Genomic DNA, 57,124 nt, shown 5'->3' on the forward strand with positions numbered 1-57,124 from the left:
GCGACGCCCAACGAAACCCCTTGGATGGACCAATCTCAGGCCTTGGCCTGACGCTTCTTCAATTGCTGTTCGCGGAAGAAGATGAAGAGGCCTGAGGCGACGATCAAAGCGGCGCCAACCAGGACCGTTGGGCGGGGAGTATCGCCGAAGAAGAACCAACCGAAGACAACGGCCCAGAAAAGTAGCGTGTATTGCAAGGGCACGACGGTGGCGGCGTCGGCAAGCTTGAGGGAGCGGTTGACCAAGATGTGTGCCAGCATCGCGACGATGCCGAGCATACCGAGTTGCATCAAGGCCTCACCGTCGACCGGTGCCCAGCCGGAGGGGTTGGCCGCAACGCCGACGAGCGAGAAGATCAGTGCGCCGACGATCTGCCAGAAGACGAGCGTCGTGTCCGGTGTCGAACGCAGGGTGCGACCAAGCATCAGTGCGAAGGCGAAGGCGGCGCTGCCCGCAAGTGCGATCAGTGCCGGCAGGCTGAAGCTTTCCTTGGAGGGTTCGAGGGCGATCAAAACGCCGGCAAAACCGATGAGGATTGCCGTCCAGCGCCGCCAGCCGACCTTTTCTCCGAGCAGAAACGGCGATGCGGCCGCAACATAGATCGGCGCAGCCAGCCAATAGGTCATGGTATCGGCGAGCGGCATATAGGCGACGGCGAAGTAGAAAGCGGAGGCATCGATCGCAAAGAGCAACGAGCGAAGCGCCTGCAGTCCTGGCCGCTCGACCTTGAACATCGAGCGCAGGCCGCGCCTCAGAATGAAGGGTGACAGGAACAGGAGCGCCGCGATGCTGCGGATCACCATTAACTGGCTGACGGAATAGGTCGCGACCAGCCATTTCCCCATGACGTCGTTCAGCGAAAACATCAACATGCCGAGCAGCATGATGAGGACGCCTGTTCGGGCGGCGTTCGGGGCGGTAAGGGGGGTGGCGATCGCAGTCATATCCGGGCCTTCAGAAAGTTGCGCACGCCATGCCACATTCCGCCCAGTCGATCCATTGCTGTCTGCATATGGAACCATAAGTTTTGCGAATGAATCGGGGCTACTGTTCAGCTGATGCATAGAGCCGCGGCCGCTATCGTTTGTTTGCTCCGATTCCCTGCCGTCGACCGGCGGAAGGGGCACGGCGGTGCTGCAGCCGGCTCCCCAAGTGGAAGGAAGGGCGCCCGGGCGCAGGTGCCCCCTTGACCTTCCACCGGACGCTGCTAATTAGAAAAGTGCTCCCGCCTCCAGACATTGGACCGCGGGATGAACACTGGTGCCGGGCCCCTCTGGCGAGAGTTTTTACGGCGCTCTCGTGATGTCGGTACCGCCAGCAAATTAGCCGGCGGATTAGCTCCAATGACAACTGATCTCATGCCTCACGCATGTGCCCCTTCGGCCGTGCGCATTTCTGTTTTGAAACCCCATCTTTTCACCGAATCCGGCGTCGTCCGCGCGAAGGAGGCCCGTCGATGAACCAGCCTCAATCGCATTCGAGCGCGCTCGGCTATTTCACCTGGGCCTTCATTGTCACAGCGGTGGGCCTTGTGCTCGGCGCTTGGCTCGGCTGGCAATCGACCGGAACCATCGGCGGTATGGCCTCCGTCTTCTTCATCTGCACCGTGCTTGCGGTGCTCGAAATCTCCCTGTCCTTCGATAATGCCATCGTCAATGCCAACAAGCTCAAGGACATGACGCCCGAGTGGCAGCATCGCTTCCTGACCTGGGGCATCCTCATCGCCGTCTTCGGCATGCGTATCGTCTTCCCGCTTCTGATCGTCGTTATCGCAGCGAAGATCGGACCGATTGAAGCGATCGTTCTGGCGGCAAGCAAGCCCGAGGAATATGCGCGCATCATGAACGACGCCCATCTGCCGATCGCGGCCTTCGGCGGCACCTTCCTGATGATGGTCGGTCTCAGCTACTTCTTCGACCATGAAAAGGACGTGCACTGGATCAAGTGGGTCGAAACCAAGATGGCACGTTTTGCGACCATCAAGGGCGTCGAGATCGCATTCGTCCTTGCTCTGATCCTTGGCTTCTCGACGCTGCTTGAGCCGGCAGACGTGCACACCTTCGTCTATTCGGCGATCTATGGTCTTCTGACCTTCCTCGTGGTCGAGGTGGTTGGCGGCCTGCTCGATGCGCAGCAGGAAACCATGAGTGCAGCAGCAAAGGGCGGCTTCGGTGCCTTCCTCTATCTCGAAGTTCTCGATGCCAGCTTCTCGTTCGACGGCGTTATCGGCGCCTTCGCGCTGACGCAGAACCTCTTCATCATCGCGATCGGCCTCGGCATCGGCGCCATGTATGTGCGCTCGATGACGATCATGCTGGTCGAGAAGGGAACGCTCAGCGAATACCGCTATCTGGAGCACGGCGCGTTCTACGCGATCCTGATCCTGTCGGTCGTCATGTACTTCCAGACTCTGGTCCACATTCCGGAAGTCATCACCGGCCTTGGAGGTGCTGCGCTCATCGGCATCTCGCTCTGGTCTTCGATCCGCTACAACAAGCGGGAACGCCAGGAAGAAAACGCGGAAGCGCAAGCAGGCGACAGCGCACGCGTCGAAGCGTAGGCTGCGAACCTCTAAACAGTTCAGTGGCGGCCCGGCGGAGACGTTGGGCCGCTTTTTGTTTGAGCATTGTCAGTGATTGCATTGCCAAACTGCGCATCGCGCCAGATAACCGTTCGATGCTGGCAAGCGATTTGAAGGATGTCCTCGAGGAACTTTACAAGGCGGGCGCCTTTCGGGTGCCCGCAGATGAGATCTATTGGCCCAAGGAACTGCATGCCGCAGTTTTCCGTGCCCTCAATATGCAGTACGTCACCCGACGAGATGCGGGAGACGGTCGTGTCGAATTCTCGCTGACGCGGGCGGGCTATGAGGCGATCGCGGCCGAGGTGCCTTGGTCCTATATCCTGCGTCGGCGTTTGCGCGACCTGTTTTCCTGGAGCGCTGGCCGCTAGCGGCGAAATAGACAACGGCCCGGCGATCTCTAGGATCCCGAGCCGTTTTTATCCTTGGGAGGATAGGGCGCCCGTTCGGACGCTGGAATTGGTTAGCCGCGGCGGGTGTCCGGGAAGTTCGCCGGATCGATGCCGAGGGTGCGCAGATCGCTCGCCTTCGGGCGGCGGTGACCTTCTACAGCGGCGGCGACAGCGCTGGCAGCGCCAAGAGCTGCGAACGCACGGCCGATGAAACCCTTGTGGTAAGTTGTGGTAGCCATCTTCTTGCTCGCTTTCGTTTTCTCTCTTATGAGCAAAAGATGGGGCTTGAGGCGTCATATTGCAATGCACAATCGGACAGGTCAGCTATGCGTCGGGAGCTTGCCGGGCCGGAATCCGAACCAAAATCGAATGACCCCATTTGGAGGCAGGCGAGGAGCCAAGCATCTAGACGGGGGGCGTGTCAGAAACCACAGGAATGCCGATGGTGATAAAGGCAATATGGACGGACGTGGATTTCAACGACATGGGGTGGCATGACTGCCGTCTATACGGGATCAAGTTGTTGGACGAAGGATTCAACTTATCCTTGGACATCGACTATATGTTCCGCTGGCCCGAATTGGGGTTCGGTGTTTCGCCCTGCGTGTTGAAATTCTTCAATGTCTTCGATCTGAAGATAGATCTCGACTACGATCGCAACCTCCTCTGCTTCATCAGTGACATCAATCGCCTCGAAGCGCGCTCGCCGAACGGGCGGAGCATGGGCGCCACCAACCTGTTTGGAAACGCAAGATCTCAACCGCGACCATCTGGTCATCGAATAGCCGGGCGGCCGGGACAAGACCATCCAGGAAAGGTGCCATGAACGTCGTCGAACTTTTCGTAACTTTCGGTCAGCTGAGCGTTTTCAACAGTCAGCTCAACGATCCGTTCAATGATTGGGACGAAGTACACGTTTCCCAGGGATTTGCGTGGCGACCAGGTGCGGTCTCGTTCCGTACGCTGCTCGACGGCGATCATCGTGTTGAGATGGTCATGCGGGATCGAGAAAGCGAAATTGTATCCGGCGCACGTCGGGTTGTGGAGGTGCCGTTCGACGTTGCCGGAGAAATCGAGGTGGCGAGCATTTCCGATGGCTGCAGTGTTGACCTGGAACGTGGCCTCTACCAGCTAAGAGTTGAGTTTTGCGGTGAGGTTTCTGGTAAGCAGCAGGTGCATCTCACGTTCACAAAGTGCGCCCGTCCGCGGTTTGCAGTTCCGGTCGTGGATCGCGAGTTGAGCATGCAGCACCCTTTAGCCACGATGGCGAGGCCGGCAATCTGACGGTTCCTTGCTCTCTAAACAATACGGCCCGGCGATCTCTAGGATCTCGAGCCGTTTTCATTCTTGGAAGGATAGGGCGCCTGTGAGGCTGCCGGAATTGGTTAGCCGCGGCGGGTGTCCGGGAAGTTTGCCGGATCGATACCGAGGGTGCGCAGGTCGCTTGCCTTCGGGCGGCGGTGGCCTTCAACAGCGGCGGCGACAGCGCTGGCAGCGCCGAGAACTGCGAATGCACGGCCGATGAAACCCTTGTGATAAGTTGTGGTTGCCATTCTTCTTGCTCGCTTTCGTTTTCTCTCTGATGAGCAAAAGATGGGATTTGGGTAGTCTTTTTGCAATGCACAATCGGACACGCCTGCCATGCAACGCAAGCAGGCCCGGTCGGGAGTGAAACCGACCGGGCCTGCGGATTGGCCTTGGGAGGAGGCGCTATTGCGGCAACTCCGAAAGGGCACTTCCGGAGTTGCATTGTCTTGACGACTTAGTCTTCGTTGGCTGCCAGCTGCGACAGCACCTCGCCACGACCGCGGGCCCTGAGGATCAGCGGCACGATCAACGCTGCAGCGGCAATAGCCAGGAGCACAGCGGCAATCGGGGAGGTAAACAGCACGCTGAAGTCACCCTGGCTAATCGCGAGTGCCCGGCGGAGCTGCTGCTCGGCCAGCGGGCCGAGGATCAGGCCTACAACGACAGGCGCAATCGGGTAGCCGAAGATGCGCATGGCGAAGCCGAGCAGGCCGAATGCGAGCAGCATGCCGAGTTCGTAGACCGACGGGTTCGCACCGATGGTGCCGAGTGTCGCGAACAACAGGATGCCGGCATAGAGCCACGGCTTTGGGATCGTCAGCAGCTTCACCCAGAGACCGATCAGCGGCAGATTCAGGACCAGCAGCATGAAGTTGGCGATGAGCAAGCTGGCGATCAGACCCCAGACGAGCTGCGGATTGGTCGCAAACAGCAGGGGGCCCGGCTGCAGGCCGTATTGCTGGAAGCCGGCCAGCATGATCGCTGCCGTTGCCGTTGTCGGCAGGCCGAGCGTCAAGAGCGGCACGAGCGTGCCGGCGGCAGACGCGTTGTTGGCGGCCTCTGGACCGGCGACGCCCTCGATTGCACCATTGCCGAACTCTTCGGGATGCTTCGTCAGACGCTTTTCTGCTGCATAGGACAGGAAGGTGCCGATCTCGGCGCCGCCAGCCGGCATGGCGCCGATCGGGAAGCCGATGAAGGTGCCGCGCAGCCAAGGCCTCCAGGAGCGTGCCCAGTCCGTTGCATTCATCCAGACCGAGCCACGTACGGCCTCGACCTTATCAGGACCCTTGTCGCCCTGAGCGGCAATGAACAGCGTTTCGCCGATGGCGAACATGGCAACGGCAAGCGTCGTGACTTCGATGCCGTCAAGCAGTTCCGGAACGCCGAACGAAAGACGTGCCTGGCCGGTCAACTGGTCGATGCCGATGACGGAAAGGGCCAGACCGACAAACAACGACGTCAGGCCGCGAAGCGTGGAATCGCCGAAAGCCGATGAGACGGTGACGAAGGCCAGCACCATCAGAGCGAAGTATTCGCGCGGACCAAAGACCAGAGCCAGTTTGACGATGTAGGGCGCGATGAAGGCGAGGCCGAGCGTGGCGATGAGACCGGCGACGAAGGAGCCGATTGCGGCCGTCGCCAGCGCCGGCCCGCCGCGTCCGGCCCGCGCCATCTTGTTGCCCTCAAGCGCAGTCACGATCGACGCGCTTTCACCCGGCGTGTTCAGGAGGATTGAGGTGGTCGAGCCGCCATACATGCCGCCATAATAGATACCGGCGAACATGATCAGCGAGCCGCCGGGATCGAGACGATACGTGACGGGCAGGAGCAGAGCCACGGTCAAAGCCGGGCCGATGCCGGGCAGAACGCCAACGGCCGTACCGAGCGTGACGCCGATCAGTGCGTAAAGCAGGTTCATCGGCTGCGCAGCAACCAGCAATCCCTGCATCAGGAAATCAAAAGTAGCCATGGTCGTCGGCCCTCTTAGAAGAACAGGCGTTCAAGCGGCCCCGCGGGCAGCGACAGTTGCAGGAGCTTGGCGAAGATCACCCAAACGACATAGCAGATCGCGATGCCCACCGGGATTGAGAACCAGAGCTTGCGCTTGCCAAAGCCACGTGCGGTCAGCGCGAACAGAATGCCGGTGGCGATCGAGAAGCCTGCGACGTTCAGCAGGAGCATCTGGGCAGCAAGGCCGCCGACGATCCAGATGACCGGAGCAACTTCCTGGTGTTCGCGTTCCGGAAAATCGCCGCGAAACGCCTCGACTGCGGTCCAGATCGCGAGGCCGAGAAGACAGAAGGCGATCGCATAGGGAACCGTCGTCGGTCCGACCTGGGAGTAGCCGGCAGCGCCTGCCAGACGCGATACATCCCAGAAAATGAGCCCCGCGATGGCGGCGAGAGCGACCGCGATGAAGAGCGCCGCCCGATCCGGGCGACGCGTTGCGGTTGAAGGGTGATGCCCCTTGGTCATTTCACCAGTCCAATGTCCTTGAGCACACCTTCGGTGGCGGCAACGTCCTTGTCGAGCTGGGCGTTGAATGCGTCACCGGTGAGGTAGGTGTCCTGCCAGCCCTTGGTCTTCAGGACTTCCTGCCAACCGGCGGACTTCGCGAGCTTTTCGATGTCAGCCGATACGGCAGCCTTCTGCTCGTCAGAAAGGCCAGGAGCGGCGGCGACCATGCGCCAGTTCTCGACGACGACGTCGAGGCCGGATTCCTTCAGCGTCGGGGCCTCAACGCCCGAGATACGCTCGGCGCTGGATACGGCGAGCAGGCGAAGCGTGCCGGCCTTGACCTGCGATTCGAATTCGCCGTAGCCGGAAACGCCGGCCGTTACCTGGCTGCCGAGGATGGCGGCAAGAGCCTCGCCACCGCCGGAGTAGGCGATGTAGTTGATCTTGGTCGGGTCGACGCCTGCAGCCTTGGCGATAAGGCCAACGGCGATGTGGTCCGTACCGCCGGCCGAGCCGCCTGCCCAGGACACAGCGCCCGGATCCTTCTTCAGGGCTTCGACAAGGTCAGCCATCGTCTTGATGTCCGACGCTGCGGGAACGACGACTGCTTCGTATTCGCCGGTGAGGCGAGCGATCGGCGTAACGTCCTTGAGCGTGACCGGGGACTTGTTGGTCAGAATCGCGCCGACCATGACGTAGCCGCCGACGATCAGGGCGTTCGGGTTGCCCTTCTGCTGGCTGGCGAACTGGGCAAGACCGATGGTGCCGCCGGCGCCCGGCACGTTCTGGACCTGAACGTTGCTGGAGATGCCTTCCTGCTGCATGACCGTCTGCAGCGAGCGCGCCGTCTGGTCCCAGCCGCCGCCCGGGTTGGCCGGAGCGATGATGGTGTAATCAGCGGCAACAGCCGGCAGCGACATGGCGCCGGCGAGAATCGTTGCGAGGAAAAAGTGTTTCAAGGTCAGTCCTCCATGAGGCGCGTTTTCACCGCGCACGTCGTTGCTGTGTGCGAGCGGGGAGACGGCGACGGGTTCTTTCGACCCTTGTCGCTTGACCAAGTTGGTGGCTTCCTCCCAGTCCGCAACCGGCGACCCGCCTCCACGGGTGCCAGTGACCCTAAGGCACCATAGAAAGCTGACATTTAGCTGACATCAAGCCCCGAATGCGCGTTTCGCGGCGTGGCGTTTACGAAATCTTAGGCTCTTGGCCGTGCCAACAGGCGGATAGCGCATCTCTGTCGGCCTGGATGGTCGGCTTGGAGGAGATTGGGCAGTGGACGAAGCGACGAACCGGAAGCCCGGACTTGGGGATTAATTCCACGTACGCTGGCAGCGATATCGGGAGGACAACAAGCTGTGGTAGTGTCGCTACCAACCACCCCGAAGACCTGTTCGAAAGGATGGCGCAATGACCGGGACAGCCAACTCCAAAATCGCCAAGGCAAGATCGAAGAAGCCTGCAGAGAGGGTCGCCGCGCGAACGAGCGCGTCCATCAAAGAGACCGGGGAAGGAGAGGATAAGGGACGGGCGGCCGCGGACCAGCCGAAGTTGCTCTCGGGCGGCAATCCTCAGATCGCCAAGGGCTACGGCGACGCACCTGTGCAGGCCTTCATCGCTGCCATGCCGGGCTGGAAGAGTGCTGTGGGGCGCCATCTCGACGCGCTCATCATGAGCGCCGTTCCCAAAGCGCAGAAGGCCGTGAAGTGGAATTCGCCGCTCTATGGCATGGAGGACGGCGAGTGGTTCCTTGGCGTGCACTGCTTTGCGAAATACATCAAGGTCGCATTCTTCAACGGCGCTTCCTTGAAACCTTTGCCGCCAGTCGAATCCAAGACGGCGAAGGCACGCTATTTTCATATCCACGAAAAGGATGAAATTGACGAGGCCCAATTCAGGGATTGGGTAAAGCAATCAAGCCAACTGCCGGGCGAACGCATGTAAACGGAAAAGCCATTGGTGTTGCGGCGAGCCATGCGCAGAAGCAGCCCTCAAGAACAAGGGATGATATGGCGCGTTGCGTGTGATACCGCATGGAGATAATCGGATGAAAAAGGCGACGGAAGCGATGACAAAGACTGATGCAGTGGAGGGAGAAACGACCGCCTCCGAGCGGATCGACGCCAGAATAGCGGAACTGGGCGACTGGCGGGGAGAGATGCTTGCACGGGTGAGGCGGCTCATCAAGGAAGCCGATCCCGAGGTGGTCGAGGAATGGAAGTGGCGGGGTGTCCCTGTTTGGGAGCATGCAGGGATCATCTGCACCGGCGAGACCTACAAGACCGTGGTGAAGATGACCTTCGCCAAGGGGGCGTCACTCGAAGATCCTGCCGTTCTCTTCAATTCGAGCCTCGATGGCAACACCCGGCGGGCGATCGATATAAGCGAGGGCGGGGAGATCGACGAAGACGCCTTGAAGGCGCTCATTCAAGAGGCTGTGGACTTGAATTTGTCGGCGCAAGCCGAACGTAGTGGCCGATCCCGGAAGAAGACCTGACGTCCCGGTGCAAGGGCGCCGCTGAATTGGCGCGCGCCTTGTTTTCAGTGGAGCCTCAGGACCTCGTTCCATTTGGCGATCAGCCGCGAGCGCTTCACCTGATCGAGATAGACCATCAGGCCGGGGCTGACGGGAACCGGCCGCAATTGAGCGCCTAGCATCTCTTGCATGGTGTTTGCCGTATTCTCTCCAGCGACCTCGGGGCTGACGGCGGCAATCTGCAGTTCGCGCGCCATGATCGTCTGACCCTCTTTGGACATGAAGAATTCGAGATAACGGCGTCCGAGGTCCGGAGAGGCTGAGGCCTGTGGAACGAGGCCAATTCGCGACATCACCACCGTGTAGTCCTTGGGCAGCACGATCCCGACATCCGGATGGCGCGCCGCCCAGTCCGCCGCGTAGGATCCGAGGATATTGTAGCCGAGAACGAAACGACCGTCGGCGACACGCTCCAGGATCGCCTCACTGGTGGAGTACAGCTTGACGCCGGCCGCACCCATCGCCTGGATCACGTCCCAGATATCGCCGAACTGCTCCTGGTCGCGTGACATGAAGAGAAAACCGACGCCTGAGCGTTCGATGTCGTAGGTTCCGATGCGCCCGAACACCGCGGCCCCTTCGCGCTTCAGGTAGCTGATGAGTTCGGCCCGTGTCGACGGCGGCTTTTCCTTCGTGAAACTCGGCTTGTGATAGACGAAGACCGCGGGCTCGAAGGTGAGCGCATAGGCCGTGTTGCGCCAATTCGCCCAAGCGGGCCAGCGGTCGCTCATCGGCAGGTCGCTGCGTTGGGCGTAGCCATCGTTGCTGAGCTTGACTTGCAGGTCCATGGCGGAAGAAAAGGCGAAGTCCGCCGTCTTCATTCCGGCGTCTGTCTCCTTGATGATGCGGTCGTAGATCTCGCCGGTCAGCATGTCTTCGTAACGCACGGTGACATCCGGATTGGCCCTCTGGAAGCCGACGATCATCGGCTTTGCAAGAGGCTCGTCGAGTGAGGAGTAAACCACCAGCGTGCGTGCGTCGGAATTGCCGGAAAGGGCAGGAAATATGATCGGCGCCGCAATGAGCAGCTGCGGACAAAGGGCGAAAAAAAGAAGAGAAATCAAGAACCGCATGAATCCACAATGCCTCAGTGTGTCACCGTTCACAAGCAAGGCGTCCGCGGATAAAGTGGCTCGGGGAGTGACTATATTTGCGTATCTTGCTTGTTGAAGACAACCAGGACCTGGCCGAAGGCCTGTCTGCCATATTGCGTGGCAGCGGCTATGCCGTCGATGTCGTGAGCGATGGCGCCTCGGCACATGCGGTTGCGGCAACTGAAACCTTCGATCTCGTCATTCTCGATCTCAACCTGCCGGAAATGGACGGGCTCGACGTCTTGCGGGCGATGCGCGCCCGGCAGAACCGCGCCGCGGTCCTGATCCTGACGGCCAGGGGGGCGCCCGAGGAAAAGATCAAGGGCCTCGATCTCGGTGCTGACGATTACATGATCAAGCCGTTCGACGTCGGCGAACTCGAAGCGCGGGTGCGCGTATTGCTGCGCCGGCAGGCGGGTCTGAGGGCCTCGACTGTAAGCTACGGCAATGTTTCGCTCGATCTCAACACGCGAAGCTTCTCCTCAGGCGGCGTGCCGATCGAGATCCCGGCACGCGAACTCGGGCTTCTCGAACTTCTGTTCATGCGAGCCGGTAAGGTGGTCGCCAAGGACGCGATCATGCAGTCGCTGACCGGCTTCGACGACGATTTGAGCTCCAACGCGATCGAGCAATATGTCAGCCGGCTGCGCAAGCGATTGGCGCCACATGGCCTTACCGTGCGCACCGCCCGCGGCATTGGCTATTACCTCGACAAGATGGCCGGGCCGGAATGAGGGCGACGGTTTACTCCCTTCGCCGGCGCCTGCTTGGCTGGCTGCTGATCTCGACGGTCGTCATCGGCATTGTTGCGCTCGTGGACACCTACCGCGAGGCGGTTACCACCGCCAACGTCGTCTCCGACCGCGTACTGGCGGGTTCCGCATTGGCGATCGCAGAGCGCGTGGTCGTTGCGGAGGATGGCTCGCTCGAGGTCGATATTCCCTATGTCGCCCTGGAGATGCTGACTTCCGCGGCGCAGGATCGCGTCTTCTACAGGGTCGACGGCCCTCCCGGCCAGTTCATTACCGGTTATCAGACGTTGCCGTCGCTTGGCGAAGAGCCGGGGACATCCACGACCTTTGCGGATTCGATCTTCCGCGGAGAACCGATCCGCATCGCAGCGCTTCGTCGCTCAGCCTCGACCGGGATCAATTCGGTACCTTTCGTCGTGACCGTTGCGGAAACGACGATCGCACGGCGGCAACTGGCGCAGACCATTCTCGTTCGCTCGGCGCTGCGCCTCGGCATGATGATCGCAGGTGCCGCCGTGATCGTCTGGATCGCGGTCACATTTTCTCTGCGACCGCTCTACCGTCTCGGAGATGCGATCGCGGAACGCAATCCGGATGATCTCCACCCGATCGGCGAACGGGTACCGAACGAGGTCCAGGGGCTCGTCGATACCGTCAATTCCTTCATGGGACGGTTGCAGTCGGCGCTCGATGCGCTGCGCAATTTCACCGGCAATGCCAGCCATCAATTGCGGACCCCGCTTGCGATCATCCGAACCCAACTCGCGTTGGCGCAACGCGCCGGATCCTTCGAGGAGACGAAGGGGGCCGTGAAAAAGGCCGATGAGGCGGTCGCCAATGCCGAACGTATCCTCGGGCAATTGCTGTTGATGGCGAAGATCGATGCGGCCGGGAAGGACGAGGCCCGCATGCTGGGGCGTGTCGATCTTGTCGAACTCGTGCGGGAAATCACGGCGGAACACGTGCCGGCGGCGGGCGAGGCCGATATCGACCTCGGCTTCGATGGCGATGGTGATGCCTTCATTCGCGCCGAGCCGCTGCTGGTCGGCGAGATGCTCAAGAACCTGATCGGTAACGCCTTGCTTTATGCCGGTCGCGGCGCCGAAGTAACGACGCGCGTTCTCGCAGACGGGGAGGCCGTGGCCCTGGAAGTCGAGGACAACGGCCCGGGTATTCGCGCAGATCTGCGCGAGGCGGTACTGCGCCGCTTTGAGCGCGGGGGAAGCGAAGCTCCGGGATCTGGGCTTGGCCTGCCGATCGTCGAGGAAATTGCCGAACTTTACGGGGCAACAACCCTTCTTAGCGAAGGGGCTGATGGCAGAGGCCTCAAGGTGACCATCCGCTTTCCGGCGGGCTAGATCAGAAAGCGGCTCTGTCCGGCGCCGCGATTGCGGGCCGGATGAGCAAAAACCATCTGCAAGCGGCCAGGTCGACACGCCCGAATGGTTGCGGCACTTTGAATTGTTTGATTAGCGGCCGCGGTGGCCGAAGAGGGAAGCTGTCTCGCGGGTCTGCACCCGCAGCATCGCGTTCCAAAGCTGTAGAACGAAACGCGGCTGAAACTGGCTCGCAAGCTTGCGCTGCGACAACATGATAAGTCTCCGATAGTTTTGGACGTCTGGCATATAGTGCGTTGGCGGAGATCTTGCCAGAGTGCGAACGCCGGGGCAGCTCTGCGTGCCAAGCATATGTGGAAAACGGCCAAAGCCAGGCGAAATACCTGCCGTTCAAAAACAAAATGCCGGGATGATTTTCATCATCCCGGCCAGTTGGCTTCACTGGGAGGAGAGTTTTTCTTTGGAGGATCAGGCCTTCTTGCGGTTCTTCTGTCGGTAGACGTCGATGACGACGGCGGCGACGATGATCAGGCCCTTGACGATTTCCTGGTAGTAGGCGTCGACGCGCAGGAACGTGAAGCCCGATGTCATGACGCCGAGGATGATGGTGCCGATCACCGTGCCGGTGATGCGGCCGACGCCGCCGGTGAGCGAGGTGCCGCCGATGACGGTCGCGGCGATCGCGTCCAGTTCGTACATGACACCCATGCCAGCCTGTGCGGTCTGGGCGCGGGCTGCGGTGACGACGCCGGCGAGACCTGCGAGCATGCCCGCAATGGCGTAGACCTTGATCAGGTGCGCTTCGACATTGATACCCGAGACGCGGGCCGCCTGGACGTTGGCGCCGATCGCATAGGTGAACTTGCCGTAGCGGGTGTAGCGCAGCGCGATGTGGAAGATGATCGCGACGACGAGGAAGACGATCACGGGCCAGATGCCGGTGCCGATGAAGTTGAACTGTTCGGTGAGGCCCGAGACCGGCTGGCCCTTGGTGTACCACTTGGAGATGCCGCGTGCCGACACCATCATGCCGAGCGTGGCGATGAAGGGCGGGATCTTGGTGCGGGCGATGAGCTGGCCGTTGATGAAGCCGGCGAGCAAGCCGATGCCGATGCCAAGTCCGATCGGAACGATCGCCGGCATGTCGGTCAGCGACGGATAGAGCGCGCGGGCCCAGGTGGATGCCTGGGCGACGCTTGCCGAGATCATCGCCGTCATGCCGACGACGGAGCCCGAGGAAAGATCGATGCCGCCGGTTATAATGACTTGGGTCACGCCGACGGCGATGATGCCGATCACCGAAACCTGGAGGATCATGATCGTCAGGCGCTGCGGGTTCATGAGGAAGCTCTGGCCGACGAAGATCCAGCCGAGAACCTCGTAAACGAGCGCGATGCCGATCAGCACCAGGAAGATGTTGAATTCAGGGGGCAGGCGGCGCTTTGCGCCGGTGAGCGATGTGCTCGCGCCCTGTGCGGCGACATTGGTATCCATTTTCGTTCCTCCCTTTCGTCGGGTCGCTTCCCGCTCAGCTCGCGGCGAGCTCCATGACCTTGATCTGGGTTGCTTCCGCCCTGTCGAGGAAGCCGGTGACGCGGCCCTCGTGCATGACCATGATACGGTCGCTCATACCGAGCACCTCTGGCATTTCCGAAGAAATCATGATGACGGCGACGCCGTTTCGCGCGAGTTCGGTAACAAGGCGGTGGATTTCCGCCTTGGCGCCGACATCGATGCCGCGTGTCGGTTCGTCGAGGATCAGGATGCGCGGATTGGTGAGCAGCCAGCGGCCGATCAGCACCTTTTGCTGGTTGCCGCCCGACAGGTTCTCGATGCGCTCCTGCAGGTTGGGCGTCTTGACGCGCAGCTTGCGGCTCATCTCTTCGCAGGCGGCGGTGATCTGCTTCTCGGATACGAAACCGCCCTTGACGAAACGATCCTGGAGCACGGCAATCTGCATGTTCTCGAGGATGTCGAGGATTAGAAGACAGCCGGTGTCCTTGCGGTCTTCGGTCAGGAACGCCATGCGGTTCCTGATCGCCGTGTTCGGGCTGTCGATCGAAAGCGTCTTGCCGTCGATCGAAATCGTGCCGGAGCTTGCCGGCGTCACGCCAAAGAGCGTTTCAGCGACGTTCGAGCGGCCGGAGCCGACTAGTCCGGCAATCCCAAGGATCTCCCCAGCCCGGACATCGAAGGAGACGTCACGGAAGACACCGTCGAGCGCCAGGTTCTTCACCGAAAGAACGACGTCGCCGATCGGCACTTCTTCCTTCGGGAACATCTGGGTGATTTCGCGGCCGACCATCATGCGAATGATGTCGTCGCGCGTCACATCGCTCGAGGCGTGCGTGCCGATGAACTTGCCGTCCCGGAACACCGAGAACTCATCGGCAATTTCGAACAACTCGTTCATCTTGTGGGTGATGTAGACGATGCCGATGCCTTGTTCGCGCAGGTCGCGAATGATTTCGAAGAGATGGGCGACCTCGCGTTCTGTTAGCGCCGAGGTCGGTTCGTCCATGATCAGTACGTCGGATTCATAGGAGACCGCCTTGGCGATCTCGACCATCTGTCGATTTGCGACCGAGAGGTGGCGGACCTCGATTTCCGGATCGATCTTGATTTTCAATCGGTCGAAGAGGCGGGCGGTAATGCGGTTCATTTCGCCGTGGTCGACGAAGCCAAAGCGGTTTTTCGGTTCGCGACGGATCCAGATGTTCTCGGCAACCGTCATGAACGGCATCAGATTGAGTTCCTGATGGATCATCGCGATGCCATTTTCAAGTGCATCGAGTGGCGACTTCAGCCGGATCTCGACGCCCTTCAGCTTCACATCGCCCTTGTCGGGCGTATAGATGCCGGCGAGGATCTTCATCAGCGTCGACTTGCCAGCGCCGTTCTCGCCCATCAGTGCATGGACCGTACCGCGCTTCAGCTTGAACTCGACATCGTCAAGGGCGACGACGCCCGGGAATTCCTTGCGGATGCCTTCCGCGGAAAGAAGATATTCGGCCTTGGGCACCGCGCCGCTGGCGCGCACAGCTGCCATCGTTGTCGGACTGAGCGTCATGTTCCTTGCCTCCCCCGTCGTTTCCGGCTGTCGCRGAAAGTCCTCGCTGGCGGGTGACCAGCCTATTTTGCCGCATGCGATGTCCATTGGACGCAGGCATTTGCGGCGGGACTTAGATTTGAACGAGAGCGCGGGTTCTCCCGCGCTCTCGATTAAGGCGATCAGTTCTTCGCCTGATACTTGTCGAGGTTTTCCTTGGTCACCAGCTCGAAGGGAATGTAGACCTTCTTGTCGACGGCTTCGCCCTTGGCGAGCTTGAGTGCGGCATCGACCGAGCCTTGCCCCTGGCCGGCAGCGTTCTGGAACACGGTCACGTCGAGGTCGCCCGCAGCCATGGCTGCGAGTGCGTCCTGCGTCGCGTCGATCCCGCCGATGACGACGGAGTCCATTGACCGGCCGGCGGCCTTGAGAGCCTGGATCGCGCCGATTGCCATTTCGTCGTTGTTCGAAATGACGGCATCGAATTCAACGCCGGCCGAGAGCCAGTTCGTCAGAAGGTCAGATCCTTGCGTACGCGACCAGTTGGCGGTCTGCTCTTCGACGATCTCGATACCCTTGCACTGGTCGGTCGCCAGAACGTCGTGGATGTCCTTGGTGCGCATGCGCGCGGCCTGGTTCGAAAGCTCGCCCATCATGACGACGGCCTTGCCCTTGCCGCCGAGCATCTTGCAGATTTCCTGCGTCTGCAGCGTGCCGGATTCCTGCTCGTTCGATGCGACAAAAGCCTGCTTCTCCGGCAGGGTGTCGACGTTGACCGGCTCGCGGTTGACGTAAACGAGCGGAATGCCTGCGTCGGCCGCAATCTTCGACATGGCTGCCGTTGCGTCGGTATCAACCGGGTTGACGATAATTGCGGTCACACCGGCTGCGATGAAATTTTGAATCTGGCTCTGCTGCTTCGAAACGTCGTTCTGCGCGTCCTCGATCTGCAGCTCAACACCGTTAAGCGTCTTGGCGTAGTCGGACATGCCGTTGCGCAGTACCGTCAGGAAGTTGTCATCAAAAAGGGCCATCGACACGCCGATGGTCTCGGCATGCGCGGCCGTCGACATCATCACGGCCAGCGCTGTACCCAGCACGAATTTCTTCATTGTCTTTCTCCTCCACAATGGTGCCCCGGCGACACCTTCTCCTGCCGGGAGCGCAATCCTTGCCGGCTCGCGCTCATTCACATCGAAAGCGCCACTCCCGTTACGCTCTCGGATAAAACGGAATAAACGAACCAGTAAATTGCTATTACGGAATATGTATTCCATTTTATGGAGGCGCCGTCAAGACCCGTCGCGGCGCCCCGCATCGTTTTCCCGTTGCCAGCCGCGGCCGGTCAGATCCGGGTTTGAATGTGGTCCACGCTCCGCCTGATCGCGGCCGCCGGATCTGCGACTTTGTGGACTTCGGCGGCAAACGGCTCGAAGGAAAGCGGCCCTGCATAACCCTCGGCACGCAGGCGCTGGATCTGTCCGACGTTGTCGAGAAGGTCGTCCTGATCGACCAGAACGCGATGCGAGTCGCGGAGATCGGAGACGGCGACTAGACCGTCCGTTACGCCGGAAATATGCACGAGTCCGGTCATCTCAGGATAGGTTGCGGGCTCGCCTGCGAGATGGTGATGGAACGTATCGTGGACCAGCCGGAAGGTCTTTTCTCCGCCAATAGCCTTGATCGCTTCGACAGCTTCGGTCTTCGAGCGCAAGGAGCAGATTTCGAAGCCCAGCGGCTCGACAAGGCCGACGATTCCGGCCGATTCGAGCATCGGCTTCAGCACGGCAAGTGCAGCACGAAGATTTGCCTGTCGCTCGCCGTCCGCCTGGCCGGAGCCGTCGTTGACGGGCACAAGCACGAGGGCCTTGGCGCCACAGTCGCGCGCATAGGTTATCAGCTCTTCGGCTTCTTTCTGACGATCCGAATTCCACTCATTGAAACGCTGCAAAGCGTTGATGGAGATGATCGTAATGCCATTGCGACTGGCAAGCGCCGCTACGTCCTTTGCGGACGTGCCGTCGATGATGGCGTTGCCGGAGAGGTCGTTGCGGATTTCGACAGAGGAGATTCCGAGCGATTTGGCAAGTTCGAAGAAGGCGCTGAGCGGAAGACCGGGCGTCGTCATGTGATTGAGGGCGAAGGGCAGGGTTGTCACGGGAATGTCTCCTCCAGTGGGATGGGTCACGCTTTGCAAATAGAACGTTCGTTCCATTTACAGCCTCGTCGACATTTCACCAACTCCTGGAGGGCCGTCAAAGAGCGAGTGGCTCAAAGGACTTGCATTGCTGCAACATTGCCTTTCGTCAATGACTGAATTCCATCATCCTTCGCTAGATATTCTCAGGTGTGAAGAGATCAAAGGGTAGGAAGGTCTGCCCCGGGGCGCCTGTCGGACCCTTGTCGATCGCCTGGATCATCAGATTGATAGTGTCGCGCGCAAGCGTTGCGGTTGGAGTTGAGATCGCGAGCGTGACGACGTCGTCCCCAAGGGCCGCCCGGGACTCCGGTGTCAATTCGTTGACAACGGCGATGAGCTTACCCTCGAGCCTTTCCTCGCGTATGGCCGAGATTGCACCTTCCATGCCCCCTCCGCAGACGTAGAAGCCGATCAGGTCCGGATGGCGTTGCAAAAGGTTCAGTGTTGCCTCGTGCGTGATCTCGGCCGTATCGAGATTGACCATGGTGTCGAGCACTTCGAAATCGGGCGCATGTTCACGGAAATAGGAGCGGAACCCGATTTCTCGAAGTTCGTGGCCGAGGAAGCGGTGGCTGCCGACGAAGGCCGCGACTTTGCCGGGGCGTTTGGCCGCCTTGGCGATCATCCATGCCGCGGTACGTCCGACCTTGTGATTGTTGAGCCCGACATAACCTTCCCGCACGCCGGCTGCGAAGTCCGAAAGCAGCGAGAAGACGGGTATACCGCGCTCCTTCAGTTCCTCGATTGCGGTCGTTACTGCCGGATAATCGGGAGCAACAAGCGCAACCGCTTGGTTTCGCGCCGCAACCGCGCGAAGTTTTTCCGTAATCGCCGTCGGCGTCGAATTTGCCACGAAGTCGACCTGGGCGAAAACGCGCGCGTTTGAAAGCGAAAGCGCCGCGTTTTCGATCTCCTTGGCAACGGCTTTGTAGAAGGACTGCTCCGGCTTCTGAAGCACGAAGCCAAGCCTATACTGCGGCAGATCTTCGAAGACGCGCTGCCGGATGAGGCCAACGGCATGGTAGCCGATGGATTTGGCTGCCTCGTAGACACGGCGCGCAGTCTCTTCTCGCACCGGATGCCGTCCGTTGAGGACTCGATCGACGGTCGCGACGCTGACGCCGGCGGTCCGTGCGAGGTCGGCAATGGTCGGACGGTTGCTCATCGGTTCTCCTGATAGGTTTGCATCACGAATGATATGCTGCGAATGACATCATTTGAGAGAATATATCATTGCTGCATTGAGACCTGGCAAAAGTCAACCTATCGTCATTGCACCTGGCCAAACTGGCCGGATCGCAGGGAGGAGAGCAAATGGCGATGGTTCCAACGAAGCGAGATTACAGTCTCCTTGGGCGCGATGCCCAGGCGGCTGTCGCCAATGGCCTCTCGGCTGCCGAGTGGTATCACACGGAAATCCCGCGCAAGCAGATGAAGGAGCTGATGAAGCGCGAAGACGGGCCCGCCATTCGCGATACCGCGGTCTGGCTCGGTTGCCTCTTTCTTTTCGGCGGGCTCGGCGTCACTTTCTGGGGCACCTGGTGGGCCGTTCCGTTCTTTCTCGCCTACGGCGTTCTCTACGGTTCGGCCTCCGACAGCCGCTGGCACGAATGCGGGCATGGCACCGCGTTCAAGACGATGTGGATGAACAACGCCGTCTACCAGATCGCCTGCTTCATGATCATGCGCAATCCCGTAACCTGGCGCTGGAGCCACACGCGCCACCACACGGACACGGTCATCGTCGGCCGCGATCCTGAAATCGCCGTCATGCGGCCGCCGGATCTCCTGCGCCTCGTCCTGAACTTCTTTGGCATTCTAGATATCTGGCACGCGGTGGTCGACATGGTTCGCAACACGCTTGGCATCATCAGTGCCGAGGAGGCGACATTCATCCCGGAAATGGAACAGCCGAAGGCGATCCTCGTTGGTCGCATCTGGTTTGCCATCTATGCCGCAACCATCGCGCTCTCGCTCTACCTCGGTTCGATCCTGCCGCTGATGCTGATCGGCCTGCCGCGTCTCTACGGTGCCTGGCACCATGTGCTGACCGGGCTGCTGCAGCATGGCGGTCTTGCCGACAATGTGACCGATCATCGGCTGAACAGTCGCACGGTCTACATGAACCCGGTGAGCCGCTTCGTCTATTGGAACATGAACTACCATGTGGAGCACCACATGTTCCCGATGGTGCCCTATCACGCGCTTCCGAAGCTTCACGCCATGATCAAGCACGATCTGCCGGAGCCGAACCCGTCGATGCTGCATGGCTACCGCGAGATGATCCCAGCCTTCCTGCGGCAATTGCGCAACGAGGACTACTTCTTGAAGCGTGAGCTGCCGGCGACTGCGAAGCCCTATCGGGAAGAGTTTCACAGCGACGCGATCGTGCACGCAGCGGAATAACCAACGAACTTAGCAAATGGGAGGAAGTCATGAGCGGAAACTGGGTTGAAGTCTGCGCGGCCGACGAAATCGACGAGGAAGACGTCATCCGCTTCGATCACGAAGGGCGCACCTTCGCGGTCTACCGCAGCCCGGATGACGAGTACTTCGCAACCGACGGGCTTTGCACGCACGAGCACATTCATCTGGCGGACGGTCTCGTGATGGACGACATCATCGAATGTCCGAAGCACAACGGTCGCTTCAACTACAAGACCGGCCAGGCCAAGGGTGCCCCGGTCTGCGTCAACCTGAAGACCTATCCGGTGAAGGTCGAGGCAGGAAGCGTGTTCATCGCGATCGCTTGATGGCGACTTCAACGGGAATAGTTCGGCGGGAGCGGGCAGGGAGGTTGAAATGGGTGGAGTAGTCATCATTGGTGCCGGCGAATGCGGCGCAAGAGCCGCCTTTGCCCTGAGGGAGAAGGGCTACGACGGCTCGATCACGTTGATCGGCGCCGAGCCACATCTTCCCTATGAGCGGCCACCGCTTTCGAAGGACGGTCTCAAGGAACAGGTTGAGCCTAAATACGTCGCCTGTGCCGAGCGCTATGGGGCCTCTGGTATTGAGGTGCTGACCGACAGCCCGGTCAAGGCCATTGACCGCGTCGCCAAGCGCGTCGAACTCATCGACGGCGGCAGCATTTCCTATGATCGGCTCTTGCTGACGACCGGCGCCCGCGCACGAACGATACCTGGAACCGTTGATGGATCTCGGCGCATTCGCACCCTCAGAACGCATGTTGATGCCGCCGAGATTCGCCGCGAACTTGTGCCCGGGCGGAGGCTTGCCATCATCGGCGGCGGATTTATTGGGCTGGAGCTCGCGGCAACGGCGCGCGGCCTTGGTACCGACGTCGTCCTGATCGAAGGGCTGCCACGCATCCTTTCACGCGGCGTTCCGGCCGAGATCGCGACTGTCGTGGCAGAGCGGCACCGAACGGAAGGCGTCGATGTAAGGTGCGACACGAAAATCGATCGCATTGATGCCGACGAGAACGGCGTGCAGATCCTGCTTGCGAATGGACAATCGGTCGATGCTGATTTCCTGGTCGTTGGCATCGGTGCAGCGCCGAACACGGAGCTGGCAGAAGCCGCGGGCCTTCGGGTGAATAATGGCATTGCCGTTGACGCGACCCTCAGGACTTCAGATCCCGACATCTTCGCGGCCGGCGATTGCTGCTCCTATCCGCTCTGTCACTATGGCGACCGCCGGGTGCGTCTCGAGGCCTGGCGAAATGCACAGGACCAGGGAGCGCTTGTCGCCAGCAATCTTCTGGGTGCGAACGAAACGATAACCAGCGTGCCCTGGTTCTGGTCCGACCAATATGACCTGACATTGCAGATTGCCGGACTTGCAGACGGCGCGACCGTAGCCGTGCGCCGCGATCTTGCAGACGGCGCTTTCATTCTCTTCCATCTCGACGACACCGGCCGCCTGCTTGCTGCTTCGGGCATCGGCAAAGGCAATGTGGTCGCGCGCGATATTCGGCTGGCGGAAATGCTGATCGCGGCCGGAAAGCGGCCCGATCCTCGGGCGCTCGTTTCGCCGGAAACCAAACTCAAGGCCCTGCTTGCCGCCTAGAGGGGGGGCTTTCGCGACCCCCTAATTTTCATTGATATCGGAGACTTCTCATGAAAAGCCGCCGTCCGACTGTTGCCGACCTCCTTTCGATGAAGGGCAAGCGCCAGCTCACCATGTTGCGTGTGGAAACGCTTGACGAGGCGCAAGCGGCTGAAGCCGCCGGCATCGACCTCGTCTCCGTGCCGCCGGCACTTCTGGGGCCGCAGTTTCGCGAAGCGGCGCCGACCTGTTTTGCGTTTCCGGGTCTGGAATACGGCGACTACGTTTCGGCGGAAGAATATATCCGGGCGGCGTTCAAGGCGCTGAAGGCCGGGGGCGATGCAGTCTACTGTGCCGCGGGTCTTTCGACCGTTCGGCGTATGCGGGAAGAGGGCATTCCGGTTTGCGGCCATGTCGGGCTCATCCCCTCCAAGGCCACCTGGACCGGTGGGTTCCGTGCAGTCGGCAAGACGGCGGCAAGTGCGCTCGAGATCTGGCGGCAGGTCAAAGCGCTTGAAGAAGCTGGCGCCTTTGCTGTCGAAATCGAGGTCGTGCCTGGCGACGTCGCATCGGCAATCAGCGCGCGAACTTCGATGCTGATGTTGTCGATGGGAGYGGGTTCAGGCTGCGACGCTCAATATCTCTTCGCCAGTGACGTGCTCGGCAGCAACCGTGGCCATGTGCCGCGCCACGCCAAGACCTATCGCAACTTCGCCACCGAATATGATCGCCTCCAGCGTGAGCGGATCGGGGCGTTTGCCGAGTTCGCCGAGGATGTTCGGTCCGGCGCGTATCCGGAGCAGCGGCGTCTCGTGGGCATCGATCGGGCGGAGCTCAAAGCGTTTCTGACCGAGCTGGAGCGCAATTAGCGCCGGACGCGCTTGCGTCGGGGAGGGTGGTTGGTATAGTCCGCTGAAAATTTAACTTCCCTCTCCAAGCGGATTTCGATTTGAGCGCCTTTCTCGAGGACAGCCTCACCTTTGTTGCCTTCCTGGCCGTAATCTACGCGGCAACCGTGCTGGTCTATTTCATTCTTGGCTATGGCATCACATGGCTCAACGAACGCAACCCCGAGCGCCGCATCCAGAAGGGGCGTCGCGGCGAGAAGCGCAAGGCCGTCGAGATCCGCCAGAGCATGGCCTCGATCCTTGTAACCTGCACGTCCGTCGCGATCGGCCTATTCGCCCAGCATCAGGGTTGGACCTTATTTTCGCCCTGGGATTTTAGCTGGTGGACGGCAGTGCCGCTCTTCCTGCTCTGCATGGTGCTCTTCGACGCCTGGTTCTATTTCGCTCACCGGCTTCTGCACACCAAGGCTTTCTACAAGTTTCATCTGCTGCATCACCGCAGCGTTGCGCCGACCGTGTGGAGCAATGATTCGATCGGGCTTGTGGATACGGCCTTGTCGCAGGGCTATTATGCCGTCATCACCTTCCTCGTGCCGTTCCCGCCGATCATTCTTCTGGCGCACCGTCTGTTCGATCAGATCAACGGCACCTTTGGGCACGCGGGCTTTGAATATTTCGCCTCGCGCACCGCTCGCTATCCCTGGCCGATGCTTTGCACGACCTATCACGACCAGCACCACGCCGAGTTCAAATACAACTATGCGAACTATTTTTCGTTCTGGGATCGTGTGATGGGGACGGTCGCGCCGAACTATGACCGGCGTGTGGAGGCGCTTGAAGGTGAGGCGCCGGCGCTCAATTTACGTAAGGCGTCCAACGTTACGGGAGCGGCTGAGACCTCTGCTGCCGACTGAGGCGAGGCTTGCGTTCCAATCCATTTTTCTGCGATGGCAATGGCTCGATTGAGAATTGGTTTCCCGCCAGGCGGTGATGGATTGGAGCAGATGGTCGAGCCATCGCAGAATGAAATAGAGGTCGCATTGCAGCGTGGCCCCGCCCATTACGCGGATCGACCGATTATGCTTTCAGTCTGCGATCCCGACAACCGCCTTGGTCGCCGGCCACAGCTTGCCTTCAAGCGTCGTGAAAGAACCCCTGACACGGTCTTCCGTTCCTTCCTGCTCGATCGGCGAGGGCGAGGACGTTTCTACGGTTGGACGCCGGTGCAGCTTGAGGCAGTGGCCTTGGTGCCCGACGTCGCGACTGCAAGCGATTCAGCAAATACTGAACCGCAGATCACGATCCGCCGTCTGTCCGTCGCCGAGGCGGCACTCTTGATCGCATTGCGGCGGGCCATGGCATTCCTGCAGATCGTCAGACTGTTCCTCGCAGGCAACCGAAAGGGAGCCGAATTTCGGTTCGTTCGGCAATGCGACGCCCTTTCCGCCCCCGACTATAGTGATTGGGTCGAAGCCCAAGCGTTAGCGGAAGTAAGCGAGGCAGGAGATGATGCGTACACGTGGCCGCGAAGGCCGCGGATCCTCGTCTCGATCGAAGGCACCGATGCGCCCGCGGTTGCGCAGACCAGGCAGTCACTCGAAAGCCAGACGTGGCGCGACTTCCAGGAAACGTCTCCGGCAGAGATCGAACAGTTGCTGGAGCGAGGTGAGGCGAGCGCCGACCTCTTATGGCTACGGCTTCCGGCAGGAATGCGCGTCGCCCCAAAAGCCCTGGAGCGATTGGCGCGTCCATTTGCATTCTCTAGGGATGTCGCGGTCGTCTACTGCGACGAAGATCAGATCGACGCCCGCGGCGCGCGTAGTGACCCCTTCTTCAAGCCAGCCTGGAATGAACCACTCGCCCGCTCGGGATGGCTTCCGCTGGAAGGCGCCCTTCTTCGCCTGGCCTGCATCCCAGATGGCGTTTCGCTGCAACGCGCATCCGCAGCCGAAATTGTCCTCGCGATGGAGCAGGTGTCGTCCGGAACGATCATGCACCTGCCGAGAGTGCTGCTGCATCGGGGACCATCTTGCCGTCGGACCGGCCGTCACGACACCATCATTCAGCCCAAACGCGAGCGCCCGGCGGTCAGCGTCATCATTCCGACGCGCGACAGGGCCGATTTGCTGGAGGCCTGTCTGAAAGGTCTCTTCGAGAACACGGCACCGGCGGATCTTGACGTCATCGTCATCGACAATGATAGCGCCGAACAAGCCACGCTGGCCTTGTTCTCTCTGTATGAGCAGTCGGGACGCATCCGTCGGATACCTCTTGCCGGAGCGTTCAATTTTTCCCGCGCCTGCAATGTCGGCGTCGATGCCGCCCGACATGACCTCATTCTCTTGTTAAACAATGATGTTGAACCGATTGATTGCCATTGGCTCGAGTGCCTGGCAGGCGAGTTCGATGATCCGACGGTCGGCGCCGCAGGAAATTTGCTGCTGTTTCCCGACGGCTTCGTTCAGCATGGCGGCGTGACGCTCGGTGCGGGGACAGTCGCGCGACACAGCTTCCACTTTCTTGACCCGAAGGGGCAGGGCGACAAAGGTCTTCTCCGTCACCGTCGCGACATCTCGGCGGTGACAGCAGCCTGCCTGCTGACACGCAAGGACCTGTGGCAGCGTCTTGGTGGCATGGACGATCAGAATCTGACAGTTGCGTTCAACGATGTGGACTATTGCCTCAAGGTTCGGGAAGCGGGCTTGCGTATTGTTTGGACGCCGGAGGCGGCGATGTTGCATAGAGAGAGCGTCTCGCGTGGTGCTGACAATACGCCTGAAAAACTTCAGCGCTTCGCGCGCGAGGAGCGAGCTATGCATCAGCGCTGGAGCGACACGTTGAAAGCCGATCCATATTACAATCCGAACCTCTCGTTGATTGCCGAAGAATTTATTCTCGAAGCACATCCGCGAGATATTACTGTGAGGTCGAGCGCTTGAACCGCTTGCGTGAACGGTTGGCCCGCTGGATGGAGCGGCGGCTGCCTCAGCCACGGCTGCGGGAGGAGGCAACCGGTCGTCCGAGGCGGCCGGTGAAGCGGATCATTGTATTCGGACGGATACCAAACCCGACCTTCGACTATTATCTCGCGGCTCGCCTAGAGGCGCCGGACATGCCACCGTATGAGGTCGCAGATATTCGCGGTCGAGATATGTCGGCACTGAACGCCTACGGGGCCTTCGTAATCCTTTGCCGCTATGCGTCTCCCTCGGTGTTGCGCTGGATCGAGAGCAATGCAATGCACCTCTCCGGCGTGGGACTGTTCCTCGATGACGACATCCCCGCGGTTGTGACAGGCAAGGACGCGGATTTTTTCTACCGGCTGTTCCTTTGGTATCGCGCCCTTTGGCCGCTTCGCCGCCTCAACCGGCATCTGGATTTCGTCTGGGCCTCGACACCGCACCTGGCATCCCGACTGGCGGGGGCGAAGGCCATGGTGTTGCCGCCAGCACCTCCGAAGGCGTTTTGGCAAGCGGGCGAATATGATGATAATCGGGTTCCTCGGCCAACGCGGGATGTCTTGATCGGCTACCACGCGACGGGGGTTCATCTCGAAGAGCATCGATTCCTTCGGTCAATCGTAGTGGATGTGCTGCGCGAACGGCCGCAGGCTCGGTTCGAAGTCTTTGCCGACCGGCGTGCCAAGGCAATTTGGCAGGGCCTGGAGCGGGTGACGATCTGCGAACCCATGCCCTGGACGGAGTACCTAGCCGACGCGAAGGCCCGGCGCATCGATATCATGCTCGTCCCGCTCGCTCCGTCGCATGTGAACGACAGCCGCGCGCCGACGAAGCGCATTGACGTGGCGCGATACAGAGCGGCGGGAGTGTTTTCGGAGGGAGTTGCATATGGCTCGTCGCGAGATTCTGAGGAATTGCGAATTCCCTACGCTGCCGATGCCTGGCGCGAGGTCATCCTACAACTTGTTGATGACGACGAAATACGTCGCAGGGTTGCAGGCGCGTTGCGCCATACAGTATTGCAAATGACCACGGCAGCGGATACGGGTCTTGATGTTCTTGAAGGGCGGCAAGTGTAGGTTCGTTGTCGCCCGTTTGGCTGGGTTTAGAAGCCCGGGCCCTTTTACCTAAGGTATTTGTAATGGCTTCCAAGGTTGTGTTACTTCGTCCCAAACGATATGGCGATGATCGCGGATGGTTCACTGAAGTTTACAATGAGAAGGCTTTTGCCGGCTACGGTATCGACGATAGGTTCGTTCAGGACAACCATTCGCTTTCGGTTCCGGCCGGGACTTTGAGGGGCCTGCACTTTCAGATGCCACCCTTTGGGCAGGCCAAGCTTGTGCGCTGCATCCGTGGGCGGATATTCGATGTTGCCGTGGATATCCGCCGGAATTCGCCGACCTTCGGGCGGTGGGTCGGCGCCGAACTATCCGCAGAGAATGGTCATCAGCTTTATGTTCCAGTGGGCTTTGCTCATGGATTTGTCACATTGGAGCCTTCTACGGAAGTTACATACAAAGTCTCCAATCTGTACTCGGCGCAGAACGACGGGGGCATTCTATGGAACGACCCGGCGATCCGTGTCGAGTGGCCCCTGCCGCACGGGGTTAATCCAATTCTGAGTCAGAAAGATGGGCAGCAGCCGTTGCTCAGGGACTTCGATAGCCCGTTCGTCTATGACGGAACTCCGCTCGAATTGGTCCACGTGTAATTTTAGAGGAATCGATCATGCGTATATTCGTCACCGGCGGCGCTGGCTTCATTGGATCGGCCTTAGTTCGGCACCTCATCGACAACACGGAACATGAAGTTCTGAACTTCGACAAGCTGACTTATGCCGGTACCCTGACTTCTCTGTCATCCGTTGCCGCTTCGCCGAGATATAGCTTCAAGCAGGGCGACATCTGCGACGAGCGAGCTGTGGCGGACGCCATCAGCGACTTTCAACCCGATGTAATTACGCACTTGGCAGCCGAATCGCACGTCGACCGATCGATCGATGGTCCTGGCGCGTTTATTCAAACGAACATTGTCGGCACGTACACGATGCTTGCCGCGGCCCTCGACTATTGGCGAAAGCTCGGGCAGGAACGCACGCCGCAGTTCCGCTTCCACCATATCTCGACTGATGAGGTATTCGGGTCGCTCGGTGAGACCGGCTACTTCACCGAAACGACGCACTATGATCCCCGTTCGCCCTATTCTGCCTCCAAGGCTGGTTCGGACCATCTCGTTTCCGCTTGGGGGCATACCTTCGGCCTGCCGGTACTCATTACCAACTGCTCGAACAACTACGGCCCTTATCACTTCCCGGAAAAACTCATCCCGCTGATGATCGTAAAGGCTCTCGCCGGCGAACCGCTTCCCGTTTACGGAAATGGCTCTAATGTGCGTGACTGGCTATATGTAGAGGATCATGTTCGCGCGCTGCAATACGTGTTCGAGAAGGGGGTCCCAGGCCAGACGTACAATATCGGCGGCAATTCGGAACGGCGAAACATCGATGTGGTGACGACCGTCTGCGAAATTTTGAATCGTTTGCAGCCGCGCGCAGATGGGCGCACTTACGGTGAGCAAATCACCTACGTCGCTGATAGGCCCGGACACGACCAACGCTATGCGATTGACGCGAGCAAGATCGGTGCCGATCTTGGTTGGCGGCCGATCGAGAGCTTTGAAAGCGGGATCGAGAAGACCGTGGCCTGGTACCTGGGTAACCGCAATTGGTGGGAGGAAATTATTCATCGCAGCCAAGCTGCCACGCGTCGAGGGTTGGGCGCATGACCAAGCGACGGATACTCATCACCGGAGGCACTGGGCAGGTTGGGACTGAATTGCTTCGTTGTAGCTGGCCCGAAGATGTCGAATTGGTTGCACCGACGCGGAGCGAACTGGATCTCCGCGATTGCGAAAACGTTGAACGATATGTTTCGTCGGGGGATTTTGCCGCGGTTGTAAATTCCGGCGCCTATACGGCGGTCGACCGGGCCGAATCGGAAATACTCGCGGCGTGGAAAGTAAACGCGTTAGGACCTGCAGCGCTGGCATCTGCAACCAGAGATTGCGGAATTCCTTTGCTTCAGCTCTCCACCGATTACGTCTTTGATGGATTGAAGGAGGGACTTTACCTGGAAGATGACCCCATCGCGCCGGTCGGTGTATATGGAGCCTCTAAAGAGGCGGCCGAACAGGCGGTGCGGAGCGGAAACCCTCGCCATATTATCCTCCGGACGGCTTGGGTCATTAGTGCTCATGGCAATAACTTCGTGAAGACGATGCTGAGGCTCGGGCGTGAAAAACCTGTGATACGGGTTGTTAACGATCAACGAGGTTGTCCTACTTCGGCGTCGGATATCGCCGGGACACTGGCCGCAATTACTCTTCGTTGTCTAAAGGAAAGCGACGGTTTCCCGACCGGGACCTATCATTTCGTCAATGGCGGTGACGCAACTTGGTACGATCTGGCATGTGAAGTTTTTAAGGAGCTCAAAAACGCAGGATATCAAGTGCCGACGCTGGAACCAATTGCTACAAACGAATATCCAACTCCAGCCAGGCGCCCGCCGAACTCCCGTCTCTCGACCGAGAAATTGAAACGTGATTTTGGCATCGAGCCTCGCGAATGGGCATCTGCGCTGCGCCCCGTGCTAACGGATCTCCTCAGTGCCAAATAGGCCGCGCCACCGCCCCCGGAAAGTCCGAACCTACCTCATTGTTTCGGGTACAAATAAACTTTCGGTGATGCGGGTTGGGGCGCCGTATCAAACGACAATCCAGGGAGTAGATCTTCAATGAAAGGCATCATTCTCGCCGGCGGCTCCGGTACGCGCCTTCACCCGGCAACGCTAGCGATCAACAAACAACTGATCCCTGTCTACGATAAGCCGATGATATACTATCCTCTTTCTGTCTTGATGCAGGCAGGCATTCGAGAGATATTGATCATTTCATCGCCGGAGCACTTGGGTAGTTACGAGAGGCTGTTTGGAGGGGGTGAAGAGCTGGGACTGCAAATACGTTATGCTGTCCAGCCTAAGCCTGAGGGCCTCGCTCAAGCGTTCACTATTGGGGAGGCGTTCATCGGACAGGACAACGTTGCTCTTGTACTAGGTGACAACATATTTTTTGGAGCGGGCCTAAGCGAGCTTTTGGAAAAAGCAGCGCATCGCAGAAAGGGTGCGACAGTATTTGCCTATGAGGTCGACGATCCCGAGCGTTACGGTGTTGTCGAACTCGCTGCGGATGGGCATGCTATCAGTATTGAAGAGAAGCCAGAAAGACCGAAGTCCCGATTTGCAGTGACCGGGCTATATTTTTATGACAACAGGGTCGTTGAGTATGCCAAGACATTGAGGCCATCGAAGCGCGGGGAATACGAAATTACCGACCTAAACCGGGTATATATGGAGCATGGTGCGCTCTTTGTTGAGCGGATGTCGCGAGGCTACGCTTGGTTAGACACCGGTACCCACGACAGCTTGTTAGAGGCATCTGAGTTCGTTCGTGTTATCCAGCATCGGCAAGGGACAAATATCGCGTGCATCGAGGAAATCGCATATATGAACGGCTATATTTCACGCGACCAACTTATTGCGTATGGTAACCGGTACGGGAAGACTGCCTATGGGAAATATCTACTAAAACTCGTCAACGACTGAACGGATCGCGCATTGGTTGGCACATCGCGTCGGTTGAGCAAGGCTACGGAAAATCGGTAGTCGATTTCGACGCTCGCAATGGTAAAGCCGAAGGTTTCTCCGCCGAGCTTCGGTAGCGCCGCCCAAAATGACGACGGGTCTAGCTTTGCGAGCGAAGTAATTGAGGTGATCACTACATTATGAAGCTGCACTTGGTGAATTTTCGCAGGCAACTCTCCGTTGTTAGGTCGTCCCCCCTTTTGGATGATAGTTGGTATAAGCATGAGTACCCGGATGTCGCGAACGCATCGATGGATAGTGGTGAACACTATTTGAGACATGGTTCCGCGGAGGGCAGAAATCCAGGGCCGCAATTTGATACATCCTACTATCTGCAGAACAATCCAGATGTTGCTGCTTCGGGTATGAATCCGCTTGTTCACTATACATTGTTCGGCTCGCGCGAAGGTAGGCAGACGCTTGGATTCCGTCTTGATCCTGATTTCTATTGTGCGTTGTACCCTGAGGTTTCTCGGAGTGGATTGAACCCTTGGGACCATTATCGCAAGATAGGAAAGAAACGCGGTTACTATACGTCGTTCGACGAAGGTTGGTACTTGGAGGAATACCCTGAGCTTGCTTCCTTCAACGGTTCGCTCAAGCAACATTATTTGTCTCACGGTCAATTTGAAGGGCGTATTCCTGCATTCGATAGCGCTTGGTATTTAGACGAGTATCCGCAGGTGCGGTCGGCTTGTTCCGACCCGATGGAGCACTATCGAACGGTTGGGAAAACACTTGGATTCCACGCTGGTTTTGACCGCAATTTCTATTTACTACTTTATCGCGATATTTCCGCGTCCGGGCTCGATGCTTACGAGCATTACACCGGCCACGGGCGGCATGAAGGTCGTGTCCCAGCATTCAATAGACATTGGTATACCTGTTTCTATAAGGACGTGGCTGACCGTCAACTTGATCCGCATGCCCACTACACAAGCCGAGGGCGCTGGGAAGGGCGACCGCTCTCCTTCTCGGACAGAATGAATATCACGAAGTGGGGATTCCCGAACACCCACTTTGGCGCGGCCGCAACAACCAGTGTAGAATGGAAAGTCCCAGAACCGCACCCGGATTTTTCGCCTATGGTGTCGGTGATTGTCCCAAATTTCAATCATGCCCCGTTCCTGCGCGAGAGGCTTGAGTCGATCTACTCGCAAACATATGAGAATTTCGAGGTCATACTTTTGGACGACGCATCGACGGATGGTAGTGTCGCGGTGCTGGCGGAATACGCTGAAAAGTACTCCGAAAAAACGCGACTAGTCTGCAATGTCGCGAATTCAGGTGGAGTCTTTAATCAGTGGAAGCGAGGCTTGGAACTTGCTAGTGGCGAAATAATTTGGATCGCGGAGAGCGACGACTACTGCGATAAAAACCTGTTGCGTGAACTCGTTCGGTTTTTTCGGAACAACGCTGTAATGGTCGCGTTTTGCCGTACAGATTTTGTTGCGGGGAATTCTGGAAGTAGAACCTGGACATCAGAAGAGTATTGGGCCGAGATAGGTTTCAATAGTGGGGCGGCGCCGTTTGTTATGCCATCTCACAAATTGGTGGAAACGGCGTGGGGAGCAAGGAATATTGCTCCAAATGTGAGCGCAGTTCTGTTTCGTAACCCAGGCGATCTCAGTATTCTAGACGACCCCGAGTGGCGCGGTCTCAGAATGTGCGGCGATTGGATCTTCTATCTCTCGCTTATACGAGGTGGATTGGTCGGGTATAGTCCCGTTGTCACAAATTACTACCGCCAACATCCGCAAAATACATCGATCTCCACCCATGATAAAGATATTTATTATGAGGAACATGAAGTCGTCGCTCGGTATCTTAGTAGAACGTACGCTGTCGGGGAGAAGGTTCTTCGGGCGCACGAAGAGGTCCTGTATAGACACTGGTGCATGAAGCGGGGACATAATTCGCGGGCCGAGTTTGAGAGACTGTTTAGCCTGAAAAAAGTAATCCAGGAGGGGAAGTTTAGGCGAAGAAACATTGCAGTTGCGACTTATGCACTTGTGACTGGTGGTGGCGAGGCGTTCCCGATCTTGCTCGCAAACCTGCTACAAGAGCGAGGGTTCGCAGTAACTTTGCTAAACTTCCAGTCCGAAGTAACCAACGTGGGCGTCCGCAAAACTCTCAGTCCGTCGATACCTATAGTGGAACCACAAAACAGCGCGGAATGCGGCGCTATACTGAAATCTCTCGGAGTAGAGTTAGTTCATTCTCATCATGGGTGGGTTGATATTACACTTGCGATTGCGCTTGAGAACTTTCCTAGTATTCGACAAGTCGTGACTACCCACGGCTTTTATGAAATTATGGCGCCTGAGACCGTGAGGCGCTATGAGAGTGATTTGAAGCGTATTGACGCCTTCGTTTACATCGCAGATAAGAACTTGCCGCCATTTTCGGAGGAGTTTCGGAAGAATAACGTATTCCGAAAGATCACGAATACAATAGCAATGAGACCTCTATCTAAACTGAGCCGTGAAGAGCTTGGATTTGATGAAGGCGACTTTCTGTTATGCCTCGCCTCCAGAGCCGTTGCAGAGAAGGGGTGGTCCGAAGCCATTGAGGCAACGAAAATTGCAAACGAGCGATCAAAGCGTAGGATTGGACTCATTCTGATAGGTGATGGCCCTGAGTTTGAGCGGCTTAACCAAGAAGCGCTTCCAACTAACGTGAGATTGCTTGGCTTTCGCGATAACGTGCGAGATTACTTTGCTTTATGCAATGCAGGCCTCATTGCTTCTCGGTTCCGAGGTGAGAGTTGTCCTCTTGTACTCATAGAGTGCTTGAGTGTGGGACGCCCGGTAATCTCGACCGAGATCGGAGAGGTACGGGAGATGCTGTCGACAGAAGGCGGGCTCGCTGGGATAATTGAAGAGCTTGATAATTGGTCAATCAATGTAACTTCACTGTCGGACAAAATTCACACTTTGGCGAACGATGCTCAGTTGTATGAGGAAGTTACGCAGAATGTGTCGGCCGCTGCCCGTAAGTTTGATCAAGATTTGGTGGTCAATCAATATATAGGTGTCTATGATAGTGTATTCCAGAGCGGTAGGCGAAAATCGCGGCAGACTAGACTATCGGTAGTGCTTGTTGCCTACAATATGGCACGGGAATTACCTCGGACTCTTTTAACTCTGAGCCCCACAAATCAAGAGTTGTCGAGYGATGACTATGAAGTCATTATAGTCGACAATGGTTCAAGCCAGGAATATGATGTTCAATCACTAAAAGATATTTGCCCTAACATTCGGTTAGTGCGCATGGAGCACCCTATGCCATCCCCGGTTGCCGCTTTGAATAGCGGCATTGAGATGGCGGAAGGAGCTATCGTCTGTGCCTTTATAGACGCGGCGAGAATGGGCTCTCCAAATTTGCTGAAAGCGGGCTTGGCTGCCTGCGAAATGCATGATCGAGCAGTCGTCGGAAGCCTATCTTTCCATCTCGGCCATGAGGCTCAAAATGCAAGTGTTTTCAAAGGGTATAATCAGACCGTTGAGGACGAACTGCTCGCTACCGTCAACTGGCGTCTAAATAGTTATGAGTTATTTCGTATCAGCAGTTTCGATCCGTCGTCCCGGTTTGGATTATATGAGTGCCCGGCTGAAACAAACGCACTGTTCCTGAGAAAAGAGCTGTGGAACGAGTACGGAGGGTTTGATCCTGCCTTTAAAGGCAGAGGTGGGGGGCTCGTGAATCTGGATATGTGGCGGAGATTGTGTGACGACGAGAGAAATTTGGTCGTCACCCTTTTGGGTGAAGGTACATTCCACCAGTTTCACGGCGGCGTAGCGACAAACGCGGTTTCTGACGTTTGGGAGGAGATGCACGCTGAGTATGTTGCGATCAGGGGTGTTCAGTTCAGCGTCCCGAGACGGAAACCATTCCTTTTTGGACGTGCTCATCGTTGGCTGTTGGAGTTCGAAGAGCGCGCGGGACGAAATTGACAACGCGTCAGTGAGAGTGGGGATTGTTGGCCGGCTTTGCATTCAGGGCGTGAACCCTTAGGTGATCCCTACGTCCGCAAACTACTCGTTGTCGGAGCTCATGCCGTGTTGCGCTTCAGTCGCACGGGAGGAACAGGGCCGAAGAAGTGGGCCGCCGAGTTGCTGGCTCGCAATCCGCACAACGTCGTGGCAGTCGCTCTAGCTAACAAAATGGCACGGGTCGCCTGGGCAATGATGATGTCCGGCGAACGCTATCGATCAATCCCTGTCTGATACAGGAAGCCTGAACTCTTGGAGATTGGTGAGGTGCAAATGGTGTGATGCGAACGGTCGAACCGGGATCTGGAAGCCCGCCACAAGGGGCAATGCGCTCCGAAGCGCGTTGGAGTGAATGGGACTGGATCTGCGGAATTCATCAGGGCCAGCGGCATTGAACGGCCGCAATCGAAAGGCCGTATACATGCCTGCACCCGACCAAGTCGCAGCCACACCAAAAGTCCTTGCCAAGCGGAGGTCGTCCATACATGCGCCCCTTGGGGTGGACAGATCGGGATGAGGAATTGACCGGCCTTCCGGGTTTTCGGAAAGAAGACCCATGGCAAAACACCGCAGTCACAGCGTCGAATTCAAACGTCAGGTCGTGCAGGAATTTCTCGCCGGCGAGACGCTGCATGGTTTGGCAAAACGCCGCGACGTGTCGCGCAACCTGATCCGCATCTGGGTTCAGAAGTACGGTATCCCCACGGTGAAGGCCGTCTTGCGAGCTGAGGGCGAAGATCGCAAATCCTAGGAGTAATCCTAGGAGTATGCCTATGACGAAGCATCAGGTTGAGGTGATCACGTCGGTCGATCACCGCCGCTCGTGGCTTTCGCGGGCCGTAGGACGGAGCCTCCAGACCGCGCTCAATATATTTGCGTACCGTCTTGCGGTCGATGCCAGTCTGCCTGGCGATCGCCGACACCGACAAACCTTGTCGATGCAAATCCAGGATCATGATCGTCTCCCTCAGCTTGATCACCGAAATCCCCCTTCCGACCATCGGAAGGAGTATCGGTGACGACGTGCCGCCGGTCTTCCGGGGCGCGCCCCGAAAGACCGGCTACAGCGCGCAAACTGGGGAAGATTCAAACGGCACTAGTGGGGAGTATTGTTCCGGTACTGACAGCTACACCTATGACTTTGGTGATAACTGGCAGCACACTGTCACGGTCCAGGCTGTGGAGGATGGCAACCCTAGGATCGAATATCCGCGATTCATTGATGGTGAGCGCAGGGCGCCGCCGGAAGATGTTGGCAGCACCTCGGGGTTCGAGGAATTCCTGCGAGTCATGGCGAAGCCACGGCATCCGCAGCATCGCGAGTTCGTGCGTTGGTATGGTGGCCGCTTTGACCCCGTCGATATAAGCGTTGATATCATTCAAGATCGTGTCGCTAAACTTGCCCGCCGTCGGACACTCGGAAAAGCTGGCTTTGCAAAGAGCCAAAACCAGCAGCACTGACCAAATCTGAAAACACAGAACGAGGCAGTATGGGCTATCGCAACTCCGCCCTCTACACCCTGAAATACGTCGCAGCGATGCTCAATGAGGACGAAGACTTCTTACGGGAATGCTCGATTGAGATGTTCTCCGAAGATGGCTGCTTGTCTGCATATGACGACTATCCGGGCTCCGAGCTCGGCGAGCACATCATCCTGTTCACCCAACTCGGGATCGACAACCTTCAACAGATGGTCCGCGATCTTCGTGGAATTGGCGACGCGCCTTCGAAACCCGTGGCAGAAAGAAACCACAAGAAGCCTAGGCTGCTGCGGTCCTGACCGGATGGTTACGAAGTACGAGGAAGGCGCATTTGACGACGATGCGCAGGCCGTCGACCTCATCCAGGAGTACGAGGCCCGGATCGCGGCGCTGGAGCGGCTGGTCGGCAAGCAGGCGCTCGAGTTGGAGTTCCTAAAGGGGGCTCTGACCGCGGCTCGCAGTATGCTGCCGAGCTCTACCGCAAAACACTCGCCGCCAATGACCTGATCGGTTCGATGGGCCGCCGGGGCAACCCCTACGACAACGCCAAGGCCGAGAGCTTCATGAAAGCGCTGAAAGTCGAGGCTGTTTATCCGATGGCGTTCGAAACCTTCGAGGATGTCACCAAACACCTTCCCCACTTCATCGAGGAGGTCTACAACAAGCGCCGGCTCCATTCAGCGCTCGGCTATTTGAGCCCCCAACAGTTCGAGGACCAACACATCCGGCAGACTGGCAAATCAGCGGCCTGATCCTTGTCCACCCCAAGGGGCGCACTCCAACTTTGGAAAATTCGAACGGCATTGACAGCAGGGGCGTTGAAGCTGCGATAACGATCTGCTCGCGTGGCACATCCGGCCACCGATGGTTCAATGCTCTAGGGCGGCTCAGGATACCTGAGACTCGAGTCACAGATGGATCCAAGTCCAAGGCACGTCAGCTCGCTTTTTCAATCACCGCTAAGTGGTCAGAATGGGACATTTTTGCGCCATATCTTCGATCTGTACACGTAGCTGTTTTATGTGCTCAGCTTGATGCCGTTGAATGCTAAGGTCTTCTACCACTGGAGTAAATTGGTCGGGAGCCTCGGCGTGCCACTTCCAGACGTTCCTGCTCTTGATTTGATCAGAGATATAGGTAGTAGGCGGGTTATGTAGAGAGCCCTTAACGAAAACCGCAACAAAATCGTTCCATATGTCGCCGGCTCTGTCCGAAACGAACGATTCAACTAGTTCCACAGAAAACCCGTTTCGCCGCGCCCATTTAACGAGAACGTTGCCGCAGTCCGGATAGAAGCGCCAATTATCGTTTGGGTACCTGTGGTATGCTCCGTTTGATGGGGCGTTGATGTAGATATAGCCTCCGGTTTTGACGACCCGAAGCATGTCAAGAAACGTCATCCAGAAAAAATCGTCATGCTCCATTTGCGATGAGGAAACAATACAATCTGCAAATTCGTCGCGGAATGGCAATGGGTCGCCAATACAAACCTTGACGTCAACCGACTTGCCGAACTCGGTGTCAACGCCAACGTAAAAGAGATCAGCGGGCGCAACGTTCCTGAGGCTGCCGTTTACATCTAGGGATCCGGTTTCGACCACGGTCGTCCAGTTGACGTTCGCGTACGACGCGAAGAAGAGTGCTCCAGTACTTAACGCCGTATCGTGCATTGGTCTCTCTCCTATTCTTTTTGTAAGGCAGTGGCGAAATTCGCGCCGAACAATTCAATGTGAGTCCGGGCCGAAGCCGGTTTGTCTTATGGCAATTCTCGTTTGACTTGGGAAGCAGGAACTTTGGTCAGATACATTTGGAGTGGCGCCATATGCTATTGAAACCACTACGGTTTGCCGTGCATTACGGTTGAGATCCGAACGTCTGAAGGGTAGGTCAGGCCTCGCGAACTATACTTGCCATTGGCAAGATTGTGGATGCTCGGCCAACTTATGGCTATCGGGTCGTCAGCGTCGACGGTAAGCATCCCCCCTTTCCTTCGAACGTCTGTCCGGTAATGGTAGTGCCTACTGAGCAAGGGAAACCAGGCCGTTTGCTGAAGCTGCAAATCTGGTCCCGTGCTCCACCCCAATCGCGAGGCCTCAGGCAAACAGATGTCGGAGGCTATCATCCAAACCCTGAAACGCTTCTATACACGCATCTCGCCTATTCCCGACGGCGACAACACGCTCCGGAACATCGATGGATGGATCGAGGATTACAAGGAAATTCATCCGCATTCAGCGCGGAAAATGGTATATCGCAGGGAACTTATCAAAAGCATTGTCTCATTAGATGACTTGTTCGGCAAAATGGGGCACTCGGGCCCTCTAGCTTGCTTCGCCTGTACTCGCTAAGAGAGCTAATAAGCCTCCGGTTTTTAGCGGGTCACAGCAGCGAGAAATAAGTATGTTTGTTCGTCCTCGTGTCGTAGGAGTGCCGTCGCTTCTAGGCAACGAAATAAGCGACAACACGGCGTTACTGAAGCGTCTGGGTGGAAATTCGGGAAATATGCTCTTCACGGAAGCGCTTGTCAGACTGCTAATTGGCGGTAAATGGCAGCCAAACAGCTTAAATGACACCGATGGCGATTGTGTCGTTGTCGCGGCGGCGAATTGGCTTAACCCTGGGGACGACTTTAGGTGGCTGGCAGACGAAATTGAGAAGTCGAAATTGCCAGCGTTCATCGTAGGGATTGGAGCGCAGTCCAGCCTAAGGAAGGAGATTCCTCGAATCGAGCCGGGAACTGTTCGGCTTCTCAAAGTTGTGGCTGAGCGCTCCGGCGCTATTTCGACCAGAGGACCGTTTTCCTCTGAAGTGCTCGAACACTACGGCATCAAGAACTCAGTGCCGACTGGGTGTCCGTCTTTGTTGCTCTGTGGCCCTCGGGGGCCCGAGATCGATAAAGGCGTGCTGGGGCCACAAATTGTTCTCCACGGGACGAGACATGGTAATTTGGCTGGCAGCGAAATTCAGTCTTATTTTTATCGGCAAGCATTCGCTTTAAAGATGGACATATTGCTGCAGTCAGAACTGGTAGATCTCGAGATTGCAACTGGAATTGCTCCATACGACATTGAGCCGGCTGACGCGCATATGGTCAATCGAACTTATGCGGCCGGTCCGTATCCAAATCTCGTTCGATTTTTGAGGACAAAGGCTGCATTCTTTTACAATTTAGAAAAGTGGATTTCTTACGCGAGAAAGAAGGATTTTTTTGTCGGCACGCGAATTCATGCAACTGTGCTTTCGTTGGTTGCTGGAACGCCAGCTGTACTAGTCGCTCATGATTCGCGAACGGAAGAACTTGCCGAAGTGATGGGGCTTCCTTACGTAAAACCTGAGCAAATCGATACGCGCGTTCCATTGGATTTCGAAGGTCTTTTTGAAGTTTTCAAAGACTCCGACTTCGGCAAGTATCGGGCATATAGAACAAAATTCTTAGAGTTCTTTCGTGAAAACGGCTTCACCTGGAGTGACGAGTAATTTGTTCCGGCGCGTGGCTTCGAACCCCTCTATCAATATTTTTTGATGTTGCACTCGTTAACTAAATAACTGAATGACGCGGAGCGACAAAATGGACCTGCGGAACGCTCCGCGGCTTGGCGCGTTCGACAGGCCGGACGGCACTCCTTCCATCCCAGCGGCCGATGGCCGCGCCTTTCCATGGGCGGGGCGGAATGACCGGGGTCGGTCCGATAAGGAATTGCACTTTGGGGTATCGCTATGAGGGAAAGCAGGCAACGGACGAACATACCTGCGGCGGAGCTATGAAATGATCTACATGCTTAACTCACTCGCTTGCATTGCTATGGCAGCCGGGCTAAGCGCATCGGATGGATCAGGAGACCGATTGGTAAGTGCTATAAACGCTGGCGACCCTGACACGGGATCGAGCACGATCCAACAAGGATCGGCAAAAGCATACGCTTCACCTACGAAAAATAGAGCGACCAGAACATGTCTGAATTTCAGAGCCAGGGTATTATTTTGGCCTGCCCGCTTTATCGCCGCGCAGACCTTTTGCCTCCGCTGATTGGCTCCATAAAGAATGTTATACATGAGTTGAAGGAACTAGATGTTCAGATACTGTTTATTGTTGATTCGCCGAATGATGATGAACTTCTGACGGTCCTCAATGGCTACCTTAACGTGTTGCAACGCGACCTCAAGGTAAATGTCATAGTGAACAGCGAGAACGTTGGCTTCTTAAAATCCGCGAATATTGCGCTCGGTATGGGACGACAATACCGCCAGGACGTCGTCCTCCTTAATTCCGACGTAGAATTGTTTCCTGGAGCTTTGAGGGAAATGAAGGCGGTCGCGTATAACGATCACATGATTGGCTTTGTGAGTCCGCGCTCCAATAACGCAACGATATGTACCACTCCGGTGGGAACAGCTTTCCGTGGCTTGTCTCCCAGAGACTGTTATTCCAATTTTGAACAGTTAAAGCATCGCTTGTCCCGTGTTGAATATGTACCAATTGCGGTGGGGTTTTGCTTATACATTAAACACGCTGTAATTGCTGAATTCGGTGTTTTCGATGAAATTTATGGAATGGGATACAATGAGGAAAACGACCTCATCATGCGGGCCAACCGCGTTGGGTACCGCGCGGTGATCGCAAACCACGCGTTCGTGTATCACGTTGGAGAAAGCTCGTTCTCACTGCTGGAGGCTGGAAGGTCGTCGCGCGAGTTGAAAAACGCAGAAATCTTTAACGCCAGGTATCCGGAATATTCTCGGAGTATTGCGCGATATGTGTCCTCTCCAGCCTATAAGGCATTAGCTTTGCTTGACGGATTCGTGCTCGATGGACGGCAAAAGTTGCATGTCGGTTTTGATATGCGTTCCCTTGGAAGCTACCACAACGGCACTTTTGAAGCTGCGTTCAAAATCGTGGAGGCCTTTTCTAAGGCCGAGAGCGAGTTTTCTATCAGCATCATCAGCCAAAAGGACGCGTATGACTTTCATGGCTTTGACCGTCTACAAGGAGTCCGATGGCAGGCAATTGATGATCAGTCTCCATTGGCGGCAATCGTCCGCATCGGTCAACCTTTTAGGGAGAAGGATGTCAAATGGCTTCGGCACCGCGCACCGGTCGTAGTGATTTTTATGTTGGATACCATTGCAATGGACGCGATGTCTTTAGACGAGAACGGTCTGCGGCGTATCTGGGATCTCACGCTGCGTACGTCTGACGCCATTTTTTTTAATAGTGCCTATACTGCCCGCCAGTTCAATCTGAGGTTCAATATTCCGCAATCTACTCAACAGGTTGTGGCCCTGCACTCGACGAGTGTTGCGGAATATGGCGGAACGCCCGTTGTGCGCAAGTCCACACAAACAGATGAGAATTACATTCTGATTGTCGGGAATGATTTTAGGCACAAATTCGTCAAGGAAACAGTGGAGGCGCTTCTTTCCAAAACTAAACAGAAGTTTGTCGTGCTGGGAATTGAAGGTATCAATACTGAAAGGGTTCGGTATTTCAGGTCAGGAAAAATCGCGGAGGAACAAGTTCGAAACTTGTACCAAGGTGCGAAGGTGGTTGTCTTTCCATCGCACTATGAGGGGTTCGGATTTCCTATATTGAACGCAATGGCGAGCGCAAAGCCTATTCTTGCTAGGCGTATGCCGGTGTACGAAGAAATTCGAGTTCATAATGGTTTTAGAAATAACATTCACTTATACGATACAACCAGCGAACTAGCGGACAGGCTGAACGATCATTTGCCTAATTGGGCCGCAGAAGACTGCGATGTTAATGAAATAACGTGGAAAGATTCCTCGGACCTTCTACGCAAAACCTTAGCTGCACTTTGCGCCAACCAAACGAGATCCGACCTTCACGAAAAGTTGTTGCCATTTGAGGCCGGGGACATTGATGATGGTGCTGACCGTGGTCTGCTCAGGTCACTTGGAAAAATGACGCTGGAGCTCGGAAAAAAACTTCGCCGTCGCGGTGGCAAATTGTTTTCATCGATCTTCACTGACTTTCATGCGGTTCGTGTGTCTCCGTTCTTTGATGAACAATACTATAGAGAGACTTACAGGGATATGCGTGCCATGGAGCGGGGACACGCGAAGCATTTTTGTCGATACGGATGGAGAGAGGGGAGAAACCCGGGGCCGCTGTTCGATCTCGAATGGTATGTCGAACAAAATTCCGATATCCGGCAAAGAGGGATTAATCCGTTAGTGCATTACCTCCGGGATGGCTTCTTCGAGCGCCGGCCCATAAGATTCGTGGGTTCGACAAAATCCATTGTATTGCCGACAGATCACTAGCGATACCTATCTGAAAGAGAATGCGCATGCTTGAGATAATTGAACAAAACCAAGGTTGTAACGAGATTCACATCGCGCCAGTGTATCGAGAAAACGGTATTGGTCGCGTCGTGATAAGGGGGGTTGGGAACAAGGTGCGCATCGAGGCGCCGCGGTATTGCGCCAATCTTTTTCTAGAAGTTACCGGTGGTGCCAGCGTTGATATCGAGGCGAGTTGCGTATTTCACGGACAGAATATCCATCTGCTCGCGCCGGGACATTTACATATCGGCGCCGGATGCGGTTTTAATGGGCATTCAATCATCCAGATGCATGAGCCATCTTCAATTGACATCGGAGCGCATTCGCTTTTTGGGGGCGACACGATGGTCTCCAGCAGTCATGTTCACAAAATTGTCGACGTCAAAACAGGAAAAAGGCTCAACCCGCCGGGTGATATTGTAATTGGGCGCCACGTATGGATTTCGGCGGGAGCGAGCGTCTGGTGCGGCGCTAATATTGGCGCCGATTCGATCGTGGGAAAAGGGACGTACGTTTCAAAACAATTCCCGGCGAATTCTCTAATTGCAGGAAACCCTGCTCGCGTAATTCGCGAAGGCGTGACCTGGGAGTTTTAGTCCTTCAAGATCGTATTTTAGCCAAGTTTGATGCGCAAGTCCGACACCCGACGGAATTAGGGAGCGGGGAGATGCTAAAATCCAAGTTGCAAAGCCGCCTTGATGTTATCTCGGCCTTGGTTCTTCGGGACATGCGGACGCGGTTTGGGCGATCGCACCTCGGCTACCTCGTTGCGGTCCTGTGGCCCCTTGCGCATTTAACGTCTATCGTCGTGCTTGCGGCCTTCATAAATCGCGTGCTTCCTATGGGGACGGATCCTGCAGTTTTCGTCGCAACTGGTGCTCTTCCATACATCCTCTGCCTCTATCCTGCTCGTCTCATTGCGATTTCTGTTACTCTGAGTAAGCCTTTATTTCTTTTCCCGGTGGTAAGGGTATTTGATGTGATTGTTTCGAGAATTATAATTGAGTTTGTTACTGCATTTATAGTTGTTATTATATTCTCGGGAAGTTTGCTGGCGGCGGGAGTTGATCTGATACCGCTGGATTATTCCACGGTGGCCGGGGCCATAATTTGCACGATATATTTATCTATATCTTTGGGTTATCTGAGTACTGTCATCATTTCAATTTTCCCGTTCTGGCACATTGGCTTCGTTGTATTAATGGTATTGCTTTATGCAACTGCAGGTGTGTTTATAGTTCCTTCGACGTTGCCTCAACACGTAAGGGACATGATGTGGTTCAATCCCTTGGTTCATTGTGTGGAGTGGATGCGATCTGCTTACTATGAGGGTTATGGCGATGACATGTTGTCCCGTGGATATCTAGTTTGGTTCTCGAACTCATGTCTATTGCTCGGTCTCCTAGGCGAGCGGTTTATGCGAGGCAAACTTTTGTCATCATGATCGAGTTAGACAACGTGCTCAAGTTCTATCGAACTAAGGGGCAGAAGAAGATAATTCTGAATCATGTTTCCCTCAAATTTAGCGCGGGTACGTCGTATGCTATTCTCGGGATCAACGGAGCAGGCAAAAGCACAACAATGCGCTTGATCGCCGGTACCGAGCTTCCAAACTCCGGGCGGATCAAACGCTCTACGAGAGTGTCTTGGCCGCTTGGCTTTGGTGCGGGATTGCACGGCGCGATGACTGGGCGCGAGAATATCCAGTTTGTTGCCCGCCTTTATGGGCAAGATCCAAGACGTGCCGTTGAATTTGTCGAGGACTTCGCGGAGGTGGGGGCATACATTGATGAGCCTTATCGCACGTACTCGTCCGGTATGGCGGCCCGTTTGGCTTTCGGATTGTCGATGGCGATCGACTTTGAGTGTTATCTTATCGATGAAGTTACCGCCGTAGGGGATGCCCGTTTTGCCGCCAGATGTCATGAGGAGTTTGCAAAGCGCCGAGACCGGGCGGACGTGATCATGATCTCACATTCAATGGAAACGGTTCGCGAGTACTGCAAGCGGGCAATTGTTCTGGCTCACGGCCTTGCCTATGAGTTTACAGATGTCGACGATGCAATTGAGTTGTATAAGAAACTGAATCGATAACGACGATGGAGCAGATTGCAACAAAGCGTAGCCTACCCAGCGGAGTCTCGGAATCCGCGATTGCTAAGGCAGAGTTTGCCTCTAAAGAACTGCGTCGCGTTGCGAGGAAAGCGCGCTTTTCAAGGCCCGTCGTAAGCGGAGGGTTCCGGGTCCGGCGTTCAGATAAGCTTTTCAGGTACTATCTTGGCGCGATCTTTGTTATGGCTGTTGTTGTGCCCACGATCGCTGCGGTGGGATACTTCTCGTTTGTGGCAGCGGATCAGTTTACAGCAGAGGCAAGATTCTCGGTAGCGTCCGGCGACACTTCAGCACTTGATGCGCTGGCCGGAGTTTCATCGCTAATTCAGACCGGACAGGCCAAGAACACGATCATTATTTCCGAGTACATATCCAGCAGGCCAATGGTAGATGCGTTGGAGAAAAGCATAGGTTTGCGGCGGGTTTTTCGACCCGGGAACGGCGACTTTGTTGCGCAAGTCAGTGAAGATGCGACGGCCGAGGAATTGCTAAAGTATTGGAAGAGGCATGTTTCTGTGGATGTGAACCGCACGTCGGGTCTGGCAACGTTGTATGTAAGCACATTCTCACCAGGTGACAGTTTGAAGATCGCCACCGAAATCATCGGGCTGTCCGAATCCGTCGTGAATAATCTCACGCAAAAAAGCGACATTGATGCATTCGAGATGAGTAAATTAGAAGTAAACAGAGCTAAGTCAGAATTGGAGACAGCAACTTCCCGTCTCAGGGATGCGCGCAACACGGCAGGGGTCCTGGATGTAAAGTTATCGGCCGAAGTCACTTCAACTTTGATCTCACAGTTGAGGTCGGCTCTCGCGAACATTGAAGTGCAGATCGCGACCCTCAAGGCGAGCGACGCGGCAGGTGCCCCCCAAATGACACCGCTTCAGCATCAGGCGGATTCAATAAAAGATCAGATCGCTGGCTATGAGGCGTCGATGGCAGCGCGTTCGACGTCTGAGGGGGAAGTTTCTCTGGCGACACGTGCGACTAATATACAGGATCKGGAGGTGCAGGCAGAAATAGCACGATCGATCTATGCTGATGCAGTTTTGGAGTATGAACGAGCTAGAATCACCCTCGAAAAGAAGCGCTCATATCTTTTGACCTACGTCACGCCGCGGCTTCCTGAGGAGGCTCTCTACCCGCGCCGCATTCTCTTTAGCTTGGCCGTGTTTTTGCTCGGGGCGCTGATTTGGGGCATATTGGGTGGGATAGGCTGGATGGTTCGAGACCACATGGCGGCCTCCTGAGGAAAGCAGTGTTTTCATGTACTTCAACGTCGATGCAGACACAGGACAAGCCGTTACCGGATGGTTGGTTATGGAAAACATAACTGTAACACCGGAGTTTTCGATAAAGTTTCCGGATCGAGCACCAATCTTGTTTAAGGCGAATGTCTTCCGTTCAGATCTGGTGCACCATGGAATTCACGCCACTGGCATGGCTGGATTTCAAGTGGACGCTGGTCTTGTTGCGAATATTGAGACATCAGATTTCACGATTTGTGAAGCAACTACCGGGCATCCGATTTATCGACGCCGTGATCTCAGAAAACACTTTCCAAAGAAAGTAATGTTTATTGAGGTTGCGGCGTTACCTCAAATAAATATGCTTAGAGTGCTAATGTCAAACTTCGCGCTCAGGTACCCTTTCCTTGAAAGGCAAACGCTGGATACGATCAATGCTACGATAACTCATAATTTCTCGGATTCTATTTTTATATACGGTCAACTTAATTGGTTGCGTCACGGTGGATATGCGAAGGAGCGCGATTTCCTTACAGTCGTACTAACTCGTGACCCATATGAAGAGCTTGCGGAGCGATTGTTGCTCATACAAACCCTGGATCGCCAACGGGCGAGTAACCCTAGGATGCGCGAACAACTAGACAGGTTTGGCGATCTCGCTCCCGCTTTGTCAAGCCTCGATCTCCAAAGCCCGAGAGCCGTGTTGGCCGGTTTTAGAAAGCTCAACGCTGGACAACGTAAATTGCTAAGGTCTCCGATGACTGCTGCGCTTGCGTGTGCTCCGGAAGAAGACGTCAATCGAAAGCACGTGAGCGTGGCTCTCGATCATTTGGCTGATATGAACATGGTTGGCTCGCGTGATCTATTCGATGACTTTTCGAGCGTCGTTTCAGGCTATCTCCAAACAACCGGCTTTGAAGACATCAAACTTGATGTGCTGCCGGGGACCGCAGAATTGGCGCGGATGTTGACGGATATCGGATTGATAGGAGACTTATTAGACGAGGACATTGCCCTTCACAATTTTGTCAATGAAGCACTAATCGAATCCAAGAACACATATGACAATCAATTCGCGTCCCACTGAAACAGGTCTCGTCGACCCCGGCTTAAGAGCCGACCAGGTAGGGATCAATCCGCATGACCGGAAACTTGCCGTCATAGGTTCGAGCGCTCGTCGCACATTGTCTCGTGTGCAGCGCGCATCGAAGCTATTGTTTCGGCCGTCCGCGCCAGTCCGTTCCGGCCAAAACCATTTGGTGGCCTCGAGTAGCGGGTCGGGTAGATCCTTGGGTACCACTTTCAGTCTGTTTGTTCTCTTTCCGACGCTGATTGCGTTCATTTACTATGCGACAATTGCATCGCCCGTTTATGTTACTGAAGTGAAGTTAACCGTTCGGGAGGCAGCCAGGGGCGACGGACGATCTCTCGCGCAATCAATCCTCGGTAGTATCCGACTTGGACCGTCCTCGCAGGGCACCGGGCAGGACACTTTGATGGTGCTGGATTACCTTAAARGCCGTGCGGTAATTCAGGATCTCGGTGGTGTTGAGACACTCAAGGGCTGGTACGGCAGGCCAGATATAGACAGGTTCTCTAGATTGGCTTCAGCTGCAAATCTTGAGCAAAGCTGGGACTATTGGAAAACGCATATCACAGCGTCTGTCGATACAATTTCTAATATTCTCACTATGCGGATCAGGGCCTATAGTCCGCAAGATTCTCTGGATGTGTCACAGAGATTAGTAGAGAAGAGTGAGCATCTTGTGAATGAAATCTCTGGAAGGCGTCGTACCGACGCGCTTTCAAGAGCGATAGCAGAAGTCGAAAAGGCTGGCACCGAATTAGCGAATGTTCGGACAGCCATGCTTGAATTCCAGAAACGGAGCGGCAATCTGGATCCGCTTGAGACGGCTAAGGTTATTATAGGGAATATAGCGACCTTAACTGCAAAGAAGATAGAGATTGAGACGCGGCTCGCGACTGCTACGACGACAGGTGTAGGTGGGCGTCCAGGTGAACGATACGACCAGGCACGCCTTGCAGCTGTTAACGAGCAATTAGGGTCTCTGAATGCTAGTCTGACCGGGAATAGTAGCAGTTCGGTCTCATTTCAACTGAAAGAATACGAGATCATACGGCTCAAAGAAGAGTTTGCGGAGAAAATCTACACACTCGCCCGAACAGGATATGAAGACGCTCGAAAGGAGGTCGAAAAGCAACAGCTTTACGTCGCGCTTGTTGTTCCTGGTGTTTTGCCAGACTCGCCGCTCTACCCCCAAATCTTCACAGACAGTGGCTTAGTCGGTCTTGGCTGCTTTGTCGTTTGGGCCATCGTTAGCCTGATCGTTGCAACATTGCGAGATAGCCTAGTCTAGAGGTGTGAAACGTTACCACATCGCACGAGCTAGCTGGATCGGTTCATTCGTGCGTGGGGCGAAGCCATGCAGCGATGTTTGCAATAGGCTCGTGGCGAACGCTCCGCAGGCGGTGCTCCGTCAACGAGCGCGTTAGGGGAAGCTCATGAGGCGACGATCTTTTCTCCAAGTCGGGATACTTGCCGCAACGGATAGGGGGGCTGCTATCGATCATGGACAATGTCCGGAAGAGAAAGAGCGCTGGTATGAGAGTACTGGTCGAAGCCTGGATGTGGTGGACGAGGTGCCCAGTCGGGGGTGGGCGGTCGCCAATTATCACCCCGTCTTAGCCCCACCCTTCATCCGTACGGCCGGCTACACAATGCCCGGTGATTTTGGTGGCGCACTTTACACGCAAGTAGATGTGGTGCCATCGCACAACGGCTTCTTTCAGATCAGTCTCGCAGATGGTGTTACAACGGCCTATTACCAATTGTCCGAGCTCGGCGTGACGCCGGAGATGTTCGGCGCAAAGGGTGACGGGATTACGGATGATCTAGCAGCCTTCCAGAGTGCTGTAGCTTTTTCTAGACGTCTTTATCTGGTCCGTGGTGGCGTGAACTACCGATTACACGGACAACTGGATCTTCCCCGTTTCCAAAGTATTATTGGTTTTGGAATGGCGAATAGCGATAGCAACGTTACGACGGGTGCGCCCAAGCTTATCTTTAGTGGGACTGGCACGCATTGCATCGGAACTAATAATTCAGACGGGCTTTCGACGCACTCTAAAATCGGCGGATTCGTATTGCGAGACACGTCTGGCGGTGGTTACCGCTATCTAATGAATTTTAGACAATGCATCGAAATGACGTTTGAAGATATAAAGCTGGAGACCACGCATACCGGAACAGCGGGCTTTCACGGCTACAAAGACAATCTTTCAGACGTGAGTTGGTCTAACAGGATGTCGAACGTCAAGGTGCGGTTGCCCGATGAAAACACAGAGCATACCTTGGACGTGAATTGGTCGGACAGTACCGTATTAGACTGCCAGTTCACAGGGGGATACGGTGCGATAGATAGAGGTGTAGAGGTTCGTTACATCGGTTGCCAATTTGAACGGTCTCAAACTCTGGGTATGACAGTCGTTAAGTCGGCGATCACGAAGCGGTCTTGCTTCATTGGATGTACTTTTGACGGAAATTCGTATGTAGGGTTGCGTTTTGATACATTCATGGACGAATCTACAACATATCACGTGGAAAGTTCGGTCGTCGGCTGTACATTTCGGACACTCGATCCAAACAGCGGCACTCCCGGAAAGTGTGACATCGAGTTTGTCAATGAACGTGCCGGAACCGTTTATCAAATGCCTGTAATTTCGGGGAACACGCATCAGGGCGGGGCGGTTGCTCGTTTTGAATACTTCGGCGCTGGAAGCTGGTCGGGTGGTAAATTCCTTGGCAACAGTAGCCGCGACTTCAACGAACAGAACTTTGGCATCGAAGACGATGCACTTTATGTAGAGCCAACCGGAATTAAAGTTCCGCGGGGCATGGTGGCCGCGCGAGGCGAAAGAACGGTCTACGGTCAGGAAAAGGTTTCCGGCTTCTTCGGTAATCGTAATTCTGGAGCAGCGGGGGTTGCGCTCGGCCATGACGGCGCGGATGCCTTTGTTGCTGCGACCTGTACCAAAGGGAAAGCGAAGCAGGCCTTAGCCTTCAAGGTTGGTGGGGTGACGATCGCTCGCTTTACTCCTGATGGTGACTTCTTCCAACTCATCACCGATATGTTTATGAGTCTAGGCACGGGTACGGAGAAGTTCCTGAATGTTTTCTCTCGGAACTTCCGACCAGGACCGAGTGCATCTAGCCCAATCTGGACCTCCGGAGTTGGAAGCCCGGAAGGTCTGCTGTCGGCGCCAGTCGGATCTCTCTATACTCGATTAGATGGCGGCGCGAATACTACATTGTATGTGAAGGAACGGGGCTCTCGCAACACGGGATGGGTTGCGAAATGAAACGGCCAACAGCCGAACCGATGGAGTTACTTCCCGTTCTCTATATCTATCGGCGATATAGCTTCAAAGCCGATGGCGAAAGACTGAAGGCCAAAATCTAGCGGGATGGCCAATGATACAGAGAGAATCATTGACCTTCCGATAGTTTCAGCGCGATTGCATCTCACTCATCTAAAGCAGGCTACTCACCGACAATCGTTGCTGCTTACTGCTTAGTTCCAGTTAAACGGTATGGAGTTTGCCTCAAAAAAAGATCTAAAGCCATCGCGGTAGAACTTGTAGCGCGGGAAATTATACCCGCAACAAAGTTCGAATAGCGCGGAGACATCCAAATCTTTCGACACGTCTATCTTTTCTGAAGAAATGTAAGGGATGCCCATCGTTTGAGCGAGTTCAATAGTGCGGGAGTCGTGAGCAATTAACAGGGCGGGGGTTCCTGCGATTAAAGCCGCAACTGTTCCGTGAATTCTAGTGCCGACAAAGAACTCTTTGTTTTTAGCGTACTCGATCCACGTGTCTAAGTTGTAAAAGAATGCGGCCTTTTTCCTGAGGTAGTTTACAAGATTGGGATAATTTTCTGTTCTGTAAGTGACGCCAGCAATGTGAGCGGATTGCCCCGCAACGTCATAAGGAGCACTGCCGTAAGCTATTTCGAGGTCTGTAGTCTCTGATTGTAATAGAATGTCAGCCTTAAGCTTATATGCTTGATTATAAATATAGGATTGAAAATCGATTGGAATATTGTCTGCATGGCGAGTGCCATGCATTACAATTCCGCTTCCCAATGCGTGCTTTCTGACGGTTGGGCCGGAAGGGCCGCACATCAGCAAGGATGGACAGCCCGTCGGGATAGAGTTCTTGATGCCATAAAATTCAAGGACTTCACACGAAAATGGTCCCCGAGTACTAATCACATTAGAACGTTCAGATACAATCTTCATGAGTCTAATAGTCCCTGGTTCAACCCTGGGTATTTCTTTTCTCACGCTCGACTGTGCGCCGATCCCTACAATGGCAGCGGGGAGGTCCGTAGCTTCTATTAGCGACGCTAGTTCACTAAAATCATCGCCCGGGTTCATCCAGTTTGCTGCTGCGATAATGATACCATCTACATCATCCGGGAGGCGACCTCCATGGTAGAACAAGCTTCTGTCGATGTTTCGTAAGATTGCCTCAGTGAATAGCATGTTCCCCGAGTTGCCGCCCAATCGTTGTACGAGCTCCGCATTGCTTAATTCACCTTTTTGAGCGATGGACGGGCATCCGATTACGATTGGTCGCGAAAACATTGGTATTCCTTGTATTCAATGGCTAAAGGCGATCTTTGGTTACGCCCTTTGTCGGGCGATTGTCCAGCAGAACGGCACTGAGGCGGCAAGAACTCATAACTTTTGGGAAAACCGTGAACGGCTGACGCCAGCGAGCACGTGCGATCAATGGCAATTTCGCCTGCGAGAAGCTCCAGCTTTTAGTGCTCATCAATGAGTCTTGCTTCATAGAATATGCAACGGGCACCTGCGGTAGGGCCGTGCCCAAGTGAGTTCCTCCCGTGAGCGATCAGGAGCGCGTTTCTTAGTGTTTATGGCAGATTGCGGGCTGGTTTATTTAAGCTCGGGCAGCTTTTTGCGTAGGACTGCCGCACCGCGGAGAAATGCTACGAACTCAAGGTCTCGGCCAGCTTCGATTATGAAGTTATCCTCGACTTCTTCACGACTGGAAACCCAAATACCAATGACCCAATCGGAGATGCGCTGCAGGTATTCGGTCGCGGTTAACGTTCCGGGCGTGCCATATTTTATACGGTACTTGCCATGACTGGTATCCAAATCCTCGATGATGAAAATTCCGCCTGGCTTCAAAGCCGGGAGGAGCTTGCGGAGCGTAAGGATCTGGTGCTCCCAAAGGTGGGAACCGTCGTCGATGATGACGTCATACGGGCCTTTGAAGACCAGCCTATCAAGGTCAGCCGGTTTGCCCTGGTCGATGATCTCGATGCTGATGCGCTCGCCGGTGTACCGTGTGACCTCAGGATTGATGTCAGCGCCGATGATTTCGCCTTCGCTGAAATAGTCCCGCCACGTGCGTATGGAAGTCCCTTCGAGAACGCCGATTTCCAGAAGTTTGATCTTCCTATCGCGCTGTTTTTCCAAGAAAGGTTCGTAGCGGCGCAGGAAATCGTTACGATCGGACGCCTTGTCCGTTCCGTTCTTCAGTCCGATCTCGTCAAGCGTCATTGAACCGTTCCTCTGCCAACATGATCGTAAAGTAACCTTGCTCAACCTCTGACTGTCAAGTCGGCGCGCGCCTACATCTTCAGTAAAAAAGCGGCCCACGCAAAAAATAGGGAATATTGTTCATCATCAGTTCGGATACGTCTCATTCCACTGTTGTGCCGTGAACTGTGCTTTGTTCGATGTGTCCGTCATAAGGGCCGAGTCAGTATTGCGCGCCAATGATCTTGGCGTTTTGGTACACGAGTTGCCTTGGTCTAAGGGCCGAGAGCGTCGTCGTCGAACGAGGCGGGAGCGATGCGGCCGTCAGCGGCCAAGGCCAAAACCTCCATGAAGGTGCGCCATTCTCAGGACGCTAGCCGAACACCTCGAAACGCATTGCTTGTGGCGAGCGCAAACACCTACTGCGGCAGTCGCCGCGGACGCGGCGATATCTATAATGTCAAGTCGCGAAAAAATAGTTAGAGAATCTGTCAAATGGTCTCGAAAGGCAAAATGTCAGACCATTGGGGCAAACTCCGAGAGGTGCCCTAGCAGCCAGATGCCTGGACAGGTCAAAACGTGTTTTGAGTCGCTGAAATAAGCGCCAACCGGATGCAACGAAAACTCACGCGAGTCGGGAGAAAGTGCAATGGTCAGCCCTCATTTTGACGTCAATGTGATTAGCCGTGGAAAAGGACGAAGCGCCGTACTTTCTGCGGCATACAAGCATCGAGCGACGATGTACTTTGAGCGCGAAGGCACTACGGCGAACTATTCTGAGAAGCGTGATCTTTTGTACGAGGAATTTGCCATTCCCGTCGATGCGCCGGAGTGGTTGCGGTCGATTGCGGTTGGTCCCTCGGCCAAAAGTGCATCCGAAGCATTCTGGAACCAAGTGGAGAACTTCGAGGAGAAGCCAGACGCGCAGCTTGCCAAGGATGTGACACTTGCACTTCCAATTGAGCTTACCAGCGATCAGAACATTGCGTTGGTGCGTGAGTTCGTCGAGCAACATGTCCTAGCGAAAGGCATGGTGGCTGATTGGGTCTACCACAACACTCCCGGAAATCCTCATACACATCTTATGATGACGCTCCGGCCGCTCACCACCAAAGGCTTTGGATCGAAGAAAATTAAGGTTGTTTCTGGCGATGGAACACCACAGCGCAGCGCCAACGGCAGAATTGTCTACCGAAATTGGGTTGGCGGACTTGCGGAATTCAATGCCTTTCGCGACGGTTGGTTCGCTTGCCAAAACCGTCATTTGGCGCTTGCTGGTCTCGATCTTCGGATTGATGGCAGATCATTCAAGCGGCAAGGCATCGATCTTGAGCCGATCATCCGATTTAGCGCTGAAACGAAGGCAATTGAGCGTAGAATAGGGCGCCAAGAGACACCGGTTCTGCGAAAACCGAAGTCGATTGAGTTGCAAGCGGGACGGCGCGCGCAAAATACCCGCCGCATTCAAGGCCGGCCGGAAATAGTGATTGATCTGATTGCAGGCCAAAAAAGCGTCTTCGACGAACGCGACATTGCCAAGGTGCTTCATCGATACACCGACGATGAGAGGGTGTTCGCCCAACTCATGGCACGTATCCTCCAATCACCCGAGATTTTGCGTATCGACCGCGAGCGATTAGATTTTAGGACCGGTGCTCGTGCCCCAGCCAAGTACACGACCCGGAAACTAATCCGTCTCGAAGCCGAAATGGCCGAGCGAGCTGCTTGGTTGGCGCGTCAATCCACCCACGGCATCCGGAAGGAGCCGACCAACGCTATGTCCGTGCAGCGACTGTCAACAGAGCAGCAGGCGGCCGTAGCCAACGTTACAGGTGCGGGGCGACTTGCTGCGGTTGTTGGTCGTGCCGGTGCCGGCAAGACCACAATGATGAAGGTTGCACGCGAAACTTGGACGGCAGCCGGGTTTCAAGTGGTCGGTGGTGCACTTGCGGGCAAGGCTGCAGAGGGATTGGAGAAGGAAGCGGGTATCTACTCGGCAACCCTTGCTTCTTGGGAGCGGCTTTGGGCGGACGGAAACGCTACCCTCAACAGCAGGTCAATTTTCATTCTTGATGAGGCGGGCATGGTCTCGTCGCGGCAGATGGTGTCTCTGATTGAGACCGTTGTGAAGGAGGGCGCGAAGCTCGTTTTGGTTGGTGACCCGGATCAGCTCCAGCCAATCGAGGCGGGTGCGCCATTCCGCGCGATTGTGGCGCGCATCGGTTACTCTGAACTAGATACTATATACCGCCAACGCCAGGACTGGATGCGAATGGCGTCGCTGGCCCTTGCTCGCGGAGAAGTCGGGGATGCGGTCCGTGCCTACGGAGCCCACGACAGGACCGTCAGCGCTGAGTTGAAAGCAGAAGCAGTAGAAGCGCTAATCGCCGATTGGGACAGAGACTACAACCCAACAAATACCTCATTGATACTCGCGCATTTGCGTCGCGACGTTCGGATATTGAACGAGAAGGCGCGTGCCAAACTTGTCGAGCGCGGTTTGGTTGGAAAAGGGCTTCCATTTGCTACGCAAGACGGGGTGCGCCACTTTGCATCGGGCGATCAGGTTGTGTTTTTGAAAAATGATGCAACGTTAAATGTCAAGAACGGCATGATCGGTCGTGTGCTCGACGCTTGCCTTAATCGGATCGTAGTGGATGTTGGTGATCACGACCATCGCCGCGCTGTAACCGTGGAGAGCCGAAGATACCCGAATATAGATCTCGGTTACGCTACTACGATACACAAAAGCCAGGGCACAACGGTCGATAATGTGAAGTTGCTGGCTTCCCTCTCACTCGATCGACATCTGGCATATGTCGGTATGACGCGACACCGCGAAGAGCTAAAGATCTACTACGGGCGACGCTCGTTCGAAAATGCTGGTGGGCTGGTTTCAGTATTGTCTCGCGCAAATGCAAAGGAATCGACGCTCGACTACACAGAGCGTTCTCTCTACCGGGATGGCCTCCGCTTCGCCGAGCTTCGAGGCTTGCATTTGATGGCAGTGGCGCGAACGCTTGTTCGTGATCGTATCGAATGGACTGTCCGACAGAAGCAGCGGCTCAGCGACCTTGTTCAGAGGTTGACCGCCATCGGCGACGGCATTCGGCTAGCCGCACCGGCCGCCCAAATGAAGCAATCCGGTGCGGCGGACGATAAAACTCCGATGCTGGCCGGAATCAAAACCTTCCCGAAAACAATAGCCGAGGCAATCGAGGAGAGGCTTGCGGCCGATGTGAGTTTGAAACGACATTGGGAGGACGTGAGTTTGCGTTTTCGGCTCGTCTATGCTGATCCACAGACGGCCTTCAATGCGATTGATGTCGATGCCATGCTCAAGAACGGTGACGTTGCCAGGGTAATTCTCGCCAGGATTGCACGTAGCCCAGAGACGTTTGGTGCCATCAACGGAAGTAGCGCCATGCTCGCGTGGCGGACCGACAAACAAGACCGCGCTCGCGCCCTGGCCAACGTGCCCGCTCTTTCAGGGGGCCTTGAGAGCTACATACGACTTCGTCGCCAAGCAGAAGAGAAATACAGAGCCGAAGAGCGGAAACTGCGAACGAAGCTCGCCATCGACATCCCGGCACTTTCACTACAGGCGAGGCAGGTGCTTACGGAGGCACGAGACGCGATTGGCCGCAATGATGCGCAAAGTGCTCTCCAAGTCGTGCATGCCGACAGCAAAATGAGGGCCGAGCTTGAGCGGTTCTCCAAGGCCGTGACCGAGAGGTTTGGTGAGCGCACGTTCCTCGTAATCGCGGCGAGAGATGCCAATGGAGAGGTTTTCAACCGGGTGTCAACCGGGATGACTGCAGTCCAAAGGGAAGATTTGCGGGCGGCCTRGAATCTCTTGCGCACAATGCAACAAATTGCCGCGCATGAGCGAGTGTTCCTCGCGTTGAAGCAAGCAGAGTCGTTGCGGCAAACCAGGAGCCAAGGACTGTCGCTCAGATGACGAAGCGGGGTCGCGTAGGGGCAACAAGCTAGCGCCTTCAATCTGCAATCGCTCGATCTCTCCGTCCCTGGTCGTGCCGGTAGAGTGCTGATGTTTGCTCTCGCCTATAACTGGTATGGTCGCCGCTTCGGGCTTTCCATAGATTCGAGGCATGTGCCGTCTTGCCAGAAAGCGAAATCCGCATGCCGCGGGAGGCGCAGTTGACCGGCCAGCGCGAAGAGCCGCGTGAGCGAAACTTAATCTGGAAAATTGCGCAGCGAGAACACGAGATCCGGCTTGATCTCTGTGAATTGCGGGTCGGAGAGCACTTCCGCCGCGCCAGCGCCGTTTTCCTCCGCCGGCTGGAACATCAGAATCGCCCTGCCCTTGGCGGGCCGCATCTGTCCCAGTCCCTTGGCCAGCGCCATCAGGATCGTCATGTGCCCGTCATGGCCGCATAGATGCCCCTTGCCCTGGATTTCAGAGCGATGGGAAATCTCGGAAATCTCCTCGATCGGGAGCCCGTCGAGTTCGGCGCGCACCATGAGCGTCCGGCCCGGCTCGCGTCCCTCATAGATCGCCGTCAGGCCGGTAAGCAGCGAAGCAACGGCAAAGGTCGGCACAATGCCGTCCTCCGACGGGAGACTGCAGAAACGATCATTGCTGCGCTCGGCGAAACGAAGCCAGATGCGGTCGCTACCGGTCTCGGCGGGCATGGCGTGGCGGCCACGGCATCAGCCCCGGCCACGCCGAGATTTGGGCGACGCTGCGCACACTCACCGATGAGCGCATGGCCGATCTCGTCGCCCGCGCCGAGGCGCTGGTCGCGAGGGAAGCGGAGCGGCAGGGCTGAAGGTTGCCATCGGCTATGAGGACGTGTTCCTCCAGTGCAGCAATGCGGAAGCGGTGGTAAGCGCGCTGGAGCGGGCCACGGACGAAGAAGGAGTCAGCCATGACCGCGGCGAGGGCGTGCTGCCGATGAAGGGGTCGGTGGATTTTGGCCTTTATGGCCGGGTGGCGCCATCGGCAATGTTCTTCCTCGGTGCCGGCGAAAAACGCGCGCGGCTGCACAATACGGACTATGACTTTCCCGATGACCTGATCGGCATTGGCGCTACGGTCTTCATGCGGGAGATCCGCAACGAGCTCGGATGACCATAGAGTTCCAATTCCACTATTGGAATCGCAAGCCTCCTTGACCTCGATCGGCGGGCTGCTATCTTG

50 protein-coding genes and 6 pseudogenes are annotated in these 57,124 nt (G+C 56.2%); 38 read left to right on the forward strand and 18 right to left on the reverse strand.

Translation table 11 applies throughout. The features are described from left to right. Nucleotides 1-35: 35 nt before the first annotated feature. Complete coding sequence (locus tag AB4Z53_RS21460; protein ID WP_291163862.1) at nucleotides 36-944, reverse strand: DMT family transporter; 909 nt, start codon at nucleotides 942-944, stop codon at nucleotides 36-38. Between the two features lie 512 nt (nucleotides 945-1,456). Here AB4Z53_RS21460 and AB4Z53_RS21465 point away from each other — a divergent pair. Together AB4Z53_RS21465 and AB4Z53_RS21470 are read left to right on the forward strand one after the other, a co-directional pair. Continuing rightward, complete coding sequence (locus tag AB4Z53_RS21465) at nucleotides 1,457-2,560, forward strand: DUF475 domain-containing protein (protein WP_441597647.1); 1,104 nt, start codon at nucleotides 1,457-1,459, stop codon at nucleotides 2,558-2,560. Between the two features lie 116 nt (nucleotides 2,561-2,676). Beyond that, the gene (locus AB4Z53_RS21470; RefSeq protein ID WP_441597648.1) at nucleotides 2,677-2,952 is read left to right on the forward strand and encodes a hypothetical protein; all 276 of its coding nucleotides are present in this window, start codon (nucleotides 2,677-2,679) and stop codon (nucleotides 2,950-2,952) included. 92 nt (nucleotides 2,953-3,044) lie between these two features. On the opposite strand, the gene AB4Z53_RS21475 is transcribed toward AB4Z53_RS21470, so the two are convergent. After that, nucleotides 3,045-3,212: a hypothetical protein gene (locus tag AB4Z53_RS21475; protein ID WP_441597649.1), complete on the reverse strand. Its 168-nt coding sequence runs from the start codon at nucleotides 3,210-3,212 to the stop codon at nucleotides 3,045-3,047. A 203-nt stretch (nucleotides 3,213-3,415) separates the two neighbouring features. Between AB4Z53_RS21475 and AB4Z53_RS21480 the strand changes: the two genes are divergently transcribed. Both AB4Z53_RS21480 and comJ read left to right on the forward strand, forming a co-directional pair. Further along, nucleotides 3,416-3,799 carry a hypothetical protein gene (locus AB4Z53_RS21480; protein WP_441597650.1) on the forward strand — a complete coding sequence of 128 codons (384 nt, stop codon included), beginning with the start codon at nucleotides 3,416-3,418 and terminating at the stop codon, nucleotides 3,797-3,799. After that, nucleotides 3,796-4,257: a competence protein ComJ gene (gene comJ, locus AB4Z53_RS21485; RefSeq protein ID WP_441597651.1), complete on the forward strand. Its 462-nt coding sequence runs from the start codon at nucleotides 3,796-3,798 to the stop codon at nucleotides 4,255-4,257. Before AB4Z53_RS21480 ends, comJ begins: the two co-directional genes overlap by 4 nt. A gap of 101 nt (nucleotides 4,258-4,358) precedes the next feature. Here the strand turns inward: comJ and AB4Z53_RS21490 are convergent, their stop codons facing one another. The 4 genes from AB4Z53_RS21490 to AB4Z53_RS21505 form a co-directional block, all read right to left on the reverse strand. Continuing rightward, nucleotides 4,359-4,526, reverse strand: coding sequence for a hypothetical protein (locus AB4Z53_RS21490; protein ID WP_441597652.1), 168 nt, complete (start codon nucleotides 4,524-4,526; stop codon nucleotides 4,359-4,361). 209 nt (nucleotides 4,527-4,735) lie between these two features. Next, entirely contained in the window at nucleotides 4,736-6,253 is a 1,518-nt protein-coding gene (locus AB4Z53_RS21495) for a tripartite tricarboxylate transporter permease (protein WP_441597653.1), read from the reverse strand. Between the two features lie 14 nt (nucleotides 6,254-6,267). Then, nucleotides 6,268-6,759, reverse strand: a complete 492-nt coding sequence (locus AB4Z53_RS21500; RefSeq protein ID WP_113539631.1) for a tripartite tricarboxylate transporter TctB family protein — start codon at nucleotides 6,757-6,759, stop codon at nucleotides 6,268-6,270. Next, nucleotides 6,756-7,700 (reverse strand): Bug family tripartite tricarboxylate transporter substrate binding protein, encoded by a 945-nt coding sequence (locus tag AB4Z53_RS21505; RefSeq protein WP_113539632.1) that lies wholly within the window; start codon nucleotides 7,698-7,700, stop codon nucleotides 6,756-6,758. The genes AB4Z53_RS21500 and AB4Z53_RS21505 overlap by 4 nt, the downstream gene beginning before the upstream one ends. A 448-nt stretch (nucleotides 7,701-8,148) precedes the next feature. On the opposite strand from AB4Z53_RS21505, the gene AB4Z53_RS21510 reads away from it, so the two are divergent. After that, entirely contained in the window at nucleotides 8,149-8,682 is a 534-nt protein-coding gene (locus AB4Z53_RS21510) for a DUF1801 domain-containing protein (RefSeq protein ID WP_441597654.1), read from the forward strand. A 103-nt stretch (nucleotides 8,683-8,785) separates the two neighbouring features. After that, entirely contained in the window at nucleotides 8,786-9,235 is a 450-nt protein-coding gene (locus AB4Z53_RS21515; RefSeq protein ID WP_113539634.1) for a DUF1801 domain-containing protein, read from the forward strand. 44 nt (nucleotides 9,236-9,279) lie between these two features. Here the strand turns inward: AB4Z53_RS21515 and AB4Z53_RS21520 are convergent, their stop codons facing one another. Beyond that, nucleotides 9,280-10,347 carry an ABC transporter substrate-binding protein gene (locus AB4Z53_RS21520; protein ID WP_113539635.1) on the reverse strand — a complete coding sequence of 356 codons (1,068 nt, stop codon included), beginning with the start codon at nucleotides 10,345-10,347 and terminating at the stop codon, nucleotides 9,280-9,282. A gap of 77 nt (nucleotides 10,348-10,424) precedes the next feature. On the opposite strand from AB4Z53_RS21520, the gene AB4Z53_RS21525 reads away from it, so the two are divergent. Next, entirely contained in the window at nucleotides 10,425-11,102 is a 678-nt protein-coding gene (locus tag AB4Z53_RS21525; protein ID WP_441597655.1) for a response regulator transcription factor, read from the forward strand. After that, a complete protein-coding gene (locus AB4Z53_RS21530) occupies nucleotides 11,099-12,478 on the forward strand; it encodes a sensor histidine kinase (RefSeq protein WP_441597656.1) in 1,380 nt (459 codons plus the stop codon). Before AB4Z53_RS21525 ends, AB4Z53_RS21530 begins: the two co-directional genes overlap by 4 nt. Before the next feature lie 111 nt (nucleotides 12,479-12,589). Here AB4Z53_RS21530 and AB4Z53_RS21535 read toward each other — a convergent pair whose 3' ends face one another. From AB4Z53_RS21535 to AB4Z53_RS21560, 6 genes are all read right to left on the reverse strand, one after another. Next, nucleotides 12,590-12,712, reverse strand: a complete 123-nt coding sequence (locus AB4Z53_RS21535) for a hypothetical protein (protein ID WP_255571421.1) — start codon at nucleotides 12,710-12,712, stop codon at nucleotides 12,590-12,592. 213 nt (nucleotides 12,713-12,925) lie between these two features. Next, a complete protein-coding gene (locus AB4Z53_RS21540; RefSeq protein ID WP_441597657.1) occupies nucleotides 12,926-13,951 on the reverse strand; it encodes an ABC transporter permease in 1,026 nt (341 codons plus the stop codon). 34 nt (nucleotides 13,952-13,985) lie between these two features. Beyond that, a complete protein-coding gene (locus AB4Z53_RS21545; RefSeq protein ID WP_441597658.1) occupies nucleotides 13,986-15,527 on the reverse strand; it encodes a sugar ABC transporter ATP-binding protein in 1,542 nt (513 codons plus the stop codon). A gap of 161 nt (nucleotides 15,528-15,688) precedes the next feature. Next, nucleotides 15,689-16,618 carry a sugar ABC transporter substrate-binding protein gene (locus AB4Z53_RS21550; RefSeq protein ID WP_441597659.1) on the reverse strand — a complete coding sequence of 310 codons (930 nt, stop codon included), beginning with the start codon at nucleotides 16,616-16,618 and terminating at the stop codon, nucleotides 15,689-15,691. A gap of 233 nt (nucleotides 16,619-16,851) precedes the next feature. Then, complete coding sequence (locus AB4Z53_RS21555) at nucleotides 16,852-17,664, reverse strand: TIM barrel protein (RefSeq protein ID WP_441597660.1); 813 nt, start codon at nucleotides 17,662-17,664, stop codon at nucleotides 16,852-16,854. Between the two features lie 175 nt (nucleotides 17,665-17,839). After that, a complete protein-coding gene (locus AB4Z53_RS21560) occupies nucleotides 17,840-18,871 on the reverse strand; it encodes a LacI family DNA-binding transcriptional regulator (protein WP_441597661.1) in 1,032 nt (343 codons plus the stop codon). Between the two features lie 149 nt (nucleotides 18,872-19,020). On the opposite strand from AB4Z53_RS21560, the gene AB4Z53_RS21565 reads away from it, so the two are divergent. The 14 genes and pseudogenes from AB4Z53_RS21565 to AB4Z53_RS21630 form a co-directional block, all read left to right on the forward strand. Next, nucleotides 19,021-20,112 carry a fatty acid desaturase family protein gene (locus AB4Z53_RS21565; RefSeq protein WP_441597662.1) on the forward strand — a complete coding sequence of 364 codons (1,092 nt, stop codon included), beginning with the start codon at nucleotides 19,021-19,023 and terminating at the stop codon, nucleotides 20,110-20,112. A 29-nt stretch (nucleotides 20,113-20,141) separates the two neighbouring features. Further along, complete coding sequence (locus AB4Z53_RS21570) at nucleotides 20,142-20,459, forward strand: MocE family 2Fe-2S type ferredoxin (protein ID WP_173519892.1); 318 nt, start codon at nucleotides 20,142-20,144, stop codon at nucleotides 20,457-20,459. 49 nt (nucleotides 20,460-20,508) lie between these two features. Then, nucleotides 20,509-21,735, forward strand: a complete 1,227-nt coding sequence (locus AB4Z53_RS21575) for an NAD(P)/FAD-dependent oxidoreductase (RefSeq protein WP_441597663.1) — start codon at nucleotides 20,509-20,511, stop codon at nucleotides 21,733-21,735. A gap of 50 nt (nucleotides 21,736-21,785) precedes the next feature. Continuing rightward, nucleotides 21,786-22,583, forward strand: coding sequence for a 3-methyl-2-oxobutanoate hydroxymethyltransferase (locus AB4Z53_RS21580; RefSeq protein WP_441597664.1), 798 nt, complete (start codon nucleotides 21,786-21,788; stop codon nucleotides 22,581-22,583). Nucleotides 22,584-22,663: 80 nt separating this feature from the next. Then, nucleotides 22,664-23,476, forward strand: coding sequence for a sterol desaturase family protein (locus AB4Z53_RS21585; protein WP_441597665.1), 813 nt, complete (start codon nucleotides 22,664-22,666; stop codon nucleotides 23,474-23,476). A 90-nt stretch (nucleotides 23,477-23,566) separates the two neighbouring features. Then, nucleotides 23,567-25,501 carry a glycosyltransferase family 2 protein gene (locus tag AB4Z53_RS21590; RefSeq protein ID WP_441597690.1) on the forward strand — a complete coding sequence of 645 codons (1,935 nt, stop codon included), beginning with the start codon at nucleotides 23,567-23,569 and terminating at the stop codon, nucleotides 25,499-25,501. Nucleotides 25,502-25,593: 92 nt separating this feature from the next. Beyond that, on the forward strand, nucleotides 25,594-26,601 hold the full coding sequence (locus AB4Z53_RS21595) for a hypothetical protein (RefSeq protein ID WP_441597666.1): 1,008 nt from the start codon (nucleotides 25,594-25,596) through the stop codon (nucleotides 26,599-26,601). Between the two features lie 62 nt (nucleotides 26,602-26,663). Then, nucleotides 26,664-27,236 carry a dTDP-4-dehydrorhamnose 3,5-epimerase gene (rfbC, locus tag AB4Z53_RS21600; protein WP_441597667.1) on the forward strand — a complete coding sequence of 191 codons (573 nt, stop codon included), beginning with the start codon at nucleotides 26,664-26,666 and terminating at the stop codon, nucleotides 27,234-27,236. Between the two features lie 17 nt (nucleotides 27,237-27,253). Further along, nucleotides 27,254-28,309 carry a dTDP-glucose 4,6-dehydratase gene (gene rfbB / locus AB4Z53_RS21605; protein WP_441597668.1) on the forward strand — a complete coding sequence of 352 codons (1,056 nt, stop codon included), beginning with the start codon at nucleotides 27,254-27,256 and terminating at the stop codon, nucleotides 28,307-28,309. Next, a complete protein-coding gene (gene rfbD, locus AB4Z53_RS21610; protein WP_441597669.1) occupies nucleotides 28,306-29,199 on the forward strand; it encodes a dTDP-4-dehydrorhamnose reductase in 894 nt (297 codons plus the stop codon). Before rfbB ends, rfbD begins: the two co-directional genes overlap by 4 nt. Nucleotides 29,200-29,316: 117 nt before the next feature. After that, a complete protein-coding gene (gene rfbA / locus AB4Z53_RS21615) occupies nucleotides 29,317-30,183 on the forward strand; it encodes a glucose-1-phosphate thymidylyltransferase RfbA (RefSeq protein WP_441597670.1) in 867 nt (288 codons plus the stop codon). Nucleotides 30,184-30,473: 290 nt separating this feature from the next. Next, entirely contained in the window at nucleotides 30,474-34,178 is a 3,705-nt protein-coding gene (locus AB4Z53_RS21620; RefSeq protein WP_441597671.1) for a glycosyltransferase, read from the forward strand. Between the two features lie 60 nt (nucleotides 34,179-34,238). Then, nucleotides 34,239-34,451 (forward strand): annotated as a pseudogene (locus AB4Z53_RS21625) (IS110 family transposase); the annotation flags it as partial. 322 nt (nucleotides 34,452-34,773) lie between these two features. Further along, a pseudogene (locus tag AB4Z53_RS21630) lies at nucleotides 34,774-34,911 on the forward strand (transposase); the annotation flags it as partial. 115 nt (nucleotides 34,912-35,026) lie between these two features. Here the strand turns inward: AB4Z53_RS21630 and AB4Z53_RS21635 are convergent. Beyond that, nucleotides 35,027-35,218 (reverse strand): annotated as a pseudogene (locus tag AB4Z53_RS21635) (helix-turn-helix domain-containing protein); the annotation flags it as partial. Between AB4Z53_RS21635 and AB4Z53_RS21640 the strand changes: the two are divergent. From AB4Z53_RS21640 to AB4Z53_RS21655, 4 genes and pseudogenes are all read left to right on the forward strand, one after another. Then, nucleotides 35,172-35,678: a plasmid pRiA4b ORF-3 family protein gene (locus tag AB4Z53_RS21640; protein WP_441597672.1), complete on the forward strand. Its 507-nt coding sequence runs from the start codon at nucleotides 35,172-35,174 to the stop codon at nucleotides 35,676-35,678. The pseudogene AB4Z53_RS21635 and the gene AB4Z53_RS21640 overlap by 47 nt on opposite strands. Before the next feature lie 29 nt (nucleotides 35,679-35,707). Further along, nucleotides 35,708-35,998, forward strand: a complete 291-nt coding sequence (locus AB4Z53_RS21645; protein WP_441597673.1) for a hypothetical protein — start codon at nucleotides 35,708-35,710, stop codon at nucleotides 35,996-35,998. 4 nt (nucleotides 35,999-36,002) lie between these two features. After that, entirely contained in the window at nucleotides 36,003-36,206 is a 204-nt protein-coding gene (locus tag AB4Z53_RS21650; protein WP_441597674.1) for a hypothetical protein, read from the forward strand. Further along, nucleotides 36,143-36,451, forward strand: a pseudogene (locus AB4Z53_RS21655) (transposase); the annotation flags it as partial. The gene AB4Z53_RS21650 and the pseudogene AB4Z53_RS21655, both read left to right, overlap by 64 nt. 207 nt (nucleotides 36,452-36,658) lie before the next feature. Here the strand turns inward: AB4Z53_RS21655 and AB4Z53_RS21660 are convergent. Beyond that, nucleotides 36,659-37,369, reverse strand: a complete 711-nt coding sequence (locus AB4Z53_RS21660; protein ID WP_441597675.1) for a methyltransferase domain-containing protein — start codon at nucleotides 37,367-37,369, stop codon at nucleotides 36,659-36,661. Nucleotides 37,370-37,676: 307 nt separating this feature from the next. On the opposite strand from AB4Z53_RS21660, the pseudogene AB4Z53_RS21665 reads away from it, so the two are divergent. The 10 genes and pseudogenes from AB4Z53_RS21665 to AB4Z53_RS21710 form a co-directional block, all read left to right on the forward strand. After that, a pseudogene (locus AB4Z53_RS21665) lies at nucleotides 37,677-37,972 on the forward strand (integrase core domain-containing protein); the annotation flags it as partial. A 229-nt stretch (nucleotides 37,973-38,201) separates the two neighbouring features. Continuing rightward, nucleotides 38,202-39,176, forward strand: coding sequence for a polysaccharide pyruvyl transferase family protein (locus tag AB4Z53_RS21670; protein ID WP_441597676.1), 975 nt, complete (start codon nucleotides 38,202-38,204; stop codon nucleotides 39,174-39,176). Nucleotides 39,177-39,650: 474 nt separating this feature from the next. After that, on the forward strand, nucleotides 39,651-41,984 hold the full coding sequence (locus AB4Z53_RS21675; protein ID WP_441597677.1) for a glycosyltransferase: 2,334 nt from the start codon (nucleotides 39,651-39,653) through the stop codon (nucleotides 41,982-41,984). A gap of 26 nt (nucleotides 41,985-42,010) precedes the next feature. Then, complete coding sequence (locus tag AB4Z53_RS21680) at nucleotides 42,011-42,601, forward strand: acyltransferase (protein WP_441597678.1); 591 nt, start codon at nucleotides 42,011-42,013, stop codon at nucleotides 42,599-42,601. A gap of 71 nt (nucleotides 42,602-42,672) precedes the next feature. Then, nucleotides 42,673-43,449 carry an ABC transporter permease gene (locus AB4Z53_RS21685; protein ID WP_441597679.1) on the forward strand — a complete coding sequence of 259 codons (777 nt, stop codon included), beginning with the start codon at nucleotides 42,673-42,675 and terminating at the stop codon, nucleotides 43,447-43,449. After that, nucleotides 43,446-44,099 (forward strand): ABC transporter ATP-binding protein, encoded by a 654-nt coding sequence (locus tag AB4Z53_RS21690; protein ID WP_441597680.1) that lies wholly within the window; start codon nucleotides 43,446-43,448, stop codon nucleotides 44,097-44,099. The genes AB4Z53_RS21685 and AB4Z53_RS21690 overlap by 4 nt, the downstream gene beginning before the upstream one ends. 5 nt (nucleotides 44,100-44,104) lie before the next feature. Further along, complete coding sequence (locus tag AB4Z53_RS21695; protein ID WP_441597681.1) at nucleotides 44,105-45,370, forward strand: hypothetical protein; 1,266 nt, start codon at nucleotides 44,105-44,107, stop codon at nucleotides 45,368-45,370. A 16-nt stretch (nucleotides 45,371-45,386) separates the two neighbouring features. Then, complete coding sequence (locus AB4Z53_RS21700; RefSeq protein ID WP_441597682.1) at nucleotides 45,387-46,454, forward strand: hypothetical protein; 1,068 nt, start codon at nucleotides 45,387-45,389, stop codon at nucleotides 46,452-46,454. Nucleotides 46,455-46,863: 409 nt separating this feature from the next. Continuing rightward, nucleotides 46,864-47,745: a hypothetical protein gene (locus AB4Z53_RS21705; protein ID WP_441597683.1), complete on the forward strand. Its 882-nt coding sequence runs from the start codon at nucleotides 46,864-46,866 to the stop codon at nucleotides 47,743-47,745. A gap of 145 nt (nucleotides 47,746-47,890) precedes the next feature. After that, nucleotides 47,891-49,747: a hypothetical protein gene (locus tag AB4Z53_RS21710; protein ID WP_441597684.1), complete on the forward strand. Its 1,857-nt coding sequence runs from the start codon at nucleotides 47,891-47,893 to the stop codon at nucleotides 49,745-49,747. A 212-nt stretch (nucleotides 49,748-49,959) separates the two neighbouring features. On the opposite strand, the gene AB4Z53_RS21715 is transcribed toward AB4Z53_RS21710, so the two are convergent. Both AB4Z53_RS21715 and AB4Z53_RS21720 read right to left on the reverse strand, forming a co-directional pair. Then, nucleotides 49,960-51,036 carry a polysaccharide pyruvyl transferase family protein gene (locus AB4Z53_RS21715; protein WP_441597685.1) on the reverse strand — a complete coding sequence of 359 codons (1,077 nt, stop codon included), beginning with the start codon at nucleotides 51,034-51,036 and terminating at the stop codon, nucleotides 49,960-49,962. A gap of 312 nt (nucleotides 51,037-51,348) precedes the next feature. After that, nucleotides 51,349-51,981: a class I SAM-dependent methyltransferase gene (locus AB4Z53_RS21720; RefSeq protein ID WP_441597686.1), complete on the reverse strand. Its 633-nt coding sequence runs from the start codon at nucleotides 51,979-51,981 to the stop codon at nucleotides 51,349-51,351. Between the two features lie 628 nt (nucleotides 51,982-52,609). Here AB4Z53_RS21720 and traA point away from each other — a divergent pair. After that, nucleotides 52,610-55,921: a Ti-type conjugative transfer relaxase TraA gene (gene traA / locus AB4Z53_RS21725; RefSeq protein ID WP_441597687.1), complete on the forward strand. Its 3,312-nt coding sequence runs from the start codon at nucleotides 52,610-52,612 to the stop codon at nucleotides 55,919-55,921. A gap of 236 nt (nucleotides 55,922-56,157) precedes the next feature. On the opposite strand, the gene AB4Z53_RS21730 is transcribed toward traA, so the two are convergent. After that, nucleotides 56,158-56,616 carry a M20/M25/M40 family metallo-hydrolase gene (locus AB4Z53_RS21730; RefSeq protein WP_441597688.1) on the reverse strand — a complete coding sequence of 153 codons (459 nt, stop codon included), beginning with the start codon at nucleotides 56,614-56,616 and terminating at the stop codon, nucleotides 56,158-56,160. A gap of 14 nt (nucleotides 56,617-56,630) precedes the next feature. Between AB4Z53_RS21730 and AB4Z53_RS21735 the strand changes: the two are divergent. Then, a pseudogene (locus tag AB4Z53_RS21735) lies at nucleotides 56,631-57,055 on the forward strand (amidohydrolase); the annotation flags it as partial. Nucleotides 57,056-57,124: the final 69 nt, after the last annotated feature.

Origin of the sequence: Ensifer sp. 2TAB8, from assembly GCF_052115125.1 — a bacterium.
Classification (GTDB): domain Bacteria; phylum Pseudomonadota; class Alphaproteobacteria; order Rhizobiales; family Rhizobiaceae; genus Ensifer.

What these genes read in the sequence shown, in the direction of transcription:
- AB4Z53_RS21460 (WP_291163862.1), bottom strand. Translation starts at nt 944, where the DNA reads ATGACTGCGATCGCCACCCCCCTTACCGCCCCGAACGCCGCCCGAACA.
- AB4Z53_RS21465 (WP_441597647.1), top strand. Translation starts at nt 1,457, where the DNA reads ATGAACCAGCCTCAATCGCATTCGAGCGCGCTCGGCTATTTCACCTGG.
- AB4Z53_RS21470 (WP_441597648.1), top strand. Translation starts at nt 2,677, where the DNA reads ATGCTGGCAAGCGATTTGAAGGATGTCCTCGAGGAACTTTACAAGGCG.
- AB4Z53_RS21475 (WP_441597649.1), bottom strand. Translation starts at nt 3,212, where the DNA reads ATGGCTACCACAACTTACCACAAGGGTTTCATCGGCCGTGCGTTCGCA.
- AB4Z53_RS21480 (WP_441597650.1), top strand. Translation starts at nt 3,416, where the DNA reads ATGGTGATAAAGGCAATATGGACGGACGTGGATTTCAACGACATGGGG.
- comJ (WP_441597651.1), top strand. Translation starts at nt 3,796, where the DNA reads ATGAACGTCGTCGAACTTTTCGTAACTTTCGGTCAGCTGAGCGTTTTC.
- AB4Z53_RS21490 (WP_441597652.1), bottom strand. Translation starts at nt 4,526, where the DNA reads ATGGCAACCACAACTTATCACAAGGGTTTCATCGGCCGTGCATTCGCA.
- AB4Z53_RS21495 (WP_441597653.1), bottom strand. Translation starts at nt 6,253, where the DNA reads ATGGCTACTTTTGATTTCCTGATGCAGGGATTGCTGGTTGCTGCGCAG.
- AB4Z53_RS21500 (WP_113539631.1), bottom strand. Translation starts at nt 6,759, where the DNA reads ATGACCAAGGGGCATCACCCTTCAACCGCAACGCGTCGCCCGGATCGG.
- AB4Z53_RS21510 (WP_441597654.1), top strand. Translation starts at nt 8,149, where the DNA reads ATGACCGGGACAGCCAACTCCAAAATCGCCAAGGCAAGATCGAAGAAG.
- AB4Z53_RS21515 (WP_113539634.1), top strand. Translation starts at nt 8,786, where the DNA reads ATGAAAAAGGCGACGGAAGCGATGACAAAGACTGATGCAGTGGAGGGA.
- AB4Z53_RS21520 (WP_113539635.1), bottom strand. Translation starts at nt 10,347, where the DNA reads ATGCGGTTCTTGATTTCTCTTCTTTTTTTCGCCCTTTGTCCGCAGCTG.
- AB4Z53_RS21530 (WP_441597656.1), top strand. Translation starts at nt 11,099, where the DNA reads ATGAGGGCGACGGTTTACTCCCTTCGCCGGCGCCTGCTTGGCTGGCTG.
- AB4Z53_RS21535 (WP_255571421.1), bottom strand. Translation starts at nt 12,712, where the DNA reads ATGTTGTCGCAGCGCAAGCTTGCGAGCCAGTTTCAGCCGCGTTTCGTT.
- AB4Z53_RS21540 (WP_441597657.1), bottom strand. Translation starts at nt 13,951, where the DNA reads ATGGATACCAATGTCGCCGCACAGGGCGCGAGCACATCGCTCACCGGC.
- AB4Z53_RS21545 (WP_441597658.1), bottom strand. Translation starts at nt 15,527, where the DNA reads ATGACGCTCAGTCCGACAACGATGGCAGCTGTGCGCGCCAGCGGCGCG.
- AB4Z53_RS21550 (WP_441597659.1), bottom strand. Translation starts at nt 16,618, where the DNA reads ATGAAGAAATTCGTGCTGGGTACAGCGCTGGCCGTGATGATGTCGACG.
- AB4Z53_RS21560 (WP_441597661.1), bottom strand. Translation starts at nt 18,871, where the DNA reads ATGAGCAACCGTCCGACCATTGCCGACCTCGCACGGACCGCCGGCGTC.
- AB4Z53_RS21565 (WP_441597662.1), top strand. Translation starts at nt 19,021, where the DNA reads ATGGCGATGGTTCCAACGAAGCGAGATTACAGTCTCCTTGGGCGCGAT.
- AB4Z53_RS21570 (WP_173519892.1), top strand. Translation starts at nt 20,142, where the DNA reads ATGAGCGGAAACTGGGTTGAAGTCTGCGCGGCCGACGAAATCGACGAG.
- AB4Z53_RS21575 (WP_441597663.1), top strand. Translation starts at nt 20,509, where the DNA reads ATGGGTGGAGTAGTCATCATTGGTGCCGGCGAATGCGGCGCAAGAGCC.
- AB4Z53_RS21590 (WP_441597690.1), top strand. Translation starts at nt 23,567, where the DNA reads ATGGTCGAGCCATCGCAGAATGAAATAGAGGTCGCATTGCAGCGTGGC.
- rfbC (WP_441597667.1), top strand. Translation starts at nt 26,664, where the DNA reads ATGGCTTCCAAGGTTGTGTTACTTCGTCCCAAACGATATGGCGATGAT.
- rfbB (WP_441597668.1), top strand. Translation starts at nt 27,254, where the DNA reads ATGCGTATATTCGTCACCGGCGGCGCTGGCTTCATTGGATCGGCCTTA.
- rfbD (WP_441597669.1), top strand. Translation starts at nt 28,306, where the DNA reads ATGACCAAGCGACGGATACTCATCACCGGAGGCACTGGGCAGGTTGGG.
- rfbA (WP_441597670.1), top strand. Translation starts at nt 29,317, where the DNA reads ATGAAAGGCATCATTCTCGCCGGCGGCTCCGGTACGCGCCTTCACCCG.
- AB4Z53_RS21640 (WP_441597672.1), top strand. Translation starts at nt 35,172, where the DNA reads ATGATCGTCTCCCTCAGCTTGATCACCGAAATCCCCCTTCCGACCATC.
- AB4Z53_RS21645 (WP_441597673.1), top strand. Translation starts at nt 35,708, where the DNA reads ATGGGCTATCGCAACTCCGCCCTCTACACCCTGAAATACGTCGCAGCG.
- AB4Z53_RS21650 (WP_441597674.1), top strand. Translation starts at nt 36,003, where the DNA reads ATGGTTACGAAGTACGAGGAAGGCGCATTTGACGACGATGCGCAGGCC.
- AB4Z53_RS21660 (WP_441597675.1), bottom strand. Translation starts at nt 37,369, where the DNA reads ATGCACGATACGGCGTTAAGTACTGGAGCACTCTTCTTCGCGTCGTAC.
- AB4Z53_RS21670 (WP_441597676.1), top strand. Translation starts at nt 38,202, where the DNA reads ATGCTCTTCACGGAAGCGCTTGTCAGACTGCTAATTGGCGGTAAATGG.
- AB4Z53_RS21675 (WP_441597677.1), top strand. Translation starts at nt 39,651, where the DNA reads ATGTCTGAATTTCAGAGCCAGGGTATTATTTTGGCCTGCCCGCTTTAT.
- AB4Z53_RS21680 (WP_441597678.1), top strand. Translation starts at nt 42,011, where the DNA reads ATGCTTGAGATAATTGAACAAAACCAAGGTTGTAACGAGATTCACATC.
- AB4Z53_RS21685 (WP_441597679.1), top strand. Translation starts at nt 42,673, where the DNA reads ATGCTAAAATCCAAGTTGCAAAGCCGCCTTGATGTTATCTCGGCCTTG.
- AB4Z53_RS21690 (WP_441597680.1), top strand. Translation starts at nt 43,446, where the DNA reads ATGATCGAGTTAGACAACGTGCTCAAGTTCTATCGAACTAAGGGGCAG.
- AB4Z53_RS21700 (WP_441597682.1), top strand. Translation starts at nt 45,387, where the DNA reads ATGTACTTCAACGTCGATGCAGACACAGGACAAGCCGTTACCGGATGG.
- AB4Z53_RS21710 (WP_441597684.1), top strand. Translation starts at nt 47,891, where the DNA reads ATGAGGCGACGATCTTTTCTCCAAGTCGGGATACTTGCCGCAACGGAT.
- AB4Z53_RS21715 (WP_441597685.1), bottom strand. Translation starts at nt 51,036, where the DNA reads ATGTTTTCGCGACCAATCGTAATCGGATGCCCGTCCATCGCTCAAAAA.
- AB4Z53_RS21720 (WP_441597686.1), bottom strand. Translation starts at nt 51,981, where the DNA reads ATGACGCTTGACGAGATCGGACTGAAGAACGGAACGGACAAGGCGTCC.
- AB4Z53_RS21730 (WP_441597688.1), bottom strand. Translation starts at nt 56,616, where the DNA reads ATGCCCGCCGAGACCGGTAGCGACCGCATCTGGCTTCGTTTCGCCGAG.